Source organism: Micromonospora sp. RB23 (assembly GCF_053585025.1).
The window spans coordinates 1,821,376-1,878,884 of sequence record NZ_CM132111.1 but is presented as its reverse complement, the minus strand read 5'-3'; the positions used below and the strand labels follow the sequence as shown (position 1 = coordinate 1,878,884).

The 57,509-nt window shown below is 71.9% G+C and carries 48 protein-coding genes and 3 pseudogenes (1 of these 51 running past the window's edge); 21 read left to right on the top strand and 30 right to left on the bottom strand.

The features are described 5' to 3' along the window. On the bottom strand, positions 1-455 hold the 5' portion of the coding sequence (locus tag ACTFTM_RS08695; protein WP_449565304.1) for a hypothetical protein. Its footprint begins 412 nt before the window's first position; the window shows 455 of its 867 coding nt (coding positions 1-455); the start codon lies at positions 453-455; the stop codon falls past the left edge of the window. Between the two features lie 201 nt (positions 456-656). Here ACTFTM_RS08695 and ACTFTM_RS08690 point away from each other — a divergent pair, with 201 nt between their 5' ends. From ACTFTM_RS08690 to ACTFTM_RS08675, 4 genes and pseudogenes are all read left to right on the top strand, one after another. Beyond that, a complete protein-coding gene (locus ACTFTM_RS08690) occupies positions 657-1,865 on the top strand; it encodes a DUF349 domain-containing protein (protein ID WP_449565303.1) in 1,209 nt (402 codons plus the stop codon). 1,254 nt (positions 1,866-3,119) lie between these two features. After that, positions 3,120-4,727, top strand: a complete 1,608-nt coding sequence (locus ACTFTM_RS08685) for a cellulase family glycosylhydrolase (RefSeq protein WP_449565302.1) — start codon at positions 3,120-3,122, stop codon at positions 4,725-4,727. Between the two features lie 121 nt (positions 4,728-4,848). Beyond that, positions 4,849-5,421 (top strand): annotated as a pseudogene (locus tag ACTFTM_RS08680) (cellulose-binding domain-containing protein); the annotation flags it as partial. Positions 5,422-5,514: 93 nt separating this feature from the next. After that, positions 5,515-6,405, top strand: coding sequence for a pectate lyase family protein (locus tag ACTFTM_RS08675; protein ID WP_449566580.1), 891 nt, complete (start codon positions 5,515-5,517; stop codon positions 6,403-6,405). Positions 6,406-6,449: 44 nt separating this feature from the next. Here ACTFTM_RS08675 and miaB read toward each other — a convergent pair whose 3' ends face one another. Then, positions 6,450-7,949 (bottom strand): tRNA (N6-isopentenyl adenosine(37)-C2)-methylthiotransferase MiaB, encoded by a 1,500-nt coding sequence (miaB, locus tag ACTFTM_RS08670; protein WP_449565301.1) that lies wholly within the window; start codon positions 7,947-7,949, stop codon positions 6,450-6,452. Positions 7,950-8,005: 56 nt separating this feature from the next. Between miaB and ACTFTM_RS08665 the strand changes: the two genes are divergently transcribed. Continuing rightward, positions 8,006-8,260, top strand: a complete 255-nt coding sequence (locus ACTFTM_RS08665; RefSeq protein WP_449565300.1) for a DUF2277 family protein — start codon at positions 8,006-8,008, stop codon at positions 8,258-8,260. Positions 8,261-8,383: 123 nt separating this feature from the next. On the opposite strand, the gene ACTFTM_RS08660 is transcribed toward ACTFTM_RS08665, so the two are convergent. Both ACTFTM_RS08660 and selD read right to left on the bottom strand, forming a co-directional pair. After that, a complete protein-coding gene (locus ACTFTM_RS08660) occupies positions 8,384-8,863 on the bottom strand; it encodes a hypothetical protein (protein ID WP_449565299.1) in 480 nt (159 codons plus the stop codon). A 215-nt stretch (positions 8,864-9,078) separates the two neighbouring features. Then, a complete protein-coding gene (gene selD, locus ACTFTM_RS08655; protein WP_449565298.1) occupies positions 9,079-10,068 on the bottom strand; it encodes a selenide, water dikinase SelD in 990 nt (329 codons plus the stop codon). Positions 10,069-10,263: 195 nt separating this feature from the next. On the opposite strand from selD, the gene ACTFTM_RS08650 reads away from it, so the two are divergent. The 4 genes from ACTFTM_RS08650 to ACTFTM_RS08635 all read left to right on the top strand — a co-directional run bounded on the left by ACTFTM_RS08650 (position 10,264) and on the right by ACTFTM_RS08635 (position 13,604). Further along, on the top strand, positions 10,264-11,019 hold the full coding sequence (locus ACTFTM_RS08650; RefSeq protein WP_449565297.1) for an amino acid ABC transporter ATP-binding protein: 756 nt from the start codon (positions 10,264-10,266) through the stop codon (positions 11,017-11,019). A gap of 57 nt (positions 11,020-11,076) precedes the next feature. Then, the gene (locus ACTFTM_RS08645) at positions 11,077-11,943 is read left to right on the top strand and encodes a glutamate ABC transporter substrate-binding protein (RefSeq protein WP_449565296.1); all 867 of its coding nucleotides are present in this window, start codon (positions 11,077-11,079) and stop codon (positions 11,941-11,943) included. An 84-nt stretch (positions 11,944-12,027) separates the two neighbouring features. Next, positions 12,028-12,702 (top strand): amino acid ABC transporter permease, encoded by a 675-nt coding sequence (locus ACTFTM_RS08640; protein ID WP_449565295.1) that lies wholly within the window; start codon positions 12,028-12,030, stop codon positions 12,700-12,702. Beyond that, positions 12,702-13,604: an amino acid ABC transporter permease gene (locus ACTFTM_RS08635; RefSeq protein WP_449565294.1), complete on the top strand. Its 903-nt coding sequence runs from the start codon at positions 12,702-12,704 to the stop codon at positions 13,602-13,604. The genes ACTFTM_RS08640 and ACTFTM_RS08635 overlap by 1 nt, the downstream gene beginning before the upstream one ends. A gap of 147 nt (positions 13,605-13,751) precedes the next feature. Here the strand turns inward: ACTFTM_RS08635 and rny are convergent, their stop codons facing one another. Beyond that, the gene (gene rny / locus ACTFTM_RS08630; RefSeq protein WP_449565293.1) at positions 13,752-15,518 is read right to left on the bottom strand and encodes a ribonuclease Y; all 1,767 of its coding nucleotides are present in this window, start codon (positions 15,516-15,518) and stop codon (positions 13,752-13,754) included. Positions 15,519-16,132: 614 nt separating this feature from the next. On the opposite strand from rny, the gene ACTFTM_RS08625 reads away from it, so the two are divergent. Continuing rightward, positions 16,133-16,723 (top strand): hypothetical protein, encoded by a 591-nt coding sequence (locus tag ACTFTM_RS08625; RefSeq protein ID WP_449565292.1) that lies wholly within the window; start codon positions 16,133-16,135, stop codon positions 16,721-16,723. 31 nt (positions 16,724-16,754) lie between these two features. Here the strand turns inward: ACTFTM_RS08625 and ACTFTM_RS08620 are convergent, their stop codons facing one another. The 6 genes from ACTFTM_RS08620 to ACTFTM_RS08595 all read right to left on the bottom strand — a co-directional run bounded on the left by ACTFTM_RS08620 (position 16,755) and on the right by ACTFTM_RS08595 (position 23,109). After that, positions 16,755-17,447, bottom strand: a complete 693-nt coding sequence (locus ACTFTM_RS08620) for a regulatory protein RecX (protein WP_449565291.1) — start codon at positions 17,445-17,447, stop codon at positions 16,755-16,757. Between the two features lie 14 nt (positions 17,448-17,461). After that, entirely contained in the window at positions 17,462-18,508 is a 1,047-nt protein-coding gene (recA, locus tag ACTFTM_RS08615) for a recombinase RecA (protein WP_354884861.1), read from the bottom strand. A 184-nt stretch (positions 18,509-18,692) separates the two neighbouring features. Beyond that, a complete protein-coding gene (locus ACTFTM_RS08610; protein WP_449565290.1) occupies positions 18,693-18,893 on the bottom strand; it encodes a DUF3046 domain-containing protein in 201 nt (66 codons plus the stop codon). A gap of 4 nt (positions 18,894-18,897) precedes the next feature. Beyond that, a complete protein-coding gene (locus ACTFTM_RS08605; protein ID WP_449565289.1) occupies positions 18,898-20,232 on the bottom strand; it encodes an MFS transporter in 1,335 nt (444 codons plus the stop codon). Between the two features lie 82 nt (positions 20,233-20,314). Beyond that, a complete protein-coding gene (locus ACTFTM_RS08600) occupies positions 20,315-21,919 on the bottom strand; it encodes an FAD-dependent oxidoreductase (RefSeq protein ID WP_449565288.1) in 1,605 nt (534 codons plus the stop codon). 218 nt (positions 21,920-22,137) lie between these two features. After that, positions 22,138-23,109 (bottom strand): helix-turn-helix transcriptional regulator, encoded by a 972-nt coding sequence (locus ACTFTM_RS08595; protein ID WP_449566579.1) that lies wholly within the window; start codon positions 23,107-23,109, stop codon positions 22,138-22,140. Between the two features lie 265 nt (positions 23,110-23,374). Between ACTFTM_RS08595 and ACTFTM_RS08590 the strand changes: the two genes are divergently transcribed. From ACTFTM_RS08590 to ACTFTM_RS08580, 3 genes are all read left to right on the top strand, one after another. Beyond that, complete coding sequence (locus ACTFTM_RS08590; RefSeq protein ID WP_449565287.1) at positions 23,375-23,554, top strand: hypothetical protein; 180 nt, start codon at positions 23,375-23,377, stop codon at positions 23,552-23,554. Next, positions 23,554-23,814, top strand: coding sequence for a hypothetical protein (locus tag ACTFTM_RS08585; RefSeq protein WP_449565286.1), 261 nt, complete (start codon positions 23,554-23,556; stop codon positions 23,812-23,814). The genes ACTFTM_RS08590 and ACTFTM_RS08585 overlap by 1 nt, the downstream gene beginning before the upstream one ends. 105 nt (positions 23,815-23,919) lie before the next feature. Then, positions 23,920-25,332, top strand: a complete 1,413-nt coding sequence (locus ACTFTM_RS08580; RefSeq protein ID WP_449565285.1) for an FG-GAP-like repeat-containing protein — start codon at positions 23,920-23,922, stop codon at positions 25,330-25,332. Between the two features lie 105 nt (positions 25,333-25,437). Here ACTFTM_RS08580 and ACTFTM_RS08575 read toward each other — a convergent pair. Beyond that, positions 25,438-25,842 (bottom strand): annotated as a pseudogene (locus ACTFTM_RS08575) (uracil-DNA glycosylase family protein); the annotation flags it as partial. A 120-nt stretch (positions 25,843-25,962) separates the two neighbouring features. On the opposite strand from ACTFTM_RS08575, the gene ACTFTM_RS08570 reads away from it, so the two are divergent. Beyond that, a complete protein-coding gene (locus ACTFTM_RS08570; RefSeq protein WP_449565284.1) occupies positions 25,963-27,327 on the top strand; it encodes a hypothetical protein in 1,365 nt (454 codons plus the stop codon). A 147-nt stretch (positions 27,328-27,474) separates the two neighbouring features. On the opposite strand, the pseudogene ACTFTM_RS08565 reads toward ACTFTM_RS08570, so the two are convergent. The 3 genes and pseudogenes from ACTFTM_RS08565 to ACTFTM_RS08555 form a co-directional block, all read right to left on the bottom strand. After that, positions 27,475-27,777: pseudogene (locus tag ACTFTM_RS08565) on the bottom strand (uracil-DNA glycosylase family protein); the annotation flags it as partial. Positions 27,778-27,846: 69 nt separating this feature from the next. Continuing rightward, positions 27,847-27,969 (bottom strand): hypothetical protein, encoded by a 123-nt coding sequence (locus tag ACTFTM_RS08560; RefSeq protein ID WP_449565283.1) that lies wholly within the window; start codon positions 27,967-27,969, stop codon positions 27,847-27,849. Positions 27,970-28,043: 74 nt separating this feature from the next. After that, positions 28,044-29,384 (bottom strand): aminotransferase class I/II-fold pyridoxal phosphate-dependent enzyme, encoded by a 1,341-nt coding sequence (locus ACTFTM_RS08555; RefSeq protein WP_449565282.1) that lies wholly within the window; start codon positions 29,382-29,384, stop codon positions 28,044-28,046. A gap of 34 nt (positions 29,385-29,418) precedes the next feature. Here ACTFTM_RS08555 and ACTFTM_RS08550 point away from each other — a divergent pair, with 34 nt between their 5' ends. Together ACTFTM_RS08550 and leuE are read left to right on the top strand one after the other, a co-directional pair. Beyond that, positions 29,419-30,660 carry a bifunctional pyridoxamine 5'-phosphate oxidase family protein/GNAT family N-acetyltransferase gene (locus ACTFTM_RS08550; RefSeq protein WP_449565281.1) on the top strand — a complete coding sequence of 414 codons (1,242 nt, stop codon included), beginning with the start codon at positions 29,419-29,421 and terminating at the stop codon, positions 30,658-30,660. Further along, positions 30,660-31,331: a leucine efflux protein LeuE gene (gene leuE, locus ACTFTM_RS08545; protein ID WP_449566578.1), complete on the top strand. Its 672-nt coding sequence runs from the start codon at positions 30,660-30,662 to the stop codon at positions 31,329-31,331. The genes ACTFTM_RS08550 and leuE overlap by 1 nt, the downstream gene beginning before the upstream one ends. Before the next feature lie 210 nt (positions 31,332-31,541). Here leuE and ACTFTM_RS08540 read toward each other — a convergent pair whose 3' ends face one another. The 10 genes from ACTFTM_RS08540 to ACTFTM_RS08495 all read right to left on the bottom strand — a co-directional run bounded on the left by ACTFTM_RS08540 (position 31,542) and on the right by ACTFTM_RS08495 (position 41,812). Beyond that, a complete protein-coding gene (locus ACTFTM_RS08540; RefSeq protein ID WP_449565280.1) occupies positions 31,542-32,471 on the bottom strand; it encodes a sporulation protein in 930 nt (309 codons plus the stop codon). 74 nt (positions 32,472-32,545) lie between these two features. Next, entirely contained in the window at positions 32,546-33,610 is a 1,065-nt protein-coding gene (locus ACTFTM_RS08535) for a hemolysin family protein (protein WP_449565279.1), read from the bottom strand. Further along, a complete protein-coding gene (locus ACTFTM_RS08530; RefSeq protein WP_449565278.1) occupies positions 33,607-34,974 on the bottom strand; it encodes a hemolysin family protein in 1,368 nt (455 codons plus the stop codon). Before ACTFTM_RS08530 ends, ACTFTM_RS08535 begins: the two co-directional genes overlap by 4 nt. 161 nt (positions 34,975-35,135) lie before the next feature. Beyond that, positions 35,136-35,519, bottom strand: coding sequence for a monovalent cation/H(+) antiporter subunit G (gene mnhG / locus ACTFTM_RS08525; protein WP_449565277.1), 384 nt, complete (start codon positions 35,517-35,519; stop codon positions 35,136-35,138). Continuing rightward, on the bottom strand, positions 35,519-35,782 hold the full coding sequence (locus tag ACTFTM_RS08520; RefSeq protein ID WP_449565276.1) for a monovalent cation/H+ antiporter complex subunit F: 264 nt from the start codon (positions 35,780-35,782) through the stop codon (positions 35,519-35,521). The genes mnhG and ACTFTM_RS08520 overlap by 1 nt, the downstream gene beginning before the upstream one ends. After that, on the bottom strand, positions 35,779-36,378 hold the full coding sequence (locus tag ACTFTM_RS08515) for a Na+/H+ antiporter subunit E (protein WP_449565275.1): 600 nt from the start codon (positions 36,376-36,378) through the stop codon (positions 35,779-35,781). The genes ACTFTM_RS08520 and ACTFTM_RS08515 overlap by 4 nt, the downstream gene beginning before the upstream one ends. Continuing rightward, on the bottom strand, positions 36,375-37,880 hold the full coding sequence (locus ACTFTM_RS08510; protein ID WP_449565274.1) for a Na+/H+ antiporter subunit D: 1,506 nt from the start codon (positions 37,878-37,880) through the stop codon (positions 36,375-36,377). Before ACTFTM_RS08510 ends, ACTFTM_RS08515 begins: the two co-directional genes overlap by 4 nt. Continuing rightward, positions 37,877-38,365, bottom strand: coding sequence for a Na(+)/H(+) antiporter subunit C (locus ACTFTM_RS08505; RefSeq protein WP_449565273.1), 489 nt, complete (start codon positions 38,363-38,365; stop codon positions 37,877-37,879). The genes ACTFTM_RS08510 and ACTFTM_RS08505 overlap by 4 nt, the downstream gene beginning before the upstream one ends. 76 nt (positions 38,366-38,441) lie before the next feature. Further along, complete coding sequence (locus ACTFTM_RS08500) at positions 38,442-41,276, bottom strand: Na+/H+ antiporter subunit A (protein ID WP_449565272.1); 2,835 nt, start codon at positions 41,274-41,276, stop codon at positions 38,442-38,444. A gap of 149 nt (positions 41,277-41,425) precedes the next feature. Next, on the bottom strand, positions 41,426-41,812 hold the full coding sequence (locus ACTFTM_RS08495; protein WP_449565271.1) for a hypothetical protein: 387 nt from the start codon (positions 41,810-41,812) through the stop codon (positions 41,426-41,428). Between the two features lie 179 nt (positions 41,813-41,991). Between ACTFTM_RS08495 and ACTFTM_RS08490 the strand changes: the two genes are divergently transcribed. Beyond that, positions 41,992-46,674 (top strand): Lhr family helicase, encoded by a 4,683-nt coding sequence (locus tag ACTFTM_RS08490; protein ID WP_449565270.1) that lies wholly within the window; start codon positions 41,992-41,994, stop codon positions 46,672-46,674. A gap of 303 nt (positions 46,675-46,977) precedes the next feature. On the opposite strand, the gene ACTFTM_RS08485 is transcribed toward ACTFTM_RS08490, so the two are convergent. Further along, positions 46,978-47,586, bottom strand: a complete 609-nt coding sequence (locus tag ACTFTM_RS08485; protein WP_449565269.1) for a hypothetical protein — start codon at positions 47,584-47,586, stop codon at positions 46,978-46,980. Positions 47,587-47,879: 293 nt separating this feature from the next. On the opposite strand from ACTFTM_RS08485, the gene ACTFTM_RS08480 reads away from it, so the two are divergent. After that, entirely contained in the window at positions 47,880-48,680 is an 801-nt protein-coding gene (locus ACTFTM_RS08480; RefSeq protein ID WP_449565268.1) for an SAM hydrolase/SAM-dependent halogenase family protein, read from the top strand. A gap of 37 nt (positions 48,681-48,717) precedes the next feature. Then, on the top strand, positions 48,718-48,960 hold the full coding sequence (locus ACTFTM_RS08475; protein WP_449565267.1) for a CPCC family cysteine-rich protein: 243 nt from the start codon (positions 48,718-48,720) through the stop codon (positions 48,958-48,960). Between the two features lie 27 nt (positions 48,961-48,987). Here ACTFTM_RS08475 and ACTFTM_RS08470 read toward each other — a convergent pair whose 3' ends face one another. Continuing rightward, the gene (locus ACTFTM_RS08470; protein WP_449565266.1) at positions 48,988-50,256 is read right to left on the bottom strand and encodes a hypothetical protein; all 1,269 of its coding nucleotides are present in this window, start codon (positions 50,254-50,256) and stop codon (positions 48,988-48,990) included. A gap of 109 nt (positions 50,257-50,365) precedes the next feature. Between ACTFTM_RS08470 and ACTFTM_RS08465 the strand changes: the two genes are divergently transcribed. Both ACTFTM_RS08465 and ACTFTM_RS08460 read left to right on the top strand, forming a co-directional pair. Continuing rightward, positions 50,366-51,175 carry a DNA-formamidopyrimidine glycosylase family protein gene (locus ACTFTM_RS08465; protein ID WP_449565265.1) on the top strand — a complete coding sequence of 270 codons (810 nt, stop codon included), beginning with the start codon at positions 50,366-50,368 and terminating at the stop codon, positions 51,173-51,175. A gap of 165 nt (positions 51,176-51,340) precedes the next feature. Beyond that, positions 51,341-54,994, top strand: a complete 3,654-nt coding sequence (locus tag ACTFTM_RS08460; protein WP_449565264.1) for a hypothetical protein — start codon at positions 51,341-51,343, stop codon at positions 54,992-54,994. A 28-nt stretch (positions 54,995-55,022) separates the two neighbouring features. On the opposite strand, the gene pspM is transcribed toward ACTFTM_RS08460, so the two are convergent. The 3 genes from pspM to ACTFTM_RS08445 all read right to left on the bottom strand — a co-directional run bounded on the left by pspM (position 55,023) and on the right by ACTFTM_RS08445 (position 57,366). Beyond that, positions 55,023-55,808, bottom strand: a complete 786-nt coding sequence (pspM, locus tag ACTFTM_RS08455; RefSeq protein WP_449565263.1) for a phage shock envelope stress response protein PspM — start codon at positions 55,806-55,808, stop codon at positions 55,023-55,025. 25 nt (positions 55,809-55,833) lie between these two features. Further along, positions 55,834-56,706: a PspA/IM30 family protein gene (locus ACTFTM_RS08450; protein ID WP_449565262.1), complete on the bottom strand. Its 873-nt coding sequence runs from the start codon at positions 56,704-56,706 to the stop codon at positions 55,834-55,836. A gap of 201 nt (positions 56,707-56,907) precedes the next feature. Further along, complete coding sequence (locus ACTFTM_RS08445; RefSeq protein WP_449565261.1) at positions 56,908-57,366, bottom strand: helix-turn-helix domain-containing protein; 459 nt, start codon at positions 57,364-57,366, stop codon at positions 56,908-56,910. Positions 57,367-57,509 lie beyond the last annotated feature (143 nt).

Below are 57,509 nucleotides of genomic sequence, written 5' to 3'. Positions count from 1 at the left end.
GATGCCCGCCCGGCCGGTGCCTGCTCGTTCGGTGCCTGCCCGTTCGGTGCCTGCCCGGCCGGTGCCTGCGCGTTCGATGCCTGCCCGGCCGGTGCCTGCGCGTTCGATCCCTGCCCGTTCGACGCTGCCGGCAGCGGGGCGTGCCGGGACAGCAGCCACGCGCCGATGGTCAGGCTCAGCGGCAGCACGGCGCCCCGGTCCGGCTGACCGGGTACCAGGGGCACGTCCAGATCGACGCCCCAGGGTTGGAGCGAGCCGGTGGCCGGGGGCCGGATCGGGCCGGTCACCGGGCCGACGCCGAGCAGCGCCACCGTGTCCGGGCCGGTCGCCAGCAGCCGGCCGACGGCGAGGTCACAGGCCGACCGCAGATCGTCCAGTTCGCCGGCGGCGGCACCGGCCACATCGGGCACGAGCAGGGGCGGATGCGGGCAGACTGCGGCGGCGACCAGTGGCACCCGTTCACCGTAGCGGGAATCCCCGGTGCGTCTCCGCGGCGATCCGGTCAATCAGGCCCTAGGACACCGTATGGTCACGGTCGGCGATAGGCGCTCGACGCGGACCGGGTCGGACCTGTGACAATGCCGGAAGTAACTTGGCTGCGCCGTGGCGGCGACGGGGGACGGCTCCCTCGACGCCGGGAGAACGAGGATGGGCACATGAGCGACTGGACTGCCTTCGGACGGGTGGACGCGGACGGCACCGTCTACGTCAAGACCGCCGAGGGCGAGCGGGTGGTCGGATCCTGGCAGGCAGGAGCGCCGGAGGAGGGGCTCGCGCACTTCGCACGCCGCTTCGCCGACCTGGTCACCGAGGTGGATCTGACCGAAGCGCGGCTCAACTCGGGCGCGGCGGACGCCGGGCACTCGTTGAGCACGATCCGGCGTATCCGCGCCACGCTGCCGGAGGCCCACGTGGTCGGCGACATCGACGCCCTGACCGCCCGACTGGACAAGCTGGCAACCCTCGCCGAGGAGAAGGCCACCGAGGCGCGAGCCGCCCGGGACGCCGCCCGCGGTGAGGCCCTGGCCCGCAAGACCGCCCTGGTCGAGGAGGCCGAGAAGCTCGCCGCCGAGTCGACCGGCTGGAAGACGGCCGGGGACCGGCTCAAGGAGATCCTCGACGAGTGGAAGACCATTCGCGGGGTCGACAAGAAGGCCGACGGCGAGCTGTGGAAGCGTTTCGCGGCCGCGCGGGACGGCTTCACCCGCCGCCGAGGCGCCCACTTCGCCACCCTGGACGCGCAGCGCAAGCAGGCGCAGACCGTCAAGGAAGAGCTGGTCGCCGAGGCCGAGAAGATCAAGGACTCCACCGAGTGGGCGGCCACGGCCAACCAGCTCAAGGAGCTGATGACGCAGTGGAAGGCGGCGCCCCGCGCCTCCAAGGAAGCCGAGCAGAAGCTCTGGGAACGGTTCCGGGCCGCGCAGGACGCCTTCTTCACCCGGCGCAGCGAGGTCTTCTCCGCTCGGGACAACGAGCAGCGCGGCAACCTGGAGCGTAAGCAGGCCCTGCTCGCCGAGGCCGAGGCCCTGGACATCGACGCCGACCCCAAGGGCGCCCAGGCCAAGCTGCGGGAGATCCAGGCCCAGTGGCACGAGGCCGGCCGGGTTCCCCGCGAGGCCGCCGCCGGGCTGGAGCGCCGGTTGCGCGTCATCGACGACAAGGTTCGCGAGGTGATGGACTCCGCGTGGCGGCGTACCACCAAGGAGGACAACCCGCTGCTCGCCCAGATGCGGGCCCAGGTGGCGGAGGCCGAGGAGCGGCTGGCCCGGGCGCAGAGCGCCGGGGACGCCCGGCGGATCAAGGAAGCGGAGCAGGCCCTCGCCTCGAAGCGGCAGTTCCTCCAGCTCGCCGAGCAGGCCGGCTGACCTGACGCGGTCGACGAGCCCCCGGTCCCCGAGAGGGACCGGGGGCTCGCGTGTGTCACGGGGTAGCCCCGGGCGCCACGCCCGCCCACGTGCAAGCCGGCCGCACGCTCACACAGCCGCACACCCGCCCGCACGCACGCCCGCCCGCCCGCACGCACGCCCGCACGCACGCCCGCCAAGATCCTCACAACATCAGGGATGTTGCTGCTTCAAGCGCGCTGGAGGCAGCAACATCCCTGATGTTGTGCGGATCTTGCCGACGTGATGGGGCGAGGGGCCGAATGGCGGGCGAGGGCACATGCACCTGCGCCCTGCGCCTGTCAAGATCGCGCTCGATCATGGATTCAGTGGCCATCGAGCGCCTGCGACACCACTAGATCCAGGATTGAGCGCGATCTTGTGCACGCGCCACGCGAGGCGACGCGCGCTGTGGGGCGGGACAGCGTGGGGCGATGCAGCGCGAGGCGGGTGGTGCGGACGCGGCCGTGCGGGGTTCGGCGGGATCGAGTGTTGCCGCCTGGGGTGGGCGGGATCGGGTACGGCCGCATGGGGATGCGGCGGCCTGCGCGCGGCCGCATGGGGTGCAGCGGCCTGAGGTGCGGGCGCGTGAGGCGCAGTGGCGTGAGGTGCGGGCGCATGGCGGCGCAACGGCCCGAGGTACGGCCGCATGGCGGCACAACGGCCCGAGGTACGGCCGCATGGCGGCACAACGGCCCGAGGTGCGGGCGCGTGAGGCGCAGTGGCGTGAGGTGCGGCCGCATGGCGGCACAGCGGCCCGAGGTACGGCCGCATGGCGACGCAGCGGCCCGAGGTACGGCCGCATGGCGGCGCAACGGCCCGAGGTACGGCCGCATGGCGACGCAACGGCCCGAGGTACGGCCGCATGGCGACGCAACGGCCCGAGGTACGGCCGCATGGCGACGCAACGGCCCGAGGTACGGCCGCGTGAGATGAAGCGGACTGAGGGTGCCGCCGCGTGGGGTGGGGCGGGATCGGTTGGGCGGAGCGCGGGCAGTTGACGCATCGAGGTGGGCTGATGAGAATGGGCGACGGAGTCAGGTAGGGCCACCGGGCCGAGGGCGCCGACGGCGAGCATCGCCGTCGAGGATCGGCCGGTGAGCTGCCGCGAGTTTCCCGTCCGCGTGACATGGGCCGTCGCGCACTGTCCGCGTACCCCCAAGGGGCCGTGATGTGCGCACGGCCACCTGCCGGCGTCGTCGTTGGACGGCGTCGTGCATCCGAAGTGGAGCTCGAATGTTCCGTATGAAAGCTCTCGGCGGCGCGCTGACCGCGCTCGCCACCGCCGCGACCGGCGTGTTCCTCGCCGCCGCCGTCAGCACCACCCCGGCTTCCGCAGCGGGTACCGGCACCGGCTATCTGCACACGAACGGTAACCAGATCGTGGACAGCACCGGGGCCACGGTCCGGTTGACCGGCATCAACTGGTTCGGCATGGAGACCGACAACAAGACCTTCCACGGGCTCTGGTCGAGCAATCCGTGGCGGGGGCAGCTCGACACGATGGCCCGGCTGGGCTACAACACGCTGCGGGTGCCGTACTCGAACGACTCGATCAAGGCCGGTGCGACCGCCACCGGGATCAACGACTTCGTGAACCCGGATCTGGTCGGGCTGTCGCCGTTGCAGATCCTGGACAAGGTGATCGCCTACGCCGGCAGCAAGGGGATGCGGATCATCCTGGACCGGCACCGGCCGACGTCGGCCGGGCAGTCGCCGCTGTGGTACACGTCGACGGTCTCCGAGGCTACCTGGATCAACGACTGGAAGATGCTCGCCCAGCGGTACGCGGGCAATCCGACGGTGATCGGCGCGGACCTGCACAACGAGCCGCACGCGGAGGGCACCAACCCGGCGGCCACCGGCGCGTGCTGGGGTTGCGGTGACACGACGCGGGACTGGCGGCTCGCCGCCGAGCGGGCCGGCAACGCCATCCTCGGTGTCCAGCCCAACTGGTTGATCTTCGTGGAGGGTGTGAGCTGCCCGAGTGGTGGCCTCTCGAACGTGTGGGACAACGACCCGAGCAACGACGAGGACTGCGGCTGGTGGGGCGGTAACCTGTCGAAGGCCGGCCAGTTCCCGGTACGGCTGAACGTGCCGAACCGGTTGGTCTACTCGCCGCACGAGTACGCGACGTCGGTGTACCGGCAGACCTGGTTCGACGCTCCGGACTACCCGGCGAACCTGCCGGCCATCTGGGACAAGTACTGGGGTTACCTCTACAAGCAGAACATCGCCCCGATCATGATGGGCGAGTTCGGCAGCACCCTGGCCGACCCGAAGGACCGGGTGTGGCTGGAGAAGTTGATGGCGTACACCGGCACCGGCGTGACCGGGATGTCGTTCACCTACTGGTCGTGGAACCCGAACTCGGGTGACACCGGCGGCATCGCGTTGGACGACTGGACCAACGTCAACACCACCAAGCAGGCGATCCTGCAGCCGTACCTGATCGCGCCGAGCGGCGGCGGACCCACCGGAGGTCCCACGGGCGGGCCGACCGGTGGCCCCACCGGCGGGCCGACGAGCGCGCCGCCCGGCGCCTGCACGGCCACCTACCGGCAGGTCAACGCCTGGCAGGGCGGCTTCCAGGGTGAGCTGACCGTGAAGAACACCGGCACTGCCGCGGTGAATCCGTGGTCGGTCACCTGGAACTGGCCGTCCGGCGTGACGCTGGGCAGCGGGTGGAACGCCACCGTCACCCAGTCCGGTACGACGGTCACGGCCGCCGCGCCCAGCCACGCGCCGTCTCTGGCGGCGGGCGCCTCGGTCACCGTGGGCTTCACCGCCAACGGTACGGCCAGCGCCCCGGCGACCGTGAAGCTCAACAGCGCGAGCTGTTGAGCAACCGAGGTGGTCGGCGCCCACGCCGAGGGCGTCGGCCACCTCGGGCCGGGCGGGCACCAACTGGGGTGCGGAGCGACCGCGCCCCGGCCACACGGAGCATTTACATCCAGGTCCTTCTATGTTTCCATCGGGAAAGCGCTTGCCTCCGTCGCGGCCGGCGCGAGCGCGGGAGCCGCTCTCCGCACCGAACCGCACCGGCGGACCCCGGGACCTTGAGATCCCGGCCCACCTCGCCGCCCACGGGCATGGGCGTCGCAACGGTGTGTCCGCCTCATCGAAGGGAAGCAGCATGCGCACAGCACAGCGTCGAACGACGCTGCTCGCCACCACCGCCGCCGCGGCCGCCGCGCTGGTCATCGGCGGTCTCCTGACGGCCGTATCGGCCCAGGCGGCAGCCGGCTGTCAGGTCGCCTACTCGGTCGCCAGCCAGTGGCCGGGCGGGTTCACCGGCAACGTCACGGTCACCAACCTCGGCGACCCGGTCTCCGGGTGGACGCTGCGCTGGTCGTACGGGGCCGGCCAGCAGGTCAGCCAGGCATGGGGGGCCACCGTCACGCAGAGCGGCAGCGAGGTGTCCGCCGCCAACGTCGACTACAACGGCGGCCTGGCCACCAACGGCAGCGCCTCGTTCGGCTTCAACGCGAGCTGGAACAACTCCAGCAACCCGGCCCCGACCAGCTTCACCCTGAACAACGTGGCGTGCACCGGCGGCACCACCACACCGACCACCACCACACCGACCACCGCACCACCGACCACCCCGGGCACGCCCACCACCCCACCGATCCCCAGCCAGTCGCCGCCCAGCGTTCCGCCGCAGACCGGCCTGGTCGGCTGGGCCACCCAGAACGGCGGCACCACCGGCGGCGGGGGCGCACCGGCGACCACCGTGACGAACGCCTCGGCGCTCACCAGCGCGCTGAACGCGACCGGGTCGGCGGTGATCCGGGTGTCCGGCACCATCTCCTGTTCGGGAATGCTGCGGGTCCGGTCCAACAAGACCATCCTCGGCAACTCCGGCGCGACGATCGTCGGCTGTGGACTCAACGTCAGCGGTGACCGCAACGTCATCATCCGGAACCTGACCTTCCGGGACTGGAACGACGACGCGATCAACGTGCAGGAGTCGGCCACCAACATCTGGATCGACCACAACACCTTCAGCAACGGGTACGACGGCGCGGTCGACATCAAGCGCGGCTCGGACTTCGTCACCGTGTCGTGGAATCGGGTCTTCAACCACGACAAGACCATGCTGCTCGGCCACAGCGACGACAACGGCGCCCAGGACACCGGGCACCTGCGGGTGACGTACCACCACAACTGGTTCGACGGCAGCAAGCAGCGCAACCCCCGGGTGCGCTTCGGCAACCCGGTGCACGTCTACAACAACTACTACCGGGCCAACACCGGCTACGGCGTGGCCTCCACAGAGAACGCGGGCGTGCTCGTCGAGGGCAACTACTTCGAGAACGTCCCCGACACGTACCACCTCGGCGAGGCCGACTCCGGGCCGGGCCGACTGGTCGCCCGGAACAACCACTTCGTCAACTCCCCCGCCGGCCAGACCGGTGGCAGCGTCGGCAGCATCCCGTACTCGTACCAACTGGACACCGCGAGCAACGTCAAGTCCATCGTGACCGGCGGCGCCGGCGCGGGTCGTATCACGGTCTGACCGTGGTCGGTCGGGGTCCGCCGTGCCGGCGGGCCCCGACCGGGTCAGTGCGCTGCGCAGCCGGTGGTCGGCGCGGGCGTCGCGGCCGGGGCACCGACCGTGGGCAGTGGAAGCAACACCCCGGGGGTACGCGGGGAGCGGCCGGCCTCGGCGGCGTCACCGGCCCGGGTCCGGCGGTGCGACAGGGGCGCGCCGTCGGCGTTGAGGTGGTGCGGGGCGGCGTACGTGATCTCGGTGTGCACGATGTCGCCGGGCCGGATCGACCCGGCGAAGCTGCCGGCGTCGAAGTGCACGAGCCGGCCGTCGCGGGCCCGGCCGGACAGCCGCCCGGTCCGCTCGTCCTTGCGACCCTCGCCGACCGCGACCAGCACCTCGACGGTCTCCCCCACGAGGCGCTTGTTCTCCGCCCAGGTGATCTCCTCGACGCAGGAGATCAGCCGCTCGTAGCGCTCCTGCACGACCTGCTTGGGCAGTTGGCCGTCCATGGTCGCGGCGGGGGTGCCGGGGCGCTTGGAGTACTGGAAGGTGAAGGCCGACGAGAAGCGGGCCTCGCGCACCACGTCCAGCGTGCGCTGGAAGTCGGCCTCGGTCTCACCCGGGAAGCCGACGATGATGTCGGTGGTGATCGCCGCGTCCGGCATCGCCGCCCGGACCTTCTCGATGATCCCCAGATACCGCTCGGAGCGGTACGACCGGCGCATCGCCCTCAACACGTCGTCGGAACCCGACTGCAACGGCATGTGCAGCGAGTGGCACACGTTCGGGGTCTCCGCCATGGCGGCGATCACGTCGTCGGTGAAGTCCTTCGGGTGCGGGCTCGTGAACCGGACCCGTTCCAGGCCGTCGATCTCACCGGTCGCGCGCAGCAGCTTGCCGAACGCGTACCGGTCGCCGAACTCGACGCCGTACGAGTTGACGTTCTGCCCGAGCAGCGTCACCTCCAGCACGCCCTCGTCGACAAGCGCGCGCACCTCGGAGAGGATGTCGCCGGGGCGGCGGTCCTTCTCCTTGCCGCGCAGGGAGGGCACGATGCAGAACGTGCAGGTGTTGTTGCAGCCCACCGAGATGGAGACCCAGCCGGCGTACGTGGATTCGCGGCGGGTCGGCAGCGTGGACGGGAAGACGTCCAGCGACTCCAGGATCTCCACCTCGGCGGCGGCGTTGTGCCGGGCCCGTTCCAGCAGGACCGGCAGCGCGCCGATGTTGTGCGTGCCGAAGACCACGTCCACCCAGGGCGCCTTGCGGACGATCTCGCCACGGTCCTTCTGCGCCAGGCAACCACCGACGGCGATCTGCATCCCCGGGTGCTTGTCCTTCACGGGGCGCAGATGACCGAGGTTGCCGTACAGCCGGTTGTCGGCGTTCTCCCGCACCGCGCAGGTGTTGAAGACGACGATGTCGGGGGCGTCCTCGGCCTGGGGCGCGCGCACGTAGCCGGCCTGTTCGAGCAGGCCGGAGATGCGCTCGGAGTCGTGCACGTTCATCTGGCAGCCGTAGGTGCGCACCTGGTAGGTGCGCGGGCTGCCCGCCGCTGCGGTAGTCATGACCAGGACAGCGTATCCGGGTCGACCGGATCACCCCGAACCGAGGAGCACCCGACATGTGCCGAAGCATCAAGACCTTGCGGGAGCCGTTCACCCCGCAGGTGACCGACGCGGACGTCGAGGCGGCGGCGTTGCAGTACGTCCGGAAGATCTCCGGCTTCCGGGCGCCCGCCGCGCACAACGCCGCCGCGTTCGAGGCCGCCGTCGCCGCCGTGACCGAAGCCACCCGCACCCTGCTCGACCAGCTCGTCGTGCGGGGCGGCTCGAACGCCGCCGATCGACCGGCCGCCACCGCCACCGGGCGCGGCTGACGCCCCGGCCCGGCCGGCTGGGTTTCGAGCGGCCCGGCCGGCTCGGCTTGAGCGGCCCGGCCGGCTGGGTCTCGAGCGGCCCGGCCGGCTCGGCTTGAGCGGCCCGGCCGGCTTCGGTGGCGGTCAGGCGGCGGCGAGGACCGGCGCGACGGTGTCGGGCGCCCAGCGGGAGCGGTGACACTGCGACCAGCCCCGGCAGCCCGGGTCGCCCACCGAGCAGAGCCGCCGCTTGCTGAGCACCTCGCCGTCGTCGGTGTCCCGGACGTCGAAGTGCACCGGGCGGACCGTGCCGTCCGGTGCGACGAGCAGGTGCCGGCTGGCGTCGAGCGTGTCGTCCCGCAGCAGGCAGTCCCGGCCCAGCAGCCGGGCCAACGCGGCGATGCTGGCGTGCTCGGAGAGCCGCTCGGGCACCCCGTAACAGTCGATCACCGTCGGGAACTCGCCCGGCGCCTGCCAGACGTCACACACCACCGCGTACGCCGGCAGTCGCGCCGGGTCCGCCGCCGCCAGCGGCATCACCACCCGACCGAGCGCCTCGGCCAGCGCCGGGTAGACCTCCACGGGTCGTACCCGGTCGATTCTCCAGTTCCACAGCTCGGTCATTCCGCCTCCTCGCTGCGTTCGTCCCACCGGCCTCCGGATCGGGCCTTACTGACGATGGTGGGGGGCATATGACCTCAGCCGGGGGCAAGTTACCGGTCTGTGACCATTCCGGGCAAAATTTCCCTGAGCGGCATTGCTCCGAGTAGCGGGAAGGTGACAGTTTATCGGGTATCGTGCGCCGACCGAACCACCCGGACCGCGTGTCCCGACGCCGGTCAGCGCAGGACGACCAGGTTCTCCCCGCGCGGCAGCAACTCACCGACCACGGGCGCGCCCGGCAGCTCACCGGCCACCAGCAGACCTCCGGACGTCTGCGCGTCGGCCAGCAGCAGCCGCTCCCCCTCGTCGGCCGCGCCGAAGTCCGTCCACGGGGTGACCCACTCCAGGTTGCGCCGGCTACCGCCGCTGACGTACCCGTCACGTAGCGCCTCCCGCGCGCCCGCCAGGTACGGCACCCGGGCCGTGTCGATGGCCACCGTCAGCCGGCTGGCACGGGCCAACTTCGAGGCATGCCCGAGCAGGCCGAACCCGGTCACGTCGGTCCCGCACCGGATGCCGGCGGCGACCGCCGCGCGGGCCGCGTCCCGGTTCAGCGCGCTCATCGAGGCCACCGCCTCGGGGAAGCTCTCGCCGGTGGCCTTGTGCCGGGTGTTGAGCACGCCCACGCCGAGCGGCTTGGTCAGGGACAGCGGTATCCCGGCCCGGCCGGCGTCCAGAGTGATCAGCTCCTCCGGGCGTACGGTGCCGGTGACCGCGAGCCCGTACTTCGGACCGTCGTCGTCCACGCTGTGCCCGCCGGCCAGGTGACAGCCCGCCTCCCGGGCCACGTCCTGGCCGCCGCGCAGCACCTCCCGCGCCAGTTCCAGCGGCAGCACGTCACGCGGCCAGCAGAGCAGGTTCAGCGCCACCAGCGGGGTGCCGCCCATCGCGTACACGTCGGACAACGCGTTGGCCGCGGCGATGCGCCCCCAGTCGTACGCGTCGTCGACGACCGGGGTGAAGAAGTCCGCGGTGCTGACCAGGCCCGTGCGCTCGTCCAGCCGGACCACCGCGGCGTCGTCGCCGTGGTCCAGACCGACGAGCAGTTCGGCGGTACCGGTGGCCGGGCCGAGACCCGCGACCATGGTCTCCAACTCGCCCGGCGGGATCTTGCAGGCGCAGCCGCCGCCGCGCGCGTAACGGGTCAGCCGTACGGGTTCGGTCATCTCCCCATGATCTCGGCTACCCGGCGCCGCCGCCACCGTCGCGGTCTCCTCGGTGACCGAAACCGGACCCCCGACGACGATCGTGACCGGTGTTACCGCTCCGTGACCAACTGGGTTGCGTTCCGCCACATCACGCCGCCTACAGTTGCCCAACCGGGGGTCGACCGACCCCGATCCGGGGAGACGACAGGGACGGTGGACGACGTGACGACGGGCGAACCGCTCATCGTGCTGGACGCGGTCAACAAGTGGTTCGGACCGCTGCACGTGCTGGACGACGTCTCGCTGTCGGTGGGTCGGGGCGAGGTGGTCGTGGTCATCGGCCCGTCCGGCTCCGGCAAGTCGACGCTGTGCCGCACCATCAACAGACTGGAACCGATCAACTCCGGCACCATCACCTTCGACGGTCAGCCGCTGCCGGCCGAGGGCAAGCCCCTCGCCCGACTGCGCAGCGAGGTGGGCATGGTCTTCCAGTCCTTCAACCTCTTCGCCCACAAGACCATCCTGGAGAACGTCACCCTCGGGCCGATAAAGGTCCGCAAGGAGAAGCCCGCCGTGGCCCGCGAACGCGGTCTGGCGCTGCTCGACCGGGTCGGGATCGCCAACCAGGCGGACAAGTTCCCCGCGCAGCTCTCCGGCGGCCAGCAACAGCGGGCGGCGATCGCCCGCGCCCTGGCCATGCAGCCCAAGGCGATGCTGTTCGACGAGCCGACCAGCGCCCTCGACCCGGAGATGGTCGGCGAGGTGCTGGACGTGATGACGTCGCTGGCGCGCGACGGCATGACCATGGTCGTGGTCACCCACGAGATGGGCTTCGCGCGGCACGCCGCCAACCGGGTCATCTTCATGGCCGACGGCCAACTGGTCGAGGACGCCCCTCCCGCGGAGTTCTTCGCGAACCCGCGCAGCGACCGGGCCAAGGACTTCCTCTCCAAGATCCTCACGCACTAGGCGTCCGTAGTGGAGCGCGCCGCACAGGGGCGGGCTCCGTCGAAGAAGGAGAAGAGTATGCGTATGACGCGCGTTGCGGCAGTCGCCGCGGTCGCGGCTCTGGCCGTCACCATGACCGCCTGCGGCGGAGACGAAGGCGGCAGCACCGGCAGCTCGGGCGCCAAGGGCATCGTCGGCAAGGCGCAGAACCAGAAGAAGCTCGTGATCGGCGTCAAGGCCGACCAGCCGGGCCTGGGCCTACAGACCGGCAGCCAGTACGAGGGCTTCGACATCGAGATCGGCAAGATCGTGGCCAAGGGCCTCGGCGTCGACGCGAACAACATCGAGTGGAAGACGACGGTCTCCTCCAACCGGGAGCCGTTCATCCAGCAGGGCACCGTCGACCTGGTGGTGGCGACCTACACCATCAACGACGAGCGCAAGCAGAAGGTCAACTTCGCCGGCCCGTACTTCATCGCCGGTCAGGACCTGCTCGTGAAGGCCGACTCGACCATCGCCGGTCCGGAGGGTCTCGAAGGCAAGAAGGTCTGCTCGGTCTCGGCGTCCACCCCGGCCAAGCGGATCCAGAGCGACTACCCGAAGGCCAAGCTCCAGTTGTTCGACTCGTACTCGAAGTGTCTGCCGCTGCTGGAGAACGGCCAGGTTGACGCCATCACCACCGATGACATCATCCTCGCCGGCTATGCCGCGCAGTCCCAGTACGCCGGCAAGTTCAAGGTCGTCGGCAAGACCTTCTCCAGCGAGCCCTACGGCATCGGTCTGAAGAAGGACGACAAGGACGGCTGCGAGAAGGTCAACGAGATCCTGAAGACCGCCGCCTCGGACGGCACCTACAAGGCCGCCTGGGACGCCACCCTGGGCAAGAGCGGCAAGGCCGCGCCCGAGCTGGACACCACCAAGCTGACCAACTGCGGCAGCGTCTGATCGGTTTCAGGGGCCGACACCCGCGACCGGGTGTCGGCCCCTGACCCGTGACGACGCCGACGACCTGCCTCTGGGAGCCGACGCGTGCACGTATTCGCTGATCCGACTAACTTCGACGCCTACCTGTCGGGCTTTCTCTGGATCCTCAAGCTGACCGGCGCGTCGGCGGTGTTCGCGCTGGTCCTCGGCGTGTTACTCGCCGCCATGCGGGTCTCGCCCGTGCCGGTACTGCGCGGCTTCGGCACGGCCTGGGTGAACATCTTCCGCAACACGCCACTCACGCTGGTCATCTTCTTCTGCTTCTTCGGGTTGTACTCCACACTCGGGTTGAGCCTCTCCGACGACCTGAACCGGAACAACTTCTGGCTCGGCGTCATCGGGCTGTCGGTGTACACGGGCGCGTTCGTCTGCGAGGCGCTGCGATCGGGCATCAACACGGTGCCCACCGGGCAGGCCGAGGCGGCCCGGGCGATCGGCCTCACCTTCGCCCAGACGCTCCGGATCGTGGTGCTGCCCCAGGCCACACGTTCCGTGATCGCGCCGCTGGGCAGCATCCTGATCGCGCTCTGCAAGAACGCCACGATCGTCGGGACGATCGGGTTGATGGAGTCCTCGACCGTGATGAAGGACCTCATCAACAGCAACGGCGACGCGGTCATCCCGATCTTCCTGGTCTTCGCCGGCACCTTCGCCGCGTTCCTGATCCCCACCGGCTACATCTTCGGCTGGCTGGCCAACCGACTGGCGGTGAAGCGCTGATGAGCACCGACTCCGTCCTCTACGACCACCCGGGGCCCCGGGCAAAGATCCGGAACGCGGTGCTGACCGTCGTCTTCGGAGTCGCCCTGGCCGGACTGCTGTGGTGGGTCTACGCGAAGTTCGACGAGGCGGGCCAGTGGGAGGGCGCGCTCTGGAAGCCCTTCGCCGAGGCGGCGACCTGGACCCAGTTCATCTGGCCCGGCCTGCGCGCCACGCTGTGGGCGGCCGCGGTCGGCATGGTGCTCTCGCTGACCTTCGGCATCGTCTTCGCGGTCGGCCGGCTCTCCGAGCGCCGCTGGATCAGCATCCCCGCTGGCGCCGTGGTCGAGTTCTTCCGTGCCGTTCCGCTACTCATCATGATCTTCTTCGTCTTCTACGGCGTGCCTTTCCTGATCCAGGCGCCGGTGACCGCCTTCTGGGCCGTCGTGATCGGGCTGACCCTGTACAACGGCTCGGTCCTCGCGGAGGCGTTCCGCGCCGGGATCCGCTCGCTGCCGGGTGGCCAGTCCGAGGCCGGGTACGCGATCGGGATGCGCAAGAGCCAGGTCATGCAGCTGATCCTCATCCCGCAGGCGGCCCGGGCGATGCTGCCGGTCATCGTCAGCCAACTCGTGGTCCTACTCAAGGACACCGCGCTCGGCTACATCGTCGCCTACCCGGAACTGCTCCAGCGCGGGGTCAACGACCTCGCCGCGAACAAGGGCAACATCGTTGCCGCGGCGATCGTGGCAGCGGCGATCTACATCGTGATCAACTCGCTGCTCACCGCCCTGGCGAACTGGCTGGACCGGCGCAGCCAGCGACGCGGCTTCCGCGCACAGCGCCGGGTGGCCACCGGTGCCGACCGGGTCACCGGCACCGACGGGGCCGGCGCGGTCACCGTGGCCGAACCGCAGGGCTGACGCGAAGCCGGCCAACCGGCAGAAGCCGGCGGCTCGGCGCGATCGACTCCACATCGCGTCTATCGGGGTATCACCGGCAGCGGGATACCCCGATATCGCGGACCTGGTGTTGATCAATCGGCGCCACCCTGGGCGGCACCGCCGGGTTCAGCGGGCGATCTCGGTGACCCGGGACTCGCGGACCACGGTGACCCGGATCTGGCCCGGGTAGGTCAGCTCCTCCTCGATCTGCTTGGCCACGTCGCGGGCCAGCACGGCCGCCCCGATGTCGTCCACGTCGTCCGGCTTGACCATCACCCGGATCTCCCGGCCGGCCTGCATGGCGAAGACCTTGTCCACGCCGAGCTTGCCGGCCGCGATCTCCTCGATCCGCTCCAGCCGCTTGACGTACGCCTCGAGGCTCTCCCGCCGCGCGCCGGGCCGACCGCCGGAGCAGGCGTCGGAAGCCTGGGTGAGGACGGCCTCGATGGTCTGCGGCGGCACCTCGTTGTGGTGCGCCTCGATGGCGTGCACCACATCCTCGTGCTCGCCGTACTTGCGGGCCAGGTCGGCGCCGATGATGGCGTGGCTGCCCTCGACCTCGTGGGTGAGCGCCTTGCCGATGTCGTGCAGGAACGCCGACCGCTTGATGGTGGGCACGTCCAGCCGCAGCTCGGCGGCCATGATGCCGGCGATGTGCGCGGTCTCGACCAGGTGCTTGAGCACGTTCTGCCCGTACGAGGTGCGGTAGCGCAGCCGGCCCAGCAGGGTCACCAGCTCCGGGTGGATCTCGGTGATGCCGACCTCGACCAGGGCGTCCTCGGCGGCGCGCAGGCAGAGCTGCTCCACCTCCTGGCGGGCCAGGTCGTAGACCTCCTCGATCCGGTGCGGGTGGATCCGCCCGTCCAGCACGAGCTTCTCCAGCGTGAGCCGGCCGACCTCGCGGCGCACCGGGTCGAAGCAGGAGAGCAGCACCGCCTCGGGGGTGTCGTCGATGATCAGGTTGACGCCGGTCACCGACTCGAAGGCGCGGATGTTGCGGCCCTCGCGGCCGATGATGCGGCCCTTCATCTCGTCCCCGGGCAGGTGCAGGACGCTGACCACGCTCTCCGCGGTCTGCTCGCTGGCGACCCGCTGGATCGCATCCACCACGATGTGTCGGGCCCGCTGCTCGGCGGTGTTGCGCGCGTCGGACTCGATGTCGCGCACCAGGAGCGCCGCCTCCCGCTTGGCGGACGTCTCGATCGCCTCGATCAGCTCGAGCCGGGCGGATTCGGCGGTGAGGCCGGCCACCCGCTCCAACTCGCGGCGGCGCAGCTCCTCGGCCTCGGCCAGTTCGGTTTCGCGCTGAGCGAGCGCGGACTCCCGGGCCGCGAGGGCGGCGCTCGCCGCGGTGAGCTGCCGCTCCCGCTCGGCGAACCGCTCGACCTCCTCGGTGTGCAGCCGCTCCCGCTCGTCCATCCGGGCCGCCCGCCGTTCCACCTCCGCGGCCTGTTCGCGGGTGGTGGCGGCGAGCACCGCGACCTCCCGCTCGCCGCTGCGGCGCGCCGTCGTGCGGAGCTGCTCGGCGTCCGCCTCGGCCTGCTTGTGCGCCCGTTCGAGCACGGTGTCCGCCTCGGCGCGGGCGTCGTCGAGCACTCGCCGGGCCTCGGCTCGGGCGGCCTTCGCCTCGGCCTTGGCCGCCGCCGCCTCGGCACGGGCGGCGGAGGCCGCGGACTTCGCCACGTCGATGGTGCTGTTCGCCTGGTCGGCCGCGTCGCGCAGGGCGGCCAGGGACTGCTCCTGACGGTCCTTCTCGGCGATGAACGCGGGGTCCTCCGGAACGGGCGCCGAGCCGATCCGGCGCAGCGTCCGGATGCCGACCAGCACCGCCCCGACCACGACCACGGCGAGGACCAGGACGGCCGCGAGGAGCACCACGTCGAAGACGTTCATGCCGGAACCCCGCGAGATCCGTCCGTGCACCTGTGCCGCCGCCCCGCCATGGCCGCCTCCCCTGAACGTCATGACCGCAGCGACTGTGCCCAGGGCACACTCCTGCGGCTGTGGACGCCCGACCGGAGCGACTGGCCGTGGGTAGCTCTCTCCGCCGGCGGTGCCCTCGGGCATCGTCGGCGACCGGGTGCAGTTGTCGCGGCGTGCCGGACCGGCCAGTCCGGAACTGCCGCCAAAGGCCGTGGAGCCGGCCAAAGTGATGCTGTTCTGTTACGAGATCTATGTTGTGCGCTTAGCCTGCGATGGTCGGGCAATGTGAGCCTGTATGGCGAGGCTAGGTCTCCGAGGGCGGTCTGGTCAAGGACTCATGATCAAACCCCCCGAACGGAGAGAAGTTGCAGCGTCACGCAAAGCTGATGTCGTGTCGGACACGGCAGGACAAAGGCGGCGAGCCGACGCCTCGATTCGGGTGTCGTGCCTGTTCAGCGCTGGCGGCACCCGGCCCGGAGCCGATTCTGTGATGCCGGCGACCCGATACATGTACACCTCCGCGGGCCACGCACCTGCACCATCGGCGGATTGTCGATCATCTGACCTTCCCCTACCGTCCACGCATGATGCGGAGGGTGCTCCTGTTCGTGAGCGTGTTGGCGTTGTCGTTCAGCGCGGTGGTGGTCTTCGCCAACTGGCGAGCGACAACCGGCTCGAATGACACGGCGGCGCTCGAGCCCGGTGAACGGACCAGCACCGCGGACGGGCGGATGAGCTTCACCGCACCGGCGGACTGGACGGCGCGCCCCTGCCCGCCGCGGGGCGAACCGGACTGCACCCAGATCTCCCCGAAGGCCGGGGGCGAGGGCGAGGGCGACCTGGTCATGGTGATGACCACAGAGCCGAACCCGGTGGAGGGCAGCCCGATGGATCTGTTCCTCGTTGACGACCCCGCCGTCGTGCCATCGGATCCTGCGGTCCAACGGCTCACGCTCGACGGCGCGAAGGCCGTCCGGATCGACGCGTACAAGCTCCCTCCCGGGCCGATGGCGAACATGGATGAGTTTCCCGGCGTCCATGACGTGACGGTCTTCGGCGTCATCCCCGACAGCACCGACGAATTCATGATCATGTGTCGGCACGGGGTGCTGCCGGCGACGCAGATGCGGGCGGGCTGCGACCTGATCGTGGAGAGTCTGCGTTTTCCTCGCTGACCCGACAGCCGCGGCCCAGCCGTAGCGCCGCTCAGTCGATCGGGCGGTTGTCGCGCTCCATCTCGCCCTCGGCGTCGGCCAGGGCGTCGGCGTCGATCTGCTCGGCGAACTCGGCCGCCTCGGCGCTCTGCGCGGCGAGCGCGTCCTTCACCGCCCGGATCGCCACACCGGGCGGGTAGCCCTTGCGGGCCAGCATGCCCACCAGGCGACGGAAGACCGCGTCCGGCTCACCCCGGGCGGTACGCAGCTTGCGATCCACGAGGGCGCGGGCGGTCTCCGCCTCGGTCTCCTCGTCCAGCTCGCCCAACGCCTCGGTGGCCACCTCGCCGTCCACGCCCTTGCGGCGCAGCTCGTTGGCGAGGGCACGGCGCGCGAGGCCACGCCCGGAGTGTCGACTCGACACCCAGGCTCGGGCGAACGCGGCGTCGTCGATGATGCCGACCTCGTCGTACCGGTCGAGCACCTCGGCCGACACCTCCTCGGAGATGCCCCGCTTGGCCAGCGCCCCCGCCAGCTCGGCGCGGGTACGCGGCCGGACGGCGAGTTGGCGCAGGCAGATTTCGCGGGCCACCTCGGACTCGTCGCGTGGCGTGGACGCCTGCTCGTCGGCCGGCGACTCAGCCCTACGGCCACCCCGGCGGGGACGTGGCGGATCGGCGGCATCGCCCGTACGAGGCGGACTGGCATCCCAGCCTCGCCCCGTACGAGCGCGTCGTCCTGCCATGGGTCAGCGACCGGTCAGAAGTCGACCGGCGGCAGCTCCGGGCCACCGGCGGCGTCGCCCGCGCCGACCCCGACGCCGAGCTTCTCCAGGATCTTCTTCTCGATCTCGGCGGCCACGTCCGGGTTCTCCTTCAGGAACTCCCGAGCCTTCTCCTTGCCCTGGCCGAGCTGGTCGCCGTCGTACGTGTACCACGCGCCGGACTTGCGGATGATCGCCTGCTCCACGCCGACGTCGATCAGCGAGCCCTCGCGCGAGATGCCCTTGCCGTACATGATGTCGAACTCGGCCTGCTTGAACGGCGCGGCGACCTTGTTCTTGACGACCTTGACCCGGGTGCGGTTACCGACCACGTCGGTGCCGTCCTTGAGGCTCTCGATGCGGCGCACGTCGAGCCGGACCGAGGCGTAGAACTTCAGCGCCCGACCACCGGTCGTGGTCTCCGGGCTGCCGAACATCACGCCGATCTTTTCCCGGAGCTGGTTGATGAAGATCGCCGTGGTGCCGGTGTTGCTGAGCACACCGGTGATCTTGCGCAGCGCCTGGCTCATCAGCCGGGCCTGGAGACCCACGTGGCTGTCGCCCATCTCGCCCTCGATCTCGGCGCGCGGCACCAGGGCCGCCACCGAGTCGATCACGATGATGTCGATCGCGCCCGAGCGGATCAGCATGTCGGCGATCTCCAGCGCCTGCTCGCCCGTGTCCGGCTGCGAGACCAGCATCGCGTCGGTGTCGACGCCGAGGGCCTTCGCGTACTCCGGGTCGAGCGCGTGCTCGGCGTCGATGAAGGCCGCGATGCCGCCGGCCCGCTGGGCGCTGGCCACCGAGTGCAGGGCCACCGTGGTCTTACCGCTGGACTCAGGGCCGTAGATCTCGACCACCCGGCCGCGCGGCAGGCCGCCCACGCCGAGCGCCACATCGAGCGCGATGGAGCCGGTCGGGATCACGGCGGTCTGGACGACCGGCCGCTCTCCCAGCCGCATCACCGAACCCTTGCCGAACTGCTTGTCAATCTGAGCGAGAGCAAGGTCGAGTGCCTTCTCCCGGTCAGGCCCTGCTGCCATGGTTGCCACCCCTGCCTTCGCCGGCGTCTTTGCTGAGCTTCGCGTCACGCGGACACGCTAGGCGCTAGGTCCGACAGAAAACCAGCCGACGGGCCGCGAGCTGTGGACGAGCACCCCGCTGTGGACAATAGCCGAACAGGTGTACGACTCGACAAGCGACACGCGGAACCGGCGAAAAGGCTGCTCAGCGTAGTCGCGCGGGTACGCGGTCGGGGTACGCGGCGCACACCGCCCGCCACACCACGTTCGTCCGCTCACCCGCTGCCAACGCCTGCTCGATGGTCCGGCCGCCAAGCTGGGACAGCACCTGATCCCGGGCGATGCTCGCCGCGTAGCCCGGCCCGAACGCCTCCTCCAACCGCGCCCAGAAGTCGGTCAGCCGCACGTGATCAATCCTCCTCGTCCGGTGCCCCGGTCGGCACCGGGCGCAACGCTAGCGCCACCAGGGGCACGGTCGCGACCGCCGCGAGCAGGGTGAGCACGGGATATCCGGCCGCCTGCATGACAAACCCGCTGAGCACCGCGGCACTCGCGCCCGCCAACCCCATGATCAGGTCCGAGAATCCCTGGACGCTCGGCCGCACACCAGCCGACACCGATTCGGAGAGCAGCGTCGAGCCGGCCACCATCGTCCCCGACCAGCCCAGTCCGAGCAGGACGAGACCGACCGAGAGCCGAGGCGTGTGGTGCCCGGCGGTGCCGGCGACCGCGCAGGCGGCCAGCAGGAACCCGACCCCGCCGAGGATCACCGCCCGGCGGCCGAGCCGGTCGGTGAGCCAGCCGACCACCGGGGAGAACGCGTACATGCCGGCGATGTGCAGACTCAGCACGATCCCGACCAGTCGCAGCACGTCGGCGTCGGCGTGCGACTCACCGAGCCGGACCGGGGTCATCGCCATCACCGCAACCATGACCAGGTGACCCACCGCCACGGCGGCGATGCCGAGCCGGGCGGCGGGCTGTGCGCGTACCACCGACCAGGCCGCCCGCATCCCGGCGCCGCGCGGCGCGCGCACGCCGACCGGCGCGGCGGCCGGCCCGACGCCACCGCCCGCCGGCGACGCGGCGTCGGCCGTCGCGAGTCGCCGTGCGGTGAGCAGCGGGTCGGGCCGCAGAAGAGCGAGGAGTACGACGGCAGCCAGCACGAACGCCGTCGCGCTGAACGCGAACGGGCCGGCCAACGCGGGCAGCCCCCAGCCGGTGGTCACCTCATCGGCCAAGGCGGCGAAGTTCGGCGCGGCCACCGCGCCGATGGTGGTGGCCCAGACGATCAGCGAGAGCTGGCGACCTCGACGGGCCGGCTCGGCGAGGTCCACGGCCGTGTACCGGGCCTGGAGGTTGGCGGCGGTGCCACCACCGAAGAGCAGCATGCCGACAAAGAGCAGCGGGACCGAGCGGGTGGCCGCCGCCAGCACCACCAGGACCCCGCCGACGGCACCCACGCCGTACGCCAGCACCAGGCCGGGCCGACGGCCGTGCCGGGCCATGATCCGGGTGACCGGGACGGCGAGCAGCGCCGCACCGACCACCCCGGCGCTCTGCGCGACCCCGGCCACCGCGGTCCCGGCGATCCGGGCGGCGAGCAGCGCGCCCACCGAGATACCGATGGTCACGCCGATGCCGCCGATGATCTGGGTGCTGAAGAGCAGGCGCATGGTGCGCCGCTGGATCGGTGCGACGTCGGGCCGGGCGGCGGTACGCGGCGCGGTCAGATCGGTGGCCATCGGCGCTCCTCACGGACGGGAACGCCCCCATCCTCGCGCACCTAACCCGACCCCGACGCCCCGCGCCCGCCGCCCCACCCGGTCAGCCGGTCATCACCCGCTGGTGCAGGGACGACACCGCCGCGCGGGCGGCCACGAACGCGCCGTGCTGCCAGGCCACCTCGTGGCTCAGCCAGTCCCCGGCGAAGTAGACCCGCCCGGCCGGCTGGAGGAGCAGGTTGTATCCGGCGGTGCCGTACCGGGGCGAGGTCCAGGCGCCCTCGATGTAGCGGGTCCGGTCCCAGGCGTGCGAGTACGAGGTGACCAGCTCGCTGCGGTACTTGTCGCCGTGGATCTTCACGCCCTGGCTGACCGCCCGCTCCTGGCGGAGTTCGGGGGTGAGCCCGCTGTACGCCCGGGCGTTCGCCCCGGTGTTGTAGTAGCCGACGACCAGGCCCCGCCGGCCGTGGAAGCCGTAGGACGGGTACCAGATGTGCGACAGGTCCAGGTCGGTCTCGGTGATGCCGCCGTAGATCCGCTGGTCCGTCTCCCACCAGCGGCTGCGGTACTCCAGACCGATCTTGCCGGCGGCGGTGACGGGGAAGTCGGCCAGGGCGGCGGTCACGTCGGCGCCGAGGTTGTGCGGCACCCGGGCCATCAGGTGCGGCGGCAGCGCGGCCACGCAGTAGTCGGCGGTGATCTGCGACAGCCGGCCGCCCTGGCGATAGGTCACCTCGACCCGGCTGCCCCGGTCCGTCACCCCGGTCACCTCGGCGTTGAGGCGGATCCGGTGTCCACCGACGGCCTTGGCGAGGGCGCGCGGGATCTGGTCCATCCCGCCGACCGGTTGGAACATCAGCATCGCCTGGTCGTAGCCGAACTCGAAGGAGAAGTACCGGCCCACGTTGCTGGCGAAGACGTCCGAGAGCGCCGGCGGCGCGCCGAGCATGCTGCCGACGTCGTTGCCCGCGCCGGGGTACGTGGAGAAGCCGCGCCGGCTGGTCCCGGTGTACGCCCAGTCGCTGGCACGCCCGCCGATCGCGCCGAAGCTCTGCAGGAACGACAGCAGCCGGTCCCGATCCTCGGTGGTGAGGCGCGCGTCCAGCGCGCCCTGGTCGGTGGCCTTCGCGAGCATCTCCGCGACGTAGCCGTAGACGTCGGCCTTGGCGGTGCGGTAGCGGACCGGCTCGGTCATCCCGGCGGACTCGTTGTAGATCCAGGCGTCGGCGTTCTGGTTGGTGAAGACCTCGACGGGTACGCCCAACTCGCGGCAGTAGTCCATGGTGACCATCCACTGCGCGATCCGCCCCGGGCCGGCGTTGAAGTAGACGCCGTCGGAGAAACCGGCCCGCTGGGTGTGGCCGTCGAGGTCGGTCTCGACGTCGCCGCCGCGGATGGTCAGGTTCCGCCCGCCGACGCGGTGCCGCGCCTCCAGGACCGTGCAGTGGTAACCCGCCTTGCCCAGCTCGTACGCGGTGGTGAGCCCCGCGATGCCACCGCCCAGCACGACGACGCTGGCGCCCGGCCGCCCGGACAGCGTGAAGTCGGACGGTTCCGGCGCCCGGAAGGCCGGGGTCGTCGACGCGGCGGCGCTGGGCGCGAGACCCATGGCGCCCATCGTGGCGAGCATCGCGCCGGCCCCGCCGCTGACCCCGACCGCGCGCAGGAATCCACGCCGGCTCACCGTCGACTGCGTCTGATCGCTCATGAACGCCCTCCCTACAAGATCGACTCATGTGAGTCTGTGGAGGTCGTGTTACGCCGATCACGCAACGCCGTTTCCGGCAGGTATCACTCCCCGCCGCCGTCGATGGATTTTGGGACCACCGGTCGTCGTGTTCAGCCGGCGAGGGCGCGGGCGGCGACGGTGAGGTCGGCGACCAGCCCCTCGTACGCGCTGCGGCCTCGCAGCCGGCCCGGGAGCAGCTACACCCAGCCGTTCCTGGCCGCCTGCACGCCAGCCTGGAATCGGCTGGCCGCGCCCAGCCGCTCGGTCAGGGACGTCATCATGCGCTGAACACTTCGCAGGGAGATCGCGAGTTTGCGGGCCGCGGAATCGTCGGTGTGCCCGGTGCCGAGCAGCCGCAGCAGCTCGCGCTCCTGCCGGGTGAGACCCTGCGCATCGGCCGTCACCTGGTCATCGAACGGTGCCGAGGTGTGCCACACCTGCTCGAAGAGAGCGGTCAGCCCGGCGACGATCCCGTGGCTGTGCAGTTCCAGTGCGCCCTGCCGCGGGTTGGTCGGGTCGATGGGCACGAGTGCGATAGCCCGGTCAACGATGACCATGCGCATCGGCAGCGTCGGCGTGGTACGTGACTGGCCGCCTAGACCCGCCAGCCAGCGGGCGTGCGCGAGCGTGCCAGGGTCGTTGCGGAAGCTGTCCTGATAGACGTTGCGAATCTGGACCCCGCGGTGCAGCGCCTGCTGGTCGAGTGGCGCCTCCGCCTCCAGGGTGTCCGGGGTCTGCGCGCCGCCGGTGTTGAAGGACAGACACTCCGCGCGCGCGGAGTGGGCCAACTCGGCCAGCCGGTCCCGCACGCTGTCGATTCCTTCGAGCAACCGGCCTTCCAGTGCCTGGTGGTGGTCGTCGTGGGCGGCGGCGATGGCCGCGATGGCCGCTTTGGTCGCCTCGACATGTTTCTGCCGGACCGCGACCTCCGCCTCCACCTTGCTGAGTAGTGCTGTCAGCCCGGCCTGCGGTCGTACCGGTCGAGCGTGATCGCCCTCGGGGCCGAGCCGGATGAGTGCGAGGTCGGCCAGCACGTCCAGTGCCGCGCGCACCTCGTCAAGCGGGACGCCGAGGTGGGCGGAGAGGCCGGCGACGTTCAGATCCGGGCGCTCCAGCATGGTCCGGTAGACGATCTCGTGTTGCGCAGACAACCCAAGCAAATCGAACATAACGCCTCCCCCGTGCAGGACATCTGCCGCCATTGTGCCGGCCGTCGATCGTTCCCGTGGACCCGCTTGAGCACCTGGCGTAGTTCCGCCGGGCGGGGTCACGCCAGGCCGCATCCGATGACAGGCGGGGGTGGAGTCGCGATGCTTAATTCACGGCAGCGAGCTGGGCCGAAAAGCCCGGAGAACCGCCACGGCAGTCAATCAATCCGCAGAAAAGAGGTTGGTCGAAGTGATCCTGCATGTCATTTCTTCGTACCGTCTGGCGATGACCGCTCTCGTCATCGCCGGTCTCGCGATCATCCTGACCGCGGGGTCGGCGCCGATGACGGCGCTCGCCGATGGTTTCGGCTGGGGCAGCCCCGCGGCGGACAGCTCGGCAACCCAGTTCGTGGGCGACGGGTTCGGCTGGGGCGCACCACCGGTCAACCCCGCCGAGGTGCGGTGATGGTCGCCACGCACATCCGTATCGCTCCGCTGACCCCGACCGAGGCCATCGACCCTGCGGAACTACGGGATCTGCTCTACCTGCACATGCTTGCCGGAAGCGGCGTCGAACACCTTCGAGTACGGGCCGGCCCCCACGGCGCGGACATCCTGGCGTTCGTCGACACCGACGACCCGGAAAAGGCGGCCGAAGCACTGCGTCGCATCGTCGACACGACGATCGCCAGCACTCCTCTGCTTGCCCCGTGGCGAGTTCTCTGACTCACACCACCGGTCATTCTCAATCTCCCGTCAATCCTGCCACCGATCGCGGGTCGGTGGCCGAACAGACCTGCCCAAAAACATCCGAACCAGAGAGGAAGAATCATGCGGAAAAACGCGGTTCGCCGGCTGACCGCCATGGCGCTCGGTGTGGCATTGGCCGCCGGTGCCGGGCTCGGCGGAGGTGTCGCCACGGTATTGGCAAGCACGCCCGAGGCGGCCTTCGCCGCCTCGAGCGTGGGTGGGGCGATCACGCCGACCGAGGTGCTCAGTCGTGCGAAGTACTGGTACGACCATCGCAGCAGTATCAATTACAGCCAAAGTGGCTACTACCCCGACGAGAACGGCAAAGACTACCGCAGGGACTGCTCGGGGTTCGTCTCGATGGCCTGGCACCTCTCGACCTCGAAGACGACCTACAACATGTACACGGTGTCGACGCAGATCAGTAAGAGCGACCTCCAGCCGGGTGACGTCCTGAACTCCGCGAACGAGCACGTCATCCTCTTCAAGCGTTGGACCGACCAGTCGGCGGGCGCCTTCGAGTACTACGCCTTCGGCTCCACGCCGGTGAAGATGGCCACGGAGACACTGACGGGGGGTGGGGACGGTCTCATCGACTCCCACCCGGCGAGCAACTACGTCGCACGGCGGTACAACAACATCACCACGGCCAACCAGCCGCCCGTGAAGGACCCCGGAGTGGCCGACGTGACCGGCGACAGTTACCACGATCTGGTGGCCCGCAAGACCGACGGCACCCTCTGGCTGTACGCCAACAACATCGAGCGCGACAACGGCGTGCCGTACAGCAGCGCCTCGGCGCGGCAGATCGGCAGCGGCTGGGGCACCTCCGAGCGGATCGTCAACGCCGACGCCACCGGTGACGGCTTCACCGACCTGATCCTCGTGAGGCCGGACGGCACCATGTTCCTCTACCCGAACAACATCGTCCGCGACAACGGCGTGCCGTACAGCAGCGCCTCGGCGCGGCAGATCGGCAGCGGCTGGGGCAACGTCGACCGCATCGTCGGTGCGGACGTGACCGGTGACGGCTTCACCGACCTGGTCGCCCGCAGGACGGACGGCACCCTCTGGCTGTACCCGAACAACATCGTCCGCGACAACGGCGTGCCGTACAGCAGCGCCTCGGCGCGGCAGATCGGCAGCGGCTGGAACGGGTTCGACACGCTCGTCGGCGCCGACGTGACCGGTGACGGCTTCACCGACCTGGTCGCCCGCAAGCCCGACGGCACCCTCTGGCTGTACGCCAACAACATCGTCCGCGACAACGGCGTCCCCTACTCGGCCAGCAAGCAGATCGGCAGCGGCTGGAACGGGTTCGACACGCTCGTCGGCGCCGACGTGACCGGTGACGGCTTCACCGACCTGGTCGGCCGCACCACCGACGGCACCCTGCTGCTGTACGCCAACAACATCGTCCGCGACAACGGCGTCCCCTACTCGGCCAGCAAGCAAATCGGCACCAACTGGAACGGCTTCAACAGCATCGTCTGACATCGTCAGTTGACGCGCCCGGCCCCTGCTGGCCGGGCGCGTCTCCGTTGCTGCCGCTGCGCCGTCACCAGCCGTCGGCAGGGGGAACGCGCGGAGCGGCCCGGTTCAACCGGCGAGGGCGCGGGCGGCGACGGTGAGGTCGGCGACCAGCCCCTCGTACGCGGCGTCCTGGTCGTCGGCGCGCAGCACCGCGGACGGGTGGATGGTCGCCAGCAGCCGGGTCGGCGGAGCGTCGGCCAGCTCGCCGGAGCTGTCCACCGGGACCCGCTGGAAGTCCTCGGGATGCTGGGCGGACGCGGGCCAGGGCAGCAGTTCGCCGCGCTGCCTCGTCACCCGGAAGGACGGACCGAGCAGCGCCTTGGCGGCGGTGGCGCCGAGCACCACGACGACCGCCGGATCGAGCCGGGCGAACTCGGCGACCAGCCAGGGACGGCAGGCGGCGATGTGGATGCGGTCCGGCGTCTGGTGGATGCGCCGCTTGCCGCGCACCTCGAAACGGAAGTGCTTCACGTAGCAATACTGTGTATACAACAGGACTTTGCAACGAACTGAAAACACTTCAGATTGATCGACGGAGCAGCGGCGGCATGCCTACGGCCAACAAGGTCGTGGTCCCCCTACGCTGTAGGCGTGGACACCTCAGCCAACGGCTCAACGCTGGAAACTATCGAATCCGCCGCAAGTGGATCATCAGCACCCGAGCAACCTTCGCATCTCGCTGATGATCAATCCGACAAGCAGAGGCCCTACCTGCAAAAGGTCAGCGGACCTTCCAGCACCCGCCCGTCTCCTAAGATCACCACCGCCCGGCCCAGAAAAGCAGCCACAAAGAAGGCCACAACCGCCCGCAAGACGTCCACGAAAAGAACATCTGCGGAACCCAAGAAAACTCGTCGAACAGCACTCTTTCCCGCAGCAACTTTCGAAGATGCTTTAGATCTCGCCAAAGCCATCTATGAATACGGGGCAGGAAAGCCTGTCCGTAGACTTACGCTGTTCGACAGCCTCGGAAAGAGCCCAGACAGCGGTCCTACCCGTCAGCTTGTAACTAACAGCGCGAAGTACCACCTAACCACCGGGAGCTACAGCGCTGAGTACCTATCTCTGACCGAAGACGGCCTATTGGCGGTAGCAGATGACGTTACACCGTCAACCAGGGCCCGCGCCCGGTTTAAGTTGGCTATTGAGCAGATAGAAGTTTTCAATACACTCTTTCAGACCTACAACGGAAACCGACTTCCCGCTCAAGCAGTCTTGATGGACAAAGCCCGGGATTTGGGCGTACCAGATGACGACCTAGCGAAATGCATTGAGACATTTACCGTGAACATGAAGTTCACGGGGGTTCTGCGCTCAATAAGCGGTGCTGAGCGCGTACTTAACATAGATACAGTGCTTGACGATTTCCTGCCTCGCACCGCCAGTGCATCACCTCGACAGACGATACCCGCCCTGCCGAGCCCTCGTAACGAGCCGAAGTTCGGCGGCAACACTGAGGACTTTGGTAAGACGTGCTTCTACATCACGCCGATCGGCACGGAGGAGTCCGAGCATCGGAGGCATTCAGACCTCTTCATGGGCTCCTTGATTGAACCAGCCTTGTCCGAGTTCGGACTCCACCTAGTGCGCGCAGACCAAATCGGAAACGCTGGTATGATCACACGCCAGATCATCGAATACATTATTCACAGCAAGCTAGTAATCGCCGATCTATCGTTTCACAACCCGAACGTCTTCTACGAACTCGCTCTAAGGCACGCCGTGCGGAAGCCGATTGTTCAGATTAGTCGAGCCGCCGATCCTCTACCTTTCGATGTGGGACAAGTTCGAACCGTCGTTATAGATACGACGGACATCTACTCGCTCGTCCCTCAACTTGAATCGTTCAAAGCTCAAATCGCTACTCAAATTCGCAAAACACTCGACGAACAAGCAGCGGTGGAGAATCCGTTGAGCGTCTTTGCGCCATACTTCTGGCAACATCTCACCGCCTAACACTCGCCCCACTTCGGCGGGGGCCAATATTTGAGCGGTCAGGGCGGCAAGGTTGCACAGCGTGAGAGTGGTTAGGAAGAGGTCCTGCAAATCGACACCGGCGCATCGGAGGTGCTGTACCGGGTTTATACATGTTCAAACCAATGCGACAGCGTTGGTCAGGTAGATCTGACCCGCGTCGAGCCCCGCGTCGTCGACGGCCCTGCGCAGCAGCCGACCCGCCGGGCCGACGAACGGTAGGCCCTTCTGGTCCTCCATGTCGCCGGGCTGCTCGCCTACGAGCACGACGCGGGCGCTCTCGTCACCCCGCCCGAAGACGGTCTGCGTGGCGTCCCGGTACAGCTCGCAGCCGCGACAGCCGCCCGAGGCCGCGCGCAACTCGTCGATGCTGTCGGCATCGGGAGGGATGAACCGCTGAGCCCCGGGGGCGGCGTCGGTCTGCTCGGCCATGCCGACTGTTATATACCTGTTCGGTAGGCGCTGCCGGGTACGCCCCGGGTGAAACCCCCGACGCCCGGGTCAGTAGCCGCCGCCACCCCCGCCACCGCCGCCGCACGACGCGAGCGCGATCAGCACGATGATGATCACGATGACCGCGACCGCGATCGCGATCCAGAGCCCTCGATTGCCGCCTGAAGCCATGTCAGCCACCTCCGTCGGCGCGCATACCCGCCACGAGCAGGGCAAACCTCTCGGCCGGGTCGCCAAACGGCGGGTCAGGTGGCGAAACCGGACGGTGGACCGGGATGGGCGGCCCGCGCCAGGGCGGCGGCCAGGGGCGTCAGGTCCTCGACGGCGAGCGAACTGACGGTGACGCGCAGGGCGGGTGGCGCGGCGATCCGGTAGAGGGCGCCGGGCGCCACGACCCAGCCGGCATCGCGCAACGCAGTCACCGCGCTGGTTTCGTCCGGCACCGGCAACCAGACGTTGATGCCGCTGCGCCCGTGTGCCGTCAGCCCGTGCTCGGCGAGCGCGGCCAGCAGCCCCTCGCGCCGCAGCTCGTAGCTGCGCGCCGCCCGGCGCACGAGGTCGTCGACCGCCGGGTCCCGCCACAGGGCCAGCACCAGCCGTTGCAGCACGGTGGACACCCAGCCGGCGCCGACCCGCGTCCGGCCGGTCACCCGGGCCACGGTGGTCTCGTCACCGGCCAGCACCGCCAGCCGCAGGTCCGGGCCGAAGGGCTTGCTCACCGACCGCACGAAGGCCCAGGTCGCGGTCGCGCCGGCAAGCGGATGCAGGGGTACGCGGGCCAGCTCGGCGGCGTGGTCGTCCTCGATGAGCAGCAGGTCCCGCCGTCCGGCGAGCAGCGCGCGCAACTCCTCGGCGCGGGCGGCGGAGACGGCGGCGCCGGTCGGGTTCTGGGCACGACTGGTGACCACCAGCGCCCGCGCGCCGGCGGTCAGCGCGGCCGCCACCCCGGCCGGAAGCGGTCCCTCGTCGTCCAGCGGTACGCCGAGCGGGCGCAGCCCGAGGGCGGCGACCAGGTCGAGCAGGTTGGCCCAACCGGGGTCCTCCACCGCCACCGCGTCGCCGGGGCGCAGGTGCGCGCCGAGAAGGCGTTCGATGCCGTCCAACGCGCCGCCGGTGAGAGTGAGGTCGTCCGCGGGTACGCCGTCGGCGCTCAGCCGGGCGCGGGCGGCCTCGGCCATCTCCGGAAGCACCCCGGCCTGCGAGTAGCCGATCGGCGGGCCGACGTGGGCGGCGAGCGCCGCCAGGTGCGGGCCGATCGGGGGCAGCAGCAGGGGGTCGGGCTCACCCCGGGAGAGGTCACGGGCGCCGGGCAGGGGCGCGGGACGCAGCGCGGAGCGACGGGCGGCCACCGGTGGGCGCGGGCGGACGCGGGTGCCGTGCCGGCCGGCGGTGGTGAGTACGCCACGCTGGCGCAGCTCCTGATAGGCACGGGCGACGGTCGCCGGGCTGACGGCGAGGGCGGCGGCGAGGGCGCGCACCGACGGCAGGCTGGCCCCGGGTGGCAGGGCGCCGGTACGGATGCCCGACTCGATGCTGGCCGAAATCGCGACGGCTGTCGTCCCGGTGAACTGATAGCGTGCTGACACAAAGACAAGATTGTACTAGAACAAAGGGGCGCGCATGTATCCACCCACCGCCCGGACCATCCCCCACCGTTCCCGCGACCGGATGAGCTACGACCGCGAGGCGGCGCACGCCGTCCTCGACGAGGCGTACCACTGCGCGCTCGGCTTCACCGTGGACGGTCAGCCCCGCGTGCTGCCCACCCTGCACGTCCGGATCGGCGACACCCTCTACCTGCACGGCTCCACCGGCAGCCGACCCCTGCTCGCAGCCCGGGGCGACGGGCTGGCCGTCTGCGTCGCGGTGACACTGCTCGACGGGCTGGTCTACGCCCGCTCCCAGTTCCACCACAGCGCGAACTACCGCTCGGTGGTCGCGCACGGCACCGCGCGACTGGTCACCGACACGCAGGAGAAGAGCGCCATGCTCACCGCGCTCGTCGAGAAGGTGGGGGCGGGCCGCAGCACCGACAGCCGCCCGCCCAGCCGACGCGAATTGGCCGAGACCGCCGTGCTGGCGCTGCCGCTGCGCGAGGTGTCCGTCCGCTCGCGCACCGGCGGCGTACGCGAGGACGAGGCCGACCTGCACCTGCCGCACTGGGCCGGCGTCCTGCCGCTGCGGCTGACCGCCGGGCTGCCGCAGTCCGCCGACGGGGTCACCGCGCCGCTGCCGGCGTACCTGCGGGCGGCCCGTACGCCCTGGCACGACCCGGTGCCCCTGACCGGTGAGCACGTCCGGCTGGAACCGCTGGACCCGGCGCACGCCGACGACCTGCACGCCGCCACCGCCGACGACGACGTCTGGCGGCACCTGACCGTCCCGCGGCCCACCGAGCCCGCCGGAACCGCAGCGGTGATCGCCACCGCGCTGGCCGCCCAGCAGCGCGGCGAGCGGGCGCCCTGGGTGCAGCGCTGCGCGACGACCGGGACGGTGGTCGGCAGCACGTCGTACTACGAGATCGACCCGGAACGACGGTCGGTGGCGATCGGGCACACCTTCCTCGGCCGCCCCTGGTGGCGTACCGGAATCAACACCGAGGCCAAGCTGCTGCTGCTCGGCCGGGCCTTCGACGAGCTGGGCGCGGTACGGGTGGCCTGGCACACCGACATCCGCAACGTCCGCTCCCAGGCGGCCATCGAACGGCTCGGCGCGACCCGGGAGGGGGTGCTGCGGATGCACCGCCAGCGCCCCGACGGCTCGTGGCGGGACACCGTGCAGTACGCGATGACCGTCGACGAGTGGCCGAACGCACAGGCCACGCTGCGGAAAAGGCTTCGCAGTACGACACCGGCGGCGTGATGATGGCGGGCGTGCTGGGGATCACCGACATCTGGACGTACGTGCTGGGCACCGTGGCCATCATCCTGCTGCCCGGGCCGAACTCGCTCTTCGTGCTCTCCACCGCCGCCAAACGCGGTGTGGGGGCCGGCTACCGGGCGGCGGGCGGGGTGTTCGTCGGCGACGGGGTGCTGATGGTCCTCTCCGCCGCCGGGGTGGCGTCGCTGCTCAAGGCGTACCCACCGTTGTTCCTGGTGATCAAGTACGCCGGCGCCGCGTACCTCGGCTATGTCGGGGTGACCATGTTGCGCGGCGCCTGGCGGCGCTGGCGCGACCGCAACGACCTTGCCACGCCGCGGCTCATCGACGCCGCGGAGCCGGAGCAGATGCGCAGCCCGTTCCGCAAGGCGCTGGTGATCAGCCTGCTGAACCCGAAGGCGATCCTGTTCTTCATCTCGTTCTTCATCCAGTTCGTCGACCCCGACTACGCCTGGCCGGCGCTGTCGTTCCTGCTGCTCGGCCTGATCGCCCAGGTCACCAGCGCGCTCTACCTGACCGCGCTGATCTTCGCGGGCACGTTCCTGGCGGCCCAGTTCCGCCGCCGCCGTCGCCTAGCGGTGGGTGGCACGACGGCGGTAGCAACCCTCTTCCTGGCCTTCAGCCTCAAACTGGCCACCGCCAGCGCGGGCTAACCCACCCCACCCCCTGCTCCCTGCTCCCCGCTCCCCGCTCCCCGCTCCCCGCTCCCCGCTCCCCGCTCCCCGCTCCCCGCTCCCCGCGATCTTGCACTTTGTGTTGTCCATTCGCACCTTTTGCACCGCCTTGTGACAACAGAATGTGCAAGATCGGCGCGCGCGGGGCGCGGGGGCGCGCGGAGGGGCGGGTGCGGGCCGGGGGGGGGGTCAGGTGCCGTCGCCGCCGCCGGAGCCGCCTCCGACCCCGGCGCCGCCTGCTGTGCCGCCCAGGCCGTAGCCGGGTTTGATCGGCGCGTCGGGATGGCGGCTGACGTGGGCGGAATGGCCGATCTGCGCGGACCAGTCGGCGTGGGCGGCAGCCGCCGCGTGCCGGTTGATGGCGTGGCGCAGCCAGCCGTCCACGGTGGCGACCCAGTCCCGCTGCCCGGCGTCCGCGTGCCAGATGCGGAACCGGCTGATGCTCTGGTGGGTGATGCCGGCCAGGGCCAGCCGCCGGTCCATCCAGGTGATCACTTCAAGACCCGCCGAGTTCGTCACGAAGATCAGCTCCAGCTCGGTGATCGGGCCGGCGTAGAGCGGCCCGACCCAGTAGCCCCAGCGCTGGTGCAGTCCCAGGGTGTGTTCCACCCCGGGCAGGCCGCCCTCCACCAGTCCGGCCTGGCGGATCGAGAAGCCCAGCGTGTCCAACGCCGCCAGGACGTGCTGCTGGGTGGGGACCGGGTGCACGAAGACCGGCACCATGGCGCCCTGGTCGAGGTCCGGGTCGACGGACACCTCGGTGCGCAGGCCCATCCGCAGACTCAGCAGGGGCACCCCGCCGAAGGTCGTCACCGGGGTCTCCCACGGCAGCGGCAACGCGAAGTCGACCGCCCGACGACGCCCCGCCGGGACGACGAACCGCCCGGCGATCGGCAGCTGGAAGAACTGCATGAGGCGTCGGGGGGCCGCCGGGTCGTCCGGCTCGACCGTCGTGACCAGGCCGAGCCGGATGTGGCGTACGAGCACGTCGTCCGGGCCGGCGGCGAGGGTCACCCGCCCGGGCAGGCGCAGGCCCGGACGGGTGCTCGGGTTCGGAAGCGTGGTCTGCACGGACAGCCCGGTCCAGCCGGACTCCCGAGACACCCCCGTCAACCGCATCGCGCCCCCCGCCAGGTCACCTCAACTGTCGCGGACCCGGCGCGTGATCACCCGGAACTTCCGGGAAGTGGGTCCTACCGGAGTCGCCGACCGCGCGGCACCGTGTCGGTCTCGTCGTCGAACTCGCCGATGACCTCCTCCAGCAGGTCCTCCAGGGCGACGAAGCCGATCGGGCGGGCTGGGCCACCGCCGTTGCGGACCAACGCGAGCTGCGACTGCCGGGCGCGCATCGCGGCCACCGCCTCGGTGACCGTGGACGTCGCCGGCAGGGTGAACGCCGGCGTCATCAGCTCCCCGGCGGTGGCGGCCCGACCGGTGGTGACCGCCCGTACGGCCTCGCGGACGTGCACCAGGCCGCAGACGTCGCCGCCCGCGTCCAGCACCGCCAGCCGTGACCGGCCGCTGTCCCGGCTGACCTGCTCGATGCGCTCGGCCTGGTCGTCGCGCCGGACGGTGACCATGGTGGCGAACGGCTCCATCACCTGCGCCACCGACGTGCCCTGCAACTCCAGCATGCTGGTGAGCAGTTGGTGCTGCTCCGCGCCGAGCAGCCCGTGCTCGCGGGACTGTTCCAACAGGATCCGCAGCTCGTCCGGGCCGTGCACCTGGGCCAACTGGTCCTGCTGGTGCACGCCGACCAGGCGCAGGATCGCGTTGGCGAGCGCGTTCAACGCGGACAGCACCGGCCGGGACACCCGGGCGAACGCCCGGAACGGCAGCGCGAGCAGCGTCGCCGAGCGCTCGGCGTCGGTGATCGCCCACGACTTCGGGGCCATCTCCCCCACCACCAGGTGCAGGAAGGTCACCAACCCGAGCGCGAAGACCAGGGCGATGACGTGACTGGCGGCGTCGGGCAGCCCCACCACGTGCAGCAGCGGGCTGACCAGGTGCTCGATCGCCGGCTCGGCCAGCGCGCCGAGCCCCAGGGTGCACAGGGTGATGCCGAGCTGTGCACCGGCCAGCATCAGCGACAGCTCGCGGACGCCGTCCAGCGCGGCCCGCGCCGCCCGGCCACCGTTGGCCGCCGCCTGCTCCAGCCGGTACCGCTTGCTGGCCACCAGGGCGAACTCGGCGGCCACGAAGAACCCGTTCAGCCCCAGCAGGACGCCCGAGCTGATCAACGCGATGCCGGGGCTCATGCGGACACCTCGCGGCGCTCGCCACGGTCGCTGAGTTGCAGCCGTACCGAGTCGGCGACGTGCCGGTCCACGGCCAGCACCTCGACCAGCGCGCGGGGCTCCGCCTCGCCCTCGTCGACGTCGACGCCCTCGGGCAGCAGGCTGATCTCCAGCCGGTCACCGACCTCCGGCACCCGGCCCAGCTCCCGCATGACCAGCCCGGAGAGGGTGTCGTACTCGGGCGCCTCGGGCAGCGCGATGCCGGTGCTGTCGGCGACCTCGTCGATCCGCCAGCGGGCCGGCACCACCCAGGAGCCGTCGTCCTGGCGGGCGGGCGCCCGCTCCGGCGGGTCGTCCTCGTCCCGGATCGGACCGACCAACTCCTCGGCGATGTCCTCCAGCGTGATCACGCCGGCGAAGCCGCCGTACTCGTCGACCACGCAGGCCATCTGCCGGTGCCCGGAGCGCAGGCGGTCCAGCACCGTGGGCAGGGGCAGGGTCTCCGGTACGAGCAGCGGCGGCCCCGCCACCGCGCTGACCGGGGTGGTGGCCCGCTCGGCGGACGGTACGGCCAGGACGTCCGCGATGCCGACGATGCCGAGCAGGTCGTCGACGCCCTCGGCGCCGCGCACCGGGAAGCGGGAGTGGCCGGTGTCCAGCAGCTCGACCACCCGGCTCACCGGCTCGTGCCCCCGGACGGTGTGCACGTCGACCCGGGGCACCATGGCCTCGCCGGCGGTCAGCTCACGGAAGTCGAGCCCCCGGTCGAGCAGCGTGGACATCTCGGCGTCCAGGCTGCCCTCCTCGCGCGACTCGGCGATGATCTGTTCCAGGTCGGCGGGGGTCGCGCCGCTGGGCAGTTCCTCGATCGGCTCGATGCCGACCCGGCGCAGCAGGCGTACCGACGCCCGGTCGAAGAGCCGGATCACCGGGCCGGCGATGGCCAGGTAGACGAGCGTGGACCGGCTCAGCGCCCGGGCCAGCGGTACGGCCCGGGCGATGGCGAGGTTCTTGGGCGCCAACTCGCCGAGGACCATCTGTACGACGGTGGCGATGACCAGGGCCAGCGCCACCGACAGCGGCAGGCTGACGGACTCGCTGACGCCGGCGACGCCGAGCAGGTCGGCGAGACCGCCACCGAGGTACGGCTCGGCGACGTAACCGACCAGCAGGGCGGTGACGGTGATGCCGAGTTGCGCGCCGGAGAGCATGAAGGAGAGCCGGCTGGTGACGGCGAGGGCCCGGGCGGCGGCCTGGTCGCCGTCGTCGGCGAGCTGGCGCAGCTTGCCCCGGTCCACGGCGACGTAGCCGAACTCCTGCGCCACGAAGTAACCGGTGGCGGCGGTGAGCACGATGATGAGAAGAAGACCGACGACGATCAACACGGGACGCTCAGGGCTCCCGGGGTCGTCGGGACGGGGATATGCCGGGCACGACCCGGCTGGCTACTGCTGCCCTCCTGGGCAGAGGAGTCGATCATGCCGCCATTTTATCGGCGTTGCCTGGGACTCCGCTGGGGGTGGGCCGAAGGTGCCGATCGTCCTGTTCAGCCCGGCCGGGACCGGCCGTCGCCGCGCCCGCCGGTCGACTCGCGCCCGGCCAGCTCGTCGGCGTCGAGCAGACCGCGGTCGAGCCGGCCGGACCGGTAGGCGGCCCGGCCGATCATCTGCGCGGCGACCGGAGCGGTGGCCAACTGGAAAACCGCGACCAGCAGGATCATGCCGAGGTCGGCCCGGGACCGCAGCCGCAGCGCGATCCCGAGCAGCAGCAGGAGCACGCCCAGCACCTGGGGCTTGGTGGCCGCGTGCATCCGGGACAGGGCGTCGGGGAAGCGCAGCACACCGATGCCGGCGCACAGCGCGAGCAGCGCGCCGGCGACCAGGCAGGCGGCGCCGAGCCAGTCGGCGATCGTCCCGAGCACGTCCGGCATCAGGACTGCTCCCGTACGGCGAAGCGGACCAGCGAGACCGAGCCGACGAAGCCGAGCAGGGACAGCACCACCAGCACGGGCAGCGTGGTGGCGTGCCGGTTGACCGCCGCCTCCGCGCCGACCGCGCCGACCATGGTGGCGAGCAACATGTCGGCGGCGATCACCCGGTCCAGCAGCGAGGGTCCCCGGTACAGCCGGATCAGCGCGAGCAGCGCCGTCACCGACAGCAGAGCGGTGAGGACGACGGCCAAAAACGTGATCATCGGGAGGTTCCCTTCTCGACGGGACCGGACTCGACGCGGCGCAGCTCGGCCGCGCTGCCGACCGCCCGGACGATCCGCCGTTCGATGTCGAGGGTGCGGTCCCGGGCGAGCGTCAGCTCCGCCGGCCCATGGGTGTCCAGTACGTGCAGGTAGAGCGTCGCGGACTCCCGGTCCACCTCGAGGATCAGCGTGCCGGGCACCAGCGAGACCACTTCGGCGGTGAGCGCCAGGTTCAGGTCCGTACGCACCCGCAACGGGACGGCGATGATCGCGCCGCGCGGCCGGTAGCCCGGTTGCACGGCGATCCGGGCGATGTGCAGGCTCGCGGCGACCAGTTCGACGACGAATCGACCCGCGAACGCCAGCAGCGCCACGGGTCGCAGCCGTCCGCCGAAGGTGACCGACGGCAGGGGGAAGAACAGCAGGACCGCGCCGCCCACCAGCAGACCGCCGATGATGTTCGCCAGATCGATCTCACCCCAGAGCAGGTTCCAGACGAGCACCAGCCAGCCCAGCGCCAGCGTCTGGTCCCGCCAACGTCCGAGCCGACCTCCCCGGGCGGTGTCCGTCGGGGTCGCGCCGCGCGGGCCCGTCACGGCACGCCGCCGGGCAGGACGGCACGCACGTACGGCGTACGCGAGAGCAGGTCGGTGGCCGCGTCGGCGGTGACGTCGAACAGCGGACCGGCCAGCACGGTCAGCGACACCCCCAACGCGACCAGGGCGATGGTGGCGCCGACGGTCAGGGCGGGCAGCCGGACGGTGGGCTCGTCGGTGGCGATCCGGGGCGCCCGCCAGAACGCGATGTTCCACACCCGGGAGGCCACGTACAGGGTGAGCAGGCTGGTGAGCGTCCCGGCCGCCACCAGCGTCGCGGGCAGCGCCCCGCCGGCCGCCACCCCGGCCTGGAGCAGGCCGAGCTTGCCCAGGAAACCGGAGAACGGGGGCACTCCCGCGAGGTTCATCGCCGGAACGAAGAAGAGGACGCCCAGCAGGGGCGCCACCCGGGCCAGCCCGCCGAGGCGGCGCAGGTCCGTGCTGCCGGCGCGCTCCTCGACCAGCCCGGCGACCAGGAACAGGGTGGTCTGGATGGTGATGTGGTGCACCACGTAGAAGATCGCCCCGGCGAGCCCGGCCGCGGTGCTCAACGCCACCCCGAAGATCATGTAGCCGATGTGGCTGACCAGGGTGAACGAGAAGAGCCGCTTCATGTCCGACTGCGCCACCGCGCCGAGGATGCCGACCACCATCGTCAGCCCGGCGACGACCATGAGCAGGCCGTCGACCTGACCGTCAGGAAAGAGCAACGTCTCGGTACGGATGATCGCGTAGACGCCCACCTTGGTGAGCAGCCCCGCGAACACGGCGGTGACCGGGGCCGGGGCGGTGGGGTAGCTGTCCGGCAGCCAGGCCGACAGCGGGAAGACGGCGGCCTTGATCGCGAACGCGAGCAGCAGCACCAGTTGCAGGGTCACGCGGACGTTGTCCGGCAGGTCGTCGAGGCGCTGCGCGAGCTGCGCCATGTTCAGCGTGCCGGTGGCCGCGTACACCAGCCCCACCCCGGTCAGGAAGATCATCGAGGAGAGGACGCTGACCACCACGTACGTCGATCCGGTGCGGATGCGCGTCTCGGTGCCGCCCAGCGTGATCAGCACGAAGCTGGCCGCCAGCAGGATCTCGAAGCCGACGAACAGGTTGAACAGGTCGCCCGCCAGGAACGCGTTGGTGACGCCAGCGGTGAGCACCAGGTAGGTCGGGTGGAAGATGACCACCGGCGCGCTCTCGCTGGTCTCGCTGCGACCCTGGCCGATCGAGTACACCAGCACGCACAGGGTCACCGCCGAGGACACCACCAGCATCAGCGCGGCCAACTGGTCGGCCACCAGCACGATGCCCACCGGTGGCGGCCACCCACCGACCGCGAGCACCACCGGCCCGTGCCGGTACGCCTGCACCAGCAGCACCACCGCGACGGTGAACGTTCCCGCCAGGCAGAGCACGCTGACCGTACGCTGCACCCGGGGACGATCGGCCAGCAGCAGGGTCAGCGCCGCGCCGAGCAGCGGCACCACGACCGGCAGGGGCAGCAGCCGGCTCACGACGCACCGTCCCCGCGGCCGCGTCGCAGTCGGCGGCGGGCCGGCTCCGGATCGACCTGCTCCGGGTCGCTCCCCGGGCCCTCACCGCCGCGGTCGACGGTGCCCACCTCGTGCTGCTCGGCACGGCGGATGATCCGGCGGTCCTCCAGGTCGTCGGGCACCTCGTCGTCGCCGGTGAGATACCAGCTCCGGTACGCCACCGCGAGCAGGAACGCGGTGAACCCGAACGTGATCACGATGGCCGTCAGCACCAGCGCCTGCGCCAACGGATCACTCATCCGGTCCACCGGGCCGGTGCCCACGACCGGGGCGCCACCGGATCGGCCACCCAACAGGATCAGCATGTTGACCCCGTTGCCGAGCAGGATCACGCCGAGCAGGATCCGGGTGAGGCTGCGCTCCAGCAGCAGGATCACGCCACACCCGACGAGCACCGCGACGGCCAGCACCAGCACCAACGTGGGCCCGGCGCCACCCGCCGTCACGGCGCACTCCCCACGCTCGCGGCATCACCTGAGGTTCGCGACTGCGGGGCTCGCAAACCCGGCTCACTCCTCGCGCTCACGGCCGGCCGCCCTTGTCGACGGCCAGAGAGCCGCTCTCCGTAGCGCTGGCCTCGATGTGCCGGTCCACCTCGGCGCCGAGACTGCGCAGGATGTCCAGCAGCAACCCGATCACGATCAGGTACACGCCGATGTCGAAGAAGAGCGACGTGACCAGGTGGACGTCGCCGACCAACGGCAGGGACACGTCGAGCCTCGCGCTCTCCAGCACCGATCCACCCGCCAGCAGCGCCACCGCGCCCGTACCCACCGCCAGGGCCAGCCCCGCCCCGAGGATCAGGCCGGCGCCCACCGGCGCGGCGTCGGTCAGCTCGTACCTGCCGCCGGCCAGGTAGCGGACCACCAGCGCGAGCCCGGCCACCAGGCCGCCCGAGAATCCGCCGCCCGGCGCGTTGTGCCCGGAGAAGAGCAGGAACAGCGAGAACAGCACCACCGTGTGGAAGATCAGCCGGATGATCACCTCGAGCACGATCGAGCGCTGCTCCTCGTACAGGGTCGGGCCGCCCCGTAACCAGACCGGACGGTGGGTCCCCGGCGCCTCGGCGGCGGACTCGGGCCGGCGCGGCCTCGGCCCGGTGCGGGACCTCTCGAAGATCAGGCTGGCCACCCCGGTCGCGGCCACGACCAGCACCGACACCTCACCCATGGTGTCCCAGGCCCGGATGTCGACGAGAGTCACGTTGACCACGTTGCGGCCGTACCCCTCGCCCACGGCGAGGGCCGGGAAGACGGTGGAGATGTCCGGCGCGCGGCGGGCGCCGGCCGCGACCAGCGCGAGTCCGCCCGCCACGACACCCATCGCCACGCCGATCGCCCGACGCGTCCACCGGCTGCGGCGCAGCGGACGGGCCGAGAAACGCTGCGGCAGGCGGCGCAGCACCAGCACGAACACCGCGATGGTCGCGGTCTCCACCAGGAACTGGGTGAGCGCCAGATCCGGCGCCCCGTGCAGGATGAACAGCATGGCGGTGCCGTAGCCGGTGACGCCGACCAGCAGCATCGCGGTCAACCGCCGACGCGCGCCGACCGCGAGCAGCGCGGCCACCGCGACCACCACCACGACCACCGGTTGCAGCGGGTTGTCCCAGAGCGGGAGTCGGGCCCGCCACGGCGCGGCGGCGAGCATCGCCCCACCGGGCAGCAGCACGAGGGTGACCAGAATGATGCCGAGGTACTGCGGCAGGGAACCCCGTTGCGTCGCTCCGGTGACCGCGATCGCGAACCGGTCGAACCGGCCCACGGCCCACTCGTACCCCTGGTTGCCGCCGACCGGCGAGCGGAGCCGGTCCAGCGCGGGGGCGAGCGGCCCGCGCAGCGCGAAGAGCAGGATGCCGCCGGCGAGCGCCAGCACGGACAGACCGAGCGCCGCAGTGGGTCCGGGCCAGAGCGTCAGGTGCGCGTCGAGGCCACCCAACAGCTCGGCGTACGGACTCAGCAGGCCGTCCAGCACGCCGGCGGCGGGACCGGCGAGCAGCCCGACGACGGCCAGCACGGCCGGTGGGAGCAGCATGGACGCGGCGATCGGCACCGGTGGGACCGGTTCGACGCCCGGCCGGTCGGCGAACGCGCCCCACAGGAAGCGGGCGCTGTACGCGACGGTGAGCACCGTTCCGGCGACCAGGCCGGCGAGGAGCACCGGATCGCTGGTGAACGCCGCGAACACCGCCTCCTTGGCCACGAACCCGACGAGCGGCGGTACACCCGCCATCGACGCCGCCGCCAGTACCGCGACCCCGAACAACGGCCGGGACCAGCGGCGCAGCCCGGACAGCTCGCGCAGGTCACGGGTCCCGGCGCCGTGGTCGATGACGCCGACGACCAGGAACAGCGCCGCCTTGAACAGGGCGTGCGCCAGCAGCATCGCCGTACCGGCCAGCGCGGCGTCCGGTGTTCCCGCGCCGGTCACCGCGACCAGCAGGCCCAACTGACTGACCGTCCCGTACGCGAGCAGCAGCTTGAGGTCGGTCTGTCGCAGCGCCGCCCACCCGGCGACGAGCATGCTCGCCACCCCGGCGACCTGGACCACCGGTCGCCACGGGCCGACCGTGGCGAGCACCGGCGCGAGCAGCCCGACCAGGTAGACGCCGGCCTTGACCATGGCGGCCGCGTGCAGGTACGCGCTGACCGGGGTGGGCGCCGCCATCGCCACCGGCAGCCAGGAGCTGAACGGGAGCACCGCCGACTTGGACAGCGCTCCGGCCAGGATCAGCAGCACCGCCGTGACGAGGTAGCCACCGCCGGGCAGCGGGTGGGTGGCGATCTCGGACCAGCGGTAGCTGCCGGCGTGCTCGCCGAGCAGGATGAACCCGACCAGCATGGCGAGCCCGCCCAGCGTGGTGACGGTCAGCGCCTGCGCCGCCGCCCAGCGGCTGGACCGGCGTTCCGTGCTGTGCCCGATCAGCAGGTACGAGAAGATCGTGGTCAGCTCCCAGCCGACGTAGAGCAGCAGCAGGTCGTCGGCGAACACCAGGACGAGCATCGCGCCGGCGAAGGCGACCAGGACGGCGGCGAACTGGGCCATCCCGGGCGAGCCGGCGTCGAAGTACCGGGCGCTGTAGACCAGCACCAGCGCGCCGACGCCGCCGACCAGCAGGGTCATGAGCCAGGACAGCGTGGTGAGGCGCAGCGCGATGTCGAGGCCCAACTGCCCGATCCACGGGTACGTCTCGACCACCGCGCCGCCGTGCCCGACGGCCGGGGTACGGGCCAGCGCCCACCCGAACGCGGCGGCCGGCGCGAGCGCCAGCGGATAGCACGCGCGCGGACCCCACCACCGGACGAGAAGCGGCGCGACGAGGGCCGCCACGAGGTGGAGGATGAGCAGTACCAGCACTCGCGCTCCCGATCGAGGTGGCCGACACCCGTACAGCGGTCGGTGTCTCCAGCGATCAGACGCCAGATCCACGCCCACCGGGCAGTTTTGCCGGAATTGCTCCGATATAGGGCGCGATGTGCGATCCGCGGGGCTGGGCGGGGTGTCGGTCAGCGCAGGAGGGCGTCACCGACGGGCAGCGCGTCGTCCAGGTCCTGGTGACCCCGGCGCAGGTCGGCCAGGAGGTCGACGCGGCCGAGTTGACGGGCGACCTTGGCGACGACCCGCTCCGCGACGGCGAGGGACCGCATCGAGAGCAACCGGCCCCGGCTCTCCCGGCGCAGCACGAAGTAGTGCACGGCGACGCGGACCTGACCCCGGTCGGCGGCGCTGGCCTGGGCGGTGGAGACGACCAGCTCCCGCAGGCAGCTGGCGAGACGCTCGGCGAGCTCCAGCTCGGGGCCGTGCAGACCGCCGCGGAGGGCGGCGAGGTGGCTGTCGACCTTGCGGATCAGCACATCGGTGCCGGGCTCGACGTGTCGCGGCTCGCCGGTCATCCGATCCCTCCCCACCCGATTCGCGTTGCGGGTGAAGTTACTTTATGTTGCTCCTCACAAGCAAGCAGTTAAGTGAGACTTAACGTATTAAAGGTGCATCGGGCGCAATTTCCACGCGGCGTGGCACAGTCCACCCTGCGTCGTTCGTTGTTGTCGTACCGGCGGGGCACGATGGACCGGTGAGCGGGGCAGACGCGGGCAAGGGCGAGGTGTTGGACGGGTTCGGTCCCGCCACCCGCGCCTGGTTCGACGCCGCCTTCGCCGCCCCCACCGCCGCGCAGACCGGCGCCTGGCGATCGGTCTCGGCCGGCCGTAACGCCCTGGTCGTGGCGCCCACCGGCTCCGGCAAGACGCTCGCGGCCTTCCTGTGGTCGCTGGACCGGCTGGCCCGCGAGCCCGCGCCGGCCGAGGCACGGCAGCGGTGCCGCGTGCTCTACGTCAGCCCGCTCAAGGCCCTCGCCGTCGACGTCGAACGCAACCTCCGCGCGCCGCTGGCCGGCATCCGGCAGGCGGCGACCCGCCTCGGCGTCCCGCCACCCGACATCACCGTCGGAATGCGCACCGGTGACACGCCGGCCGACGAGCGACGGGCCTTCGCCCGCACCCCACCCGACATCCTCATCACCACGCCCGAATCACTGTTCCTGCTGCTCACCTCTGCCGCTCGGGACTCGCTGCGCGGCGTCCAGACGGTGATCGTCGACGAGGTCCACGCGGTGGCCGGCAGCAAGCGCGGGGCCCACCTCGCCCTCTCCCTGGAACGCCTCGACGAGCTGCTGCCCACGCCGGCACAACGGATCGGCCTCTCCGCCACCGTCCGGCCGATCGACGCCTGCGCCCGGTTCCTCGGCGGCGCCCGACCGGTCGACGTCGTGCAGCCACGCACCGCGAAGACCATCGAGGTCAGCGTGCAGGTGCCGGTGGAGGACATGACCCGGCTCGACGAGCAGGAACAGCCACCCGAGGACGCCCTCGGCGGGCCCGGGCCGCGCCGTGCCTCGATCTGGCCGGCCGTCGAGGAGCGGGTCTTCTCGCTGATCGGGCAGCACCGCTCCACCATCGTCTTCACCAACTCCCGCCGCAGCGCCGAGCGCCTGTGCGCGCGGCTCAACGAGCTGGCCGCCGAGGAGGTGGCCACCGCCGCCGTCGCCTCCGCGTCGGGCGAGGGCGCGATGGTCGTACCCCCGGGGTTGTCGGCGGGCGACGAGCCGGCGGCCGACGGCGACCCGGCGTCCGGCGCGCAGCGGTGGGGTGGGCCGGCCGGTCCGGCGCGCAACCGGCCGCCGGCCGAGGTGATGGCGCAGTCCGGCGCGGCGGCCGGAGCCGCGCCGGTCATCGCCCGCGCCCACCACGGCAGCGTCTCGCGGGAGGAGCGCAAACACATCGAGGAGGCGCTCAAGTCCGGCCAGCTCCCCGCGGTGGTGGCGACCTCCAGCCTGGAGCTGGGCATCGACATGGGCGCGGTCGACCTGGTGGTGCAGATCGAGGCCCCACCGAGCGTCGCCGCCGGCCTGCAACGCGTCGGCCGGGCCGGGCACCAGGTGGGAGCGGTGTCCCGCGGGGTGGTCTTCCCGAAGCACCGGGGTGACCTGCTGTCCTGCGCCGTGGTGGCCGAGCGGATGACCGACGGCGCGATCGAGGAGCTGCACTACCCGCGCAACCCGCTGGACGTGCTGGCCCAGCAGATCGTCGCCATGGTGGCCCTGGAGCCGTGGCAGGTGGGCGATCTGGCCGTGCTGGTCCGACGGGCCGCACCCTTCGCCGAGCTGCCCGACTCCGCGCTGCACGCCGTACTGGACATGCTCTCCGGTCGCTACCCGTCCACGGCGTTCGCCGAGCTGCGTCCCCGCCTGGTCTGGGATCGGGCCAGCGACCAGCTCACCGGCCGCCCCGGCGCGCAGCGGTTGGCGGTGACCAGCGGCGGCACGATCCCGGACCGGGGTCTGTTCGGGGTCTTCCTCGCCGGCGCGGAGCGGGCCGCCCGCGTCGGCGAGCTGGACGAGGAGATGGTCTACGAGTCGCGCGTCGGCGACGTCTTCCTGCTCGGCTCGTCCTCGTGGCGCATCGAGGAGATCACCCCCGACCGGGTGCTGGTCTCCCCCGCGCCCGGTCAGGCCGCGCGGATGCCGTTCTGGAAGGGCGACCAGCTCGGCCGCCCGGTAGAGCTGGGCCGGGCCATCGGCGCGCGGGTCCGCGCCCTGCTGCGGCAGAGCGACGAGGCGGCGCTGGCCACGCTGCGCGAGGGCGGCCTGGACGACTGGGCCGCCACCAACCTGATGGCCTACCTGCGCGACCAGCGGGAGGCCACCCGCTCCCTGCCCGACGACCGCACGGTCGTGGTCGAGCGCTTCCGCGACGAGCTGGGCGACTGGCGACTCGCCGTGCACAGCGTCCTCGGCGCGCGCGTCAACGGGCCGTGGGCCCTGGCCGTGGGCCGCCGGCTGGCCGAGCGGTACGGCGTGGACGCCCAGGTCATGCCCTCGGACGACGGAATCGTGGTGCGCCTTCCGGACACCGCCGACGAGCCACCCGGCGCCGACGTTGTCGTCTTCGAGCCCGACGAGATCGCCCAGCTCGTGCAGGAGTCGGTCGGCACCTCGGCGCTCTTCGCCGCCCGGTTCCGGGAGTGCGCCGCCCGGTCGCTGCTGCTGCCCCGCCGCGACCCGCGCCGCCGCCAGCCGCTCTGGCAGCAGCGGCAACGCGCCGCGCAACTGCTCGACGTCGCCCGCGAGTACGCCGACTTCCCGGTCACCCTGGAGGCCGCCCGGGAGTGCCTGCAGGACGTCTTCGACCAACCGGCGCTGGCCGAGCTGATGCGCGACCTGGCGGCCCGCAAGGTCCGTCTGGTCGAGGTGGAGACCAGCGCGCCGTCGCCGTTCGCCCGGTCGCTGCTCTTCGGCTATGTGGGCGCGTTCCTGTACGAGGGTGACGCCCCGCTCGCCGAGCGCCGGGCCGCCGCACTGGCCCTGGACTCCACGCTCCTCGGCGAGCTGCTCGGCCGGGTCGACCTGCGTGAGCTGCTGGATCCGGAGGTGCTCGCCGAGACCGACCGGCAACTGCGCTGGCTGACCGAGCAGCGCCGTCCGCGCGACGCGGAGGACGTGGTCGAGCTGCTGCGGGTACTGGGCGACCTGAGCGACGTCGAGCTGACCGAGCGGGGCGTGCCGGAGGGTTGGCTGACCGAGCTGGAGGCCGCCCGCCGGGTGCTGCGGGTACGGATCGCCGGCGAGCAGCGCTGGGTGGGCATCGAGGACGCCGCCCGGCTGCGCGACGCGCTCGGCGTGGCGCTGCCCGTCGGGGTGGCCGAGGCGTACCTCGCCCCGGTGGCCGACCCGCTGGGCGACCTGGTGGCCCGGTACGCCCGCACCCACGGCCCGTTCGCCGCCGCGACCTGTGCGGCCCGCTTCGGGCTCGGCGTCTTCGTGGTCGAGCAGGCGCTGCGCCGCCTCGCCGCCACCGGCCGCGTCGTGTCCGGTGAGTTCACGCCCGACACGGCCGGCGCCCAGTGGTGCGACGCCGAGGTGCTGCGGATGCTGCGCCGCCGCTCGCTCGCGGCGCTGCGCCGGGAGATCGAGCCGGTGCCGCCTCGGGCCCTCGCCACGTTCCTGCCCCGCTGGCAGCAGGTCGGCTCGTCCGCTCGAGGCGTCGAGGCGCTCGCGGCCACCGTGGAGCAGTTGCAGGGCGCCGCGGTTCCCGCGTCCGCGCTGGAACGGCTGGTGCTGCCCGGCCGGGTCGCCGACTACTCCCCCGCCCAGCTCGACGAACTGTGTGCCAGCGGCGAGGTGCTCTGGGCCGGATCGGGGGCGATCTCCGGCGGCGACGGCTGGGTCACCCTGGCGTACGCGGACGCCGCGCCGCTGCTGCTCCCGCCGCCCGACGAGGCGTTGACACGTACGCCGCTGCACGACGCGGTGCTCGACGCGCTCGGCGACGGGCAGGCGCTGTTCTTCCGCGCGCTGGCCGACCGGGTCGGCGCCACCGACGATGCCGCGCTGACCGGTGTCATCTGGGACCTGGTCTGGGCCGGGCACCTCACCAACGACACGCTCGCCCCACTGCGGGCGGTGCTGGGGGCGGGTGGGGCGCACCGGTCGCGCCCGTCCGCGCCGCGCACCCGCTACCGGCGGCCCGGCCGCGTGGCGCTGCCCACCCGCAGCGGCCCACCGACCGTCGCCGGCCGCTGGTCGCGGCTCCCGGACCGGGATCTCGACCCGACCAGGCGGGCCGCCGCCCTCGCCGACGTCCTGCTGGAACGGCACGGGGTCGTCACCCGGGGCGCGGTCATGGCCGAGCAGGTGGTCGGCGGGTTCTCGGCGGTCTACCCGGTGCTGTCGGCGCTGGAGGAGCGGGGCGCGGCCCGCCGGGGCTACTTCGTCGAGGGCCTCGGCGCGGCGCAGTTCGCGGTGCCCGGCGCGGTGGACCGGCTGCGTGCCCTGGCGGAGCCCGCCGACGGCACGCGAGGTCGTGGCGGGCCGGCCACCGTCCTGGCGGCCACCGATCCCGCCAACCCGTACGGTGCGGCGCTCCCCTGGCCGGACCGCGTCGTCGACTCCGGCGACGGGGCCACCACCGCGACCGGACACCGGGCCGGCCGCAAGGCCGGCGCCCTGGTGGTGCAGGTCAGCGGTGATCTGGTCCTGTACGTGGAACGCGGTGGCCGGACGCTGCTCTCCTTCACCGACGACACCGAGACGCTCGCGGCGGCCGGCAAGGCGCTCGCCGACGCCGTCCACTCCGGAGCGTTGGGCGCCATGTCGGTCGAGCGGGCCGACGGTGAGGCGGTGCACTCGTCGCCACTGCGGGACGCGCTGACCGCCGCCGGCTTCCGGGCCACCCCGCGCGGCCTGCGCCTACGCGGCTGACCGACCGGCGCCCGGCCCCCCGTGCGCGTCACCGGCTCCCTGGGTGACGGTCATTGGCGTGGCTGACCCGCTCTCGCGCGGCACCCGCACGCGATCCGGCAGCTCTCCCGACGCGCTCGACGTGGAAAGCGACCAGCCGGAGCGCGAGGTGCCAGGGGCCGGCGACCACCGTTGTGGCGTTGATGCCGGTGAGTCATCAAGATGACTCACCGGCATCACAACCACAACGGTCATGCCCCTCCGCAGCCGCCTGACGGACAGCGGCGCAACCGGAACAGCTGGGCGGCGCAGCAGCGCGACAGCTCAGCGGAGGCTGTTGAGGGTCTTCTCGTAGCGGAGGCGGTCGGCTGTCGGCGTCTTCGCCTCGAGGTAGTTGAGCACCACGGCGCCGCGCCGGTACGACTGACCGCCCCACGTCTCGGCGATGTCGGCGGCGCTGGTCTCGTCGGGGAACACGTAGACGGTGACGCCGTCGGTGGCGACGATCTCGGAGCAGCCCAGCCCGAGACCGTCCGGACCACAGTCCACCGAGCGGTCCTTCGGGCGCGCGACCCGCAGACCGGCGGCCCTGAACGCGTCGACGACCTGCCGGGCGCTGGGCGCGCCCGCCGGGCGCTGGGGCAGCACCACCGGCGGCGGACTCGCCGGCCGGCGTTCCACCGGTCCCTGCGGCGGCACCGACGGCACGATGGACGGCGCGGCGGACCGTGGTGGCGGCGGTGCGACCGAGTCGGTGCGGGACGGAACCACCGACGGATTCGGCACGCTCGGCAGCCCGGTGGGCTGGACGGTCGAGGACGAGACACCGGGGGCGGCACTCGACGGCTCGGCGTCGTCACCCCGGCCACAGCCGGCGATCACGGCAGCGGCGACCAGCAGGACCCCGACGGCGGGCAGGCTCCGAAGTGTCACAGGCGCAGTCTGCCCAACCACGCGGGGCGGCGCGAGGGGCCGGTCGGCCACCGCGCTGTCCGCTATCCGCCACTCGGATCAGCCGCTTGCCGGGTCGCCCGCACCGCTGCGGCCTGCTCCGGCCGCCCCCCGCCAGCGCCCGCCGCCGAAAGATCCGCGCAACATCAGGGTTGTTGCTGCCTCCCGCCCGCCGCAGGCAGCAACAACAGGGAAGCTGCGCGGATCTTGCCGCCGCGCGGGGGGCGCGGGGGGCGCGGAGGGCGCGCGGAGGGCGCGGGCGTTAGCCTGCGGGGGTGTCCGGCACACCGTGGATCTCGCTGACCACCGACTACGGCCTCGACGACGGCTTCGTGGCGGCCTGCCACGGCGTGATCGCCCGGATCGCGCCCACCGCCCGGGTCATCGACGTGACGCATCTGGTGCCGCCGGCGGACGTCCGGCGCGGTGCCGCCGTGCTGGCGCAGACCGTGCCGTACCTGCCGGTGGGCGTGCACGTGGCGGTGGTCGATCCGGGCGTCGGCACCGCCCGACGGGGCATCGCGCTGGCCACCCCGGGAGGTCTGCTGGTCGGTCCGGACAACGGGTTGCTGCCCGACGCGGCCACCGCGCTCGGCGGGGTGAGCGCCGCCGTGGAGCTGACCGAGCCGCGCTGGCTGGCGGCCCGGGTGTCCGGCACGTTCCACGGCCGGGACGTCTTCGCCCCGGTGGCGGCACGGCTGGCGCTCGGGGCACCGCTGGCCGAGGCGGGTCCGGCGGTCGACCCGGACGGACTGGTCCGGCTGCCGGTGCCGGTCGTGACCCGCGACGCCGACGGCTTCACCGCCGAGGTGTTGACCGTCGACCACTTCGGCAACGTGCAACTGGCCGCGCCGGGCGAGGTGCTCGGTGCGCTCGCGGCCACCGTCCGGGTCGGCCCGCCCGCCCCGGCACCGTCCCACCCGGCGGTACGCGGACGGACGTTCGGCGACGCGCCGCACCAGGCCCTGGTGGTGTACGTCGACTCGGCCGACCTGGTGGCGGTGGCGGTCAACGGCGGTCGGGCCGTGGACGTCCTCGGCGTACGCCCGGGTGACCTCCTGCGGGTGGCCGGGTGACATTCGACTGTGGAATGCTGCCCCGGTGGGTGAACCGGTGGGTGAACACGTAGTTCCCGTGGGCTGTCCCTGTTGTGCCTCTCGGACCGGTGGCGGGACCTGCCCGGTCTGTTTCTGGACCGACGACGGTCAGAGCGACGCCGACGCCGACGCGGTGCGGGGCGGCGCCAACGGCGACCTGAGCCTGACGCACGCCCGGCTCAACTTCGCCGTTTACGGAGCGAGTCACCCGCGCTACCAGGACATGGTGCGCCCCGCCCGCCCCGACGAGCGCCCCTGACGCGGCGCCCGCCGAGGCGAGGTCGTCTCAGCAGACCGGTACGGTGCCGCCGTAGACGGTGGAGACGTACGCGTGGCTGACGTACTGCCCGGTGGCCAGGCGGTTCCACCTCGTGGTGGTGCGGTACGGGCCGGCGACCGACTGGCCGGTGACGTAGCACTGGACCGGCACGTTGGCGAACCGCGCGGCGAGGCCACGGATCGCGTACGAGGTGCTGGGCCCGGTGCGGATGTTGAGCGGGCCGTCACCCACCACGGCGCGCGGCCCGCCGCCGGTCCACAGGTACGCGACGTCCACCCAGGCGTTGGTGGTGAGTTGCAGACCGTCCCAGAAGGTGCCGTCGGCAAGGTCGACTCCGGCAGGGTTGAGCACGGTACGCCCAAACTGGTCCCGCCCACCGTTGTAGCCGGACTGGTAGGCGGCCTGCGCCTCGGGGCGGCCCTGCAGCAGGTTCTTCCAGTTCTCGCGTACGGCGGACGGGTTCCAGTAGTCGTCGCGGGTGTTCCACGGGCCGACGTCCCAGACCGGGGCGTACTCGCAGCGCGCGCCCGTCGTGGTGCAGACCCGCACGGTGTAGTCGCCGGTGTTGAGCGGCGAGAGGCCCCGGCGCGACGGTAGCGCCACGAAATGGTCGCGCGGCTGCACGGTGCGGCCGTTGGCGGTCAGCTCGCCGACCAGGCCGATCCGGGTGGCGTACACCCGGTAGGTGAGGCCGGGTGTGGCGGCGGAGACGGCGGCCGTCGCGTCGGCGGTGAGCTGGACGCCGCGTACCGTCGCGGTGGCCCCGCCGGTCCGCGCGGTCAGCACCACCCGGGTCTGCACGCGGCTGACCGGCCGGTCGAAGACCGCGCCGGCGGTGGCGGCCCGCCACTCGGTCCAGCCGTTGAGCCGCCACCCGCGCACCTGCGCCTCCGCGCTCGCACCGGCGGGGACGTCGGCGTTGATCTCGGCGCGGACCCGGGTGGCCGGGCGGGCGAGGGTGCGTGGGGTGCTGAGGAGCATGCCTTCGGCGAGCGCGCTGTGCGGGCTGCGAGGGCTGCGCCCGCTCGGGCGGACCTCGCGCAGCCGGAGTCCGGTGGCGGTACGGCGGACGTTGACGTCATCGGAGTCGACGACCGACAGGTCGGCGCTCCACCGTTCGGTGGCGGGCGCGGCGGCGGTCAGGGTCAGCGAGCCGGCGGTCGCCGACGTGGTGGTCGGGACGGCGCTGGCGACGGGCACGAGGGCTGCGGTGAGCGCGAGAGCGAGGATGGCGGCGAGGGCGGCGGGTCGGATACGACAATGGCGTCGTCTCATGGGCATTCTCCTCAGAACTCCCTGACCATTGCATGTCCGGAGATCATGAGGAACCTGGCTACAAATAGCGACACATGCGAATCTTGCTCGAAAGAGGGAGGATGGCAGCGTGCCCGAAGGTGACACCGTCTGGAACACCGCCCGCGTGCTGCACCGCGCGCTGGCCGGCGCGCGGCTGGTCGGCTCCGACTTCCGGGTGCCCCGGCTGGCCACCACCGACCTCACCGGCTGGACCGTCCGCGAATCGGCCAGTCGGGGCAAGCACCTGCTGCTCCGCCTCGCCGCCCCGGACGACGCGCCGTGGACGCTGCACTCCCACCTGCGGATGGACGGCGCCTGGCGGGCGTACGCGCCGGGGGAACGGTGGAACGGGCGACCCGCACACCTGATCCGGGTGGTGCTGCGCAGCCCCGGCGCGGTGGCGGTGGGCTACCACCTGCACGAGCTGGCCCTGGTGTCCACCGCCGAGGAGGACGCCCTGGTGGGCCACCTCGGGCCGGACCTGCTCGGCCCCGACTGGGACGCTGCCGAGGCGGTTCACCGCCTCGCCGCACATCCGGAACAGACCATCGGCGAAGCCCTGCTCGACCAGCGCAACCTGGCCGGGGTGGGCAACCTCTACAAGTGCGAGGTGCTGTTCCTGCGGGGCGTGTCACCGTGGACGCCCGTGCGGTCGGTGCCCGACCTGCCGGGCATGGTCGCCCTCGCGCAGCGCCTGCTGGCCGCCAACCGTGGACGCTGGACACAGAGCACCACCGGCTCGCTGCACCGGGGGCAGACCAGCTACGTGTACGGCCGCCGCGCCCAGCCGTGCCGTCGCTGCGGCACCGCCATCGCCAAGGACGAGCTGGGCGAACGGGTCACCTACTGGTGCCCGGTCTGCCAGCCGGAGCGACCGGAGACCCCGCCGCCGGGCTGACCGGGCGTTGTGGATCGAGGTCATCCCAGATACGGACGATTGGGTAATTCCTAACCGGCCCCTCGACGTCGCATGCTGCGGTTGGGTGCTCACCGCCTGTCAGCAGAGTGCCGAGGGCCGCCACGCCGGGGTGGCGTTCCTCGTGCCCCGACCCCGGGGAGAGTCATGGCGATCTTCCGCAGACTCCGCTCCACCTTCTTCTACCGGACCGCCCCTGACGGCCTCGGCCGGACAGCGTCCGTCCCGACCGCGCGTACGGCCGAGGAGGCCGCGCCCACGGCGAGCCTGGACCCGTCCGCCGAGCCGCGCTGCTTCGGACCGGTGCCGAACGTCGCGTACAGTCCCCGCCCGACGCGTGACCCCGACGGCCGGCTGGTGCCGGGCAGCGGCCTGCGCAAGTTCGTCGACGCGCTGCCCGTACCCGACGACGAGGCGCTGCCGGTGGCGGTGCCCGACACGATCAGCTACCCGGGCTGCGACTACTACGAGATCGGGCTCCAGGAGTACGCGCAACGCCTGCACCGGGATCTGCCGGCGACCCGGCTGCGCGGCTACCGGCAGCTCAACCTGGGCACCGACCCGTCGGGCCACAACACGGTGGCGCCACCGGAGCGGCCCTGGCACCTCGGCCCGATGATCCGCGCCCGGCGGGGCCGACCGGTCCGGGTGAAGTTCATCAACCAGCTCCCCACCGGCCGGGCCGGCGAGTTGTTCCTGCCGGTCGACGAGACGGTCGAGGGGGCCGGTCTCGGGCCGCTGGACGGCCCGGCGCCGTACCCGCAGAACCGGGCGGTGCTGCACCTGGCGGGAGCGCAGACCGGCTGGACCAGCGCGGGCAACCCGGGACACTGGATCACCCCGGCCGGGGAGATCACCCCGTACCCGACCGGGACCGGCCTCACGCCCGTGCCGGACATGCCGGCGCCCGGCGTCGGCGCCACCACGCTCTACTTCCCCAACGAGCAGAGCGGCCGGCTGCTGTGGTTCCACGACAACACCCTCGGGCTGGCCCGACTCACCGTCTACGGCGGGCAGCTCGCGCCGTACCTTCTCACCGACCCGGTCGAGGACGAACTCGTCGCCGAGGGCGTGCTGCCGGCCGAGCAGGTGCCCCTGGTGATCGAGGACAAGACCTTCGTACCGGACGACACGCAACTGGCCGCCGAGGACCCGACCTGGGACCGGGAGCGCTGGGGCGCTCGGGGCAGCCTGTGGTACCCCCACGTCTACCAGCCCCGGCAGAACCCGTACCGGTCCGGCGGGCGCAACCCCACCGGCCGGTGGGACTACGGCCCCTGGTCGCGCAGTCCGGCGCCGGACGGCGGTCGGGACGACAGCGGACCCACCGTCGACGGTTGGCCGATGGCCGAGCGGATCGCCGGCGAGCCACCGCTGACCGGTCCGGGGCCGGTGCCGAACCCGCACCACGACCCCGTCGGCGGTTGCGCCGAGCCACCGCTGCGCCCCGGGGTGCCGCACCCCTCCGCGGTGCCCGCGGCGTACGGCGACACCCCGCTGGTCAACGGTGTCGCGTACCCGTACCTGCGGGTGCGCCCCGCGGTGTACCGGCTGCGCGTCCTCAACGCCTGCCTGGACCGCAGCCTCAACCTTCAGCTCTACCGGGCCTGCTCGGACGCGCCGATGTGGGCCGACGACGGCAGCCTGGCCGATGCGGACGCCGGGGAGGTGCCGATGGTGCCCGCCGTGCGGTCGGCGGAGCGACCGGCCGGCTGGCCCAGCGACGGGCGCGACGGCGGGGTGCCGGACCCACGGGCCGCCGGCCCGGAGTTCGTCCAGATCGGCAACGAGGCCGGGCTGCTGCCCGCCCCGGTGGTGCTGCCGAACCGGCCGATCGGCTACCGGTACGACCGGCTCGACCCGACCGTGCTGAACGTCGACGGACATACGCTGCTGCTCGCCCCGGGTGAGGGGGCCGACGTACTCGTCGACTTCTCCAGCGTGCCGCCGGGCAGCACGCTCATCCTCTACAACGACGCCCCGGCGCCGCTGCCCGGCTTCGACCCACGCTACGACCAGCACACCGACGCGCCGGACCGCACGGCCGAGGGCGGCCCGCCGCCAACCGAGCCGGGGTACGGCCCGAACACCCGTACCCTGCTGCAGTTCCGGGTGACCGGGACGCCCGAGGGTCCGTACGACCTGGACCGGCTGCGGGAGCGGCTGCCGGTGGCGTACGCGGCCAGCCAGCGCCCGCCGATCGTGCCGCAGCCGGCGTACGACACGGCGTTCGGCAGCCGCACCACGGCCGAGACGGTCGTCTCGGCGCACGCCGACACGGTGACGTTCACGCCGCCGGCGGGTACCGGCCCGGTGACCCTGCCGATCGAGGTCAAGGCCGCGCAGCAGGTCTTCGAGCCCGGTCACGGCCGACTGGCCGGGCGGCTCGGGGTGGGTCACCCGCACACCGGACCGCTCGCCCCGGCGACCCTGCCGCTCGGGCCGACCGATCCGGTGACCGAGGTGCTGTTCGCCGCCGACCCGGCCACACCGGTGGGCGCGCCGACCGACGGCACGCAGCTCTGGCGGATCAGCGGCAACGTACGGCAGACCGAGCCGCTGCGCTTCGGTGGCTGCGACGTGCAGATCGTCAACCGGGTCGGCTGGGACGGCACGCAGCGGCCCCCGCACCCGGCGGAGCTGGGCTGGAAGCAGGTCGTCCGGGTCAACCCCCGTGAGGACGTGGTGGTGGCGCTCCGCCCGGTCGCCCCGGCCCTGCCGTTCAAGCTGGGTGACAGCGTGCGGCTGCTCGACCCGGGCCGTCCGGCCGGGACGCGGACCGGGTCGACGCCGGTCAGCCCGACCGACGGGCGGCCCGCCGTGGTGGTCAACCAGATGGTCAACCTGGGTTGGGAGTACCGCTGGCACAGCCAACTCGCCGGCCACCGCGACCTGGGCATGAGCCGGCCGCTGGTGCTGCGGGTGACGCCGCGTGCGCCCACCGGGCTGACCGCCACGCCGGTGCCCGGCTCGGCCACCGCCCTACCGGCGATCGCCCTGGCCTGGACCGGCAACGGCGGACGTCCGCCCGCGACGAGTCACCTGCTGCAACGGGCCACCGATGGGTCCTTCGGGGGCGACGTCACCACGATCACCGTCGCGGCGACCGCCACCCGCTACACGGACGCCACGGTCACCCCCGGCGTCACGTACCACTACCGCATCCGGGCGGAGAACGAGGTGAGCTACTCGTCCTGGTCGAACAGCGTCCCCGCCTCGGTGCACCTCGCCGCGCCGGGCGGTCTGATCGCGGCGATCCCGCCCGCCGCGCCGCTGCGGGTGGCGCTGCGCTGGACGAACCGGTCCTTCGCCACCGGCATCGACGTGCAGCGGGCCACCAACCCGACCTTCACCAGCGGGCCGGGGACCACGGCGATCGGGGTCGGCGACAACCATCTGGACACCACGGCCGCCCCGGACACCACGTACTACTACCGGGTCCGCACCACGTACCTGGGTGCCGCCTCGGCCTGGTCGACGGTGGCCGCGGCGAGCACCCCGCCCGCGCCGAGCACTCCCAGCGAGGTCAACGCGACCGCGAGCGCGCCGGGTCCGGACACCGCCACCGTGGTGCTGGGCTGGGCGGCGAACACGCCGTTCGGTCCGGGGTCCGGGTTCATCGTGCAGCGGGCGCTGGACCCGGCGTTCGCCCACGAGGTGGCGACCTTCACGGTCACCGGTCGCGGCTTCACCAACACGGGCCTGGCCCGGGGTGTGACCTACCACTACCGGATCCGGTCGTTCAACGTCGTGGGCAGCTCGCCGTACACCGGTCCGATCCCGGTCACGACGCCACCGTAACGGGCCGGCGTGGCGGGTGGGGTGCGGCTCAGCGGGTGGGCGCGCGTAGGCCGGCGCCGCCGGCGCGCAGCTCGGCCAGGGCCGAGGCCACGCCGTGCAGGAGGTCGGTGGCCTCGGTGAGCCGGTCGGCGGCCGGGTGGGTGGGTTCCGGGCGGGAGTCCTCGGCGAGGTAGCCGGCGGCCGCGACCACCAGCCGCTCGTACGCCGCCACCCCGCTCTCCAGCTGCGCGGTCAACGCGGTGTGCGCGTCGGCCAGCGGGGCCCGGGCGTCGGTCGGCGCGAGCCGCAGGGCCCGTTCGACGCTGGCCACCCGGTTGGCGAGTTCCCGCAACGACCGGTCGGCGGCGGTGGCCTCCAGCACTGCCGGCTCGGCCAGCCCGGTGAGCCGGGGCGCCATCCCGGCCAGGGTGAGCGAGGCACGGTCCAGTCGCGCCCACTGCTGCCCGGCGGTGGTGCCGCGCAGCGCGACCCGGCTGCGCACCCGGCGTACCTCGGCCAGCACGCCCGAGCCGACCGGCAGTCGCTCGACGGCGGCCACCAGCCGGGCCCGGGACCGGGCGGCGGCCTCGGCCGGGTCCAACGCCGGGGGCGCGGGCTGGGCGGCCAACGCCCGCAGGTCGATCCAGCGCCAGGCGGCCAACGCCACCGCGCTGCCCGCGGCGCCGGCCCAGGCCGCGTCCGGCAGACCGAGCCCGGCGTACGGCGTCAGCACCGCCGCGGCCCCGCCGAGCCCACCGGCCAGTACGCTCCACCGCCGGGCGGACCGGCGCAGCCGGCCCAGTTGACGGAAGTAACGCGTCCGCTCGTCTGCCACCGGAAATCCCCCTCGGACCGGTCGTTCAGCCGGCGGCGGTCGGGTCGCCGGTGCCCCGCTCGCGGGCCATGCTGGCGCGCAGCTCGTCCAGGCGGGCGGCGGCGGCCGGGTCGCTGCCCGGGCCGGCCTGCTCGGCCTGCGGGACCGCCGGGCGCTGCGCCGTGCCGCCGAGCTGCTCCCCCGCCATGCTGGAACGGATCTGCTCCAGCCGCGCCGAGCCCGCCGAGTCGATGGTCGCCTTCTGGATTTCCAGCATCCGACCCTCGACGGAGTTGCCGGCCAGCTCGGCGCGGCCCATGGCGTTGGCGTACCGCCGTTCGATGCGGTCCCGCACCTCGTCCAGGGACGGGGTGGTGCCGGGCGCCGTCAGCGTCGACATCGACTCCAACGAGCGGGCCACGGTCTCCTGCATCTTGGCCTGCTCGAGCTGGCTGAGCAGCTTGGTGCGCTCGGCGAGCTTCTGCTGAAGGATCATCGAGTTGTTCTCGACGGCGCGGCGGGCCTGCGCGGCCGCGCCGAGCGCCTGGTCGTGCAGGGTCTTCAGGTCCTCGGTGGCCTGCTCGGCGGAGACCAGCTGGGTGGCCAGAGCCTGCGCGGACTGCTCGAACCGCGCCGCCTCGGCCTCGTCGCCCTTGGCACGCGCCTGGTCGGACAGCACCAGGGCCTGCCGGGCGTTGCCCTGGAGCCGCTCGACCTCGGACATCTGCCGGGACAGCTTCATCTCCAGCTGACGCTGGTTGCCGATGACGGCCGCCGCCTGCTGGACCAGCGCCTGGTGCTGCCGCTGGGCATCCTCGATGGCCTGCTGGATCTGCACCTTGGGGTCGGCGTGCTCGTCGATCTTCGCGCCGAAGAGCGCCATCAGGTAGTTCCAGCCCTTGACGAACGGGTTCGCCATTTCCGCGGTATCCCCTCAGTAGCGTCGCTCCACCGCGATCGGGCCGGACTGCGCCGACCGACCGCGACCCGGCCGGTCTCCATCGTCCCAGCCGAACGCCAGCGCGGCATCCGTACCGGGTGCACGACGGGCACCGTCGGCTCCTGCGGCAACCCTACGCGGCCGGGGCCACGTCGCCCACGGACAACGGACGCACGGGGCTCAGGCGGCGCAGACCACGTCCCGGTCGCGTTCGGTGGGCCGGACCCGCGTGCTGCGCAGCGTCGCCCGCAGCGGGGAGTCCTGCCGGACCGACACGGCGACCTTGCCGTCGGAGGTGACCTGACGGACGCCCCGGTTGGCGGCCTTGCGCACGGCGGCCGGCGCGACGGGCGCGGCCCCGGCCGGCTCGTCCTGCATGCCGACGAGCACTCCGGCGGGCATCTGCTCGGCGAGCGCCACGGTGTCGCTCACCTCGCGCAGCAGTTCGGAAAGGCGGGCGCCGAGCGCGTCACAGATCGCGGCCAGCAGCTCGCTGGACGGCTCCTTGTGCCCCCGCTCGATCTCGGAGAGGTAACCGAGGCTGACGTTGGCGGCGGTGGACACCTCACGCAGTGTGCGCTGCTGTCCCTGCCGGCGCGCCCGCAGTGCGTCACCGATCACGCGGCGTAGCAGGACCATCGCACCTCCCCCTGAGGGATACCTCACGCCCGGCGTCGGACAGCCGGTCGCGGCGGACCGCGCCGACTCCGAGCGTCGGAGCCTTCCCGCAACCGTACCCGCTGCGCGCCCCGGCGACATCCCACCCCGCCCGTCGGATCCTG

Excerpts from the sequence above, each read along its gene's own strand:
- ACTFTM_RS08690 (WP_449565303.1), top strand. The coding sequence starts at position 657 with ATGAGCGACTGGACTGCCTTCGGACGGGTGGACGCGGACGGCACCGTC.
- ACTFTM_RS08685 (WP_449565302.1), top strand. The coding sequence starts at position 3,120 with ATGTTCCGTATGAAAGCTCTCGGCGGCGCGCTGACCGCGCTCGCCACC.
- miaB (WP_449565301.1), bottom strand. The coding sequence starts at position 7,949 with ATGACTACCGCAGCGGCGGGCAGCCCGCGCACCTACCAGGTGCGCACC.
- ACTFTM_RS08665 (WP_449565300.1), top strand. The coding sequence starts at position 8,006 with ATGTGCCGAAGCATCAAGACCTTGCGGGAGCCGTTCACCCCGCAGGTG.
- ACTFTM_RS08660 (WP_449565299.1), bottom strand. The coding sequence starts at position 8,863 with ATGACCGAGCTGTGGAACTGGAGAATCGACCGGGTACGACCCGTGGAG.
- selD (WP_449565298.1), bottom strand. The coding sequence starts at position 10,068 with ATGACCGAACCCGTACGGCTGACCCGTTACGCGCGCGGCGGCGGCTGC.
- ACTFTM_RS08645 (WP_449565296.1), top strand. The coding sequence starts at position 11,077 with ATGCGTATGACGCGCGTTGCGGCAGTCGCCGCGGTCGCGGCTCTGGCC.
- ACTFTM_RS08635 (WP_449565294.1), top strand. The coding sequence starts at position 12,702 with ATGAGCACCGACTCCGTCCTCTACGACCACCCGGGGCCCCGGGCAAAG.
- rny (WP_449565293.1), bottom strand. The coding sequence starts at position 15,518 with ATGAACGTCTTCGACGTGGTGCTCCTCGCGGCCGTCCTGGTCCTCGCC.
- ACTFTM_RS08625 (WP_449565292.1), top strand. The coding sequence starts at position 16,133 with ATGATGCGGAGGGTGCTCCTGTTCGTGAGCGTGTTGGCGTTGTCGTTC.
- ACTFTM_RS08620 (WP_449565291.1), bottom strand. The coding sequence starts at position 17,447 with ATGGCAGGACGACGCGCTCGTACGGGGCGAGGCTGGGATGCCAGTCCG.
- recA (WP_354884861.1), bottom strand. The coding sequence starts at position 18,508 with ATGGCAGCAGGGCCTGACCGGGAGAAGGCACTCGACCTTGCTCTCGCT.
- ACTFTM_RS08605 (WP_449565289.1), bottom strand. The coding sequence starts at position 20,232 with ATGGCCACCGATCTGACCGCGCCGCGTACCGCCGCCCGGCCCGACGTC.
- ACTFTM_RS08600 (WP_449565288.1), bottom strand. The coding sequence starts at position 21,919 with ATGAGCGATCAGACGCAGTCGACGGTGAGCCGGCGTGGATTCCTGCGC.
- ACTFTM_RS08595 (WP_449566579.1), bottom strand. The coding sequence starts at position 23,109 with ATGTTCGATTTGCTTGGGTTGTCTGCGCAACACGAGATCGTCTACCGG.
- ACTFTM_RS08590 (WP_449565287.1), top strand. The coding sequence starts at position 23,375 with ATGACCGCTCTCGTCATCGCCGGTCTCGCGATCATCCTGACCGCGGGG.
- ACTFTM_RS08585 (WP_449565286.1), top strand. The coding sequence starts at position 23,554 with ATGGTCGCCACGCACATCCGTATCGCTCCGCTGACCCCGACCGAGGCC.
- ACTFTM_RS08580 (WP_449565285.1), top strand. The coding sequence starts at position 23,920 with ATGCGGAAAAACGCGGTTCGCCGGCTGACCGCCATGGCGCTCGGTGTG.
- ACTFTM_RS08560 (WP_449565283.1), bottom strand. The coding sequence starts at position 27,969 with ATGGCTTCAGGCGGCAATCGAGGGCTCTGGATCGCGATCGCGGTCGCG.
- ACTFTM_RS08550 (WP_449565281.1), top strand. The coding sequence starts at position 29,419 with ATGTATCCACCCACCGCCCGGACCATCCCCCACCGTTCCCGCGACCGG.
- leuE (WP_449566578.1), top strand. The coding sequence starts at position 30,660 with ATGATGGCGGGCGTGCTGGGGATCACCGACATCTGGACGTACGTGCTG.
- ACTFTM_RS08540 (WP_449565280.1), bottom strand. The coding sequence starts at position 32,471 with ATGCGGTTGACGGGGGTGTCTCGGGAGTCCGGCTGGACCGGGCTGTCC.
- ACTFTM_RS08535 (WP_449565279.1), bottom strand. The coding sequence starts at position 33,610 with ATGAGCCCCGGCATCGCGTTGATCAGCTCGGGCGTCCTGCTGGGGCTG.
- mnhG (WP_449565277.1), bottom strand. The coding sequence starts at position 35,519 with ATGCCGGACGTGCTCGGGACGATCGCCGACTGGCTCGGCGCCGCCTGC.
- ACTFTM_RS08520 (WP_449565276.1), bottom strand. The coding sequence starts at position 35,782 with ATGATCACGTTTTTGGCCGTCGTCCTCACCGCTCTGCTGTCGGTGACG.
- ACTFTM_RS08495 (WP_449565271.1), bottom strand. The coding sequence starts at position 41,812 with ATGACCGGCGAGCCGCGACACGTCGAGCCCGGCACCGATGTGCTGATC.
- ACTFTM_RS08470 (WP_449565266.1), bottom strand. The coding sequence starts at position 50,256 with ATGAGACGACGCCATTGTCGTATCCGACCCGCCGCCCTCGCCGCCATC.
- ACTFTM_RS08460 (WP_449565264.1), top strand. The coding sequence starts at position 51,341 with ATGGCGATCTTCCGCAGACTCCGCTCCACCTTCTTCTACCGGACCGCC.
- ACTFTM_RS08450 (WP_449565262.1), bottom strand. The coding sequence starts at position 56,706 with ATGGCGAACCCGTTCGTCAAGGGCTGGAACTACCTGATGGCGCTCTTC.
- ACTFTM_RS08445 (WP_449565261.1), bottom strand. The coding sequence starts at position 57,366 with ATGGTCCTGCTACGCCGCGTGATCGGTGACGCACTGCGGGCGCGCCGG.